The organism is Thiohalorhabdus denitrificans (assembly GCF_001399755.1).
In the GTDB taxonomy this organism is placed as follows: domain Bacteria; phylum Pseudomonadota; class Gammaproteobacteria; order Thiohalorhabdales; family Thiohalorhabdaceae; genus Thiohalorhabdus; species Thiohalorhabdus denitrificans.
Window position 1 is genome coordinate 56,751 of the sequence record NZ_LJCP01000006.1, and the last position, 57,499, is coordinate 114,249.

A 57,499-nucleotide genomic window follows, 5' to 3' on the forward strand; every position below is an offset into this window, starting at 1 on the left:
CCCTTCACCTCCATGCCGCGCTTGAGGCCGTCGGTGGAGCCCATGGCGATGCAGCGTACGGTCTTGTCACCGGTGTGCTGCTGGGCCTCGAGGACCAGGTCCCCGTCCACCAGCTCCAGGGCGTCGTAAACCTCGGGCATGTCCGTCTGCCCGAAGTCCACGTCCACCACCGGGCCGATGATCTGGACGATCTTGCCAGTTCCAGTGGATTCGCTCATTTTCGTGCCCGCTTCCTCTAGCTTGGGAATTCGGTAGCCGCGGCCGCGTCAGCCTTCCAGGGCCGCCGCACCGGATGTGATCTCGGCCAGCTCCGCCGTAATGGCCGCCTGGCGCGCCTTGTTGTAGGACAGCTTGAGGTCCTCGATGAGGTCCTCGGCGTTGTCCGAGGCGCTCTTCATGGCAACCATGCGCGCTGCCTGCTCCGAGGCGATGTTCTCCACCAGCCCATGGAAGATCAGGGATTCCACGTAGCGCTGCATGAGGCCGTCGATGACCTCCTGCGGCTCGGGCTCGTAGATGTAGTCCCAGTGGAGCTCATCGGGCTCGGACAGGCCGGTGATGGGCAGGATCTGCTCGGCCCGGACGTTCTGGGTCATGGTGTTCACGAATTCGTTGAACACCAGGTAGACCCGGTCCAGCTCGCCTTCCATGAAGGCGTCCATCACCACCTTGGCGGCACCGGCGATCTCGGTCACCTCCGGCGCATCGCCCAGCTCGGACGACTCGGCCATGATGTCCACCCCCAGCCGATTCAGCAGGGGCAGGCTCTTCTTGCCGATGGCGGCGACCCGATAGCCGATCCCCTTGCCGTCGAGATCGCCCATCAGGTTCACCGTCTCACGCAGGGCGTTGGTATTGAGGCCGCCGCACAGGCCGCGGTCGGAGGTGATCACGATGATCCCGGCCTTCTTCACCTCCCGTTCTTCCATGAACGGGTGGGTGTACTCGGGATGGGCCTTGCCGATGTGCCCGATCACCTGCCGCATCTTCTCGGCATAGGGCCGAGTGGCGTGCATGCGGGCCTCCGCCTTGCGCATCTTGGAGGCCGCGACCATCTCCATCGCCGAAGTAATCTTCTTCGTATTCTCGACGGAGCCGATCTGCTTCTTGATTTCCTTGGAGCTCGGCATCCCGCTCTCCGATCGTTGTCGCCCGCCTTAGTAGGCGTGCTTCTCCTTGAAGTCCTTCAGGGCGCTATGCAGGCCGGACGTGATCTCGTCGGTCAGCTTGAGCTCGTTGGCCATCTTGTCCAGCAGGTCCTTCTGCTGGCTATGCATGTACTCATGCAGGGCCTTTTCGAAATCCACCACCTTCTCCACTTCCACGTCGTCGAGGTAGCCCTCGTTCGCGGCGAAGAGGGAGGAGGCCATCTCGGGCACGGACAGCGGCTTGTACTGCCCCTGCTTCATGAGCTCGGTGACTCGCTTGCCCCGCTCGATCTGGTTCCGGGTGGCCTCGTCCAGATCGGAGGCGAACTGGGCGAAGGCGGCCAGCTCGCGGTACTGCGCCAAGTCCGTACGGATGCCGCCGGCCAGCTTCTTGATGAGCCCGGTCTGGGCGGAGCCGCCCACGCGGGACACCGAGAGGCCGGCGTTGATGGCGGGCCGGATGCCGGAGTTGAACAGGTCCGACTCCAGGTAGATCTGCCCGTCGGTGATGGAGATCACGTTGGTGGGCACGAAGGCGGACACGTCGCCAGCCTGGGTCTCGATCACCGGCAGGGCCGTCAGGGAGCCGGTCTGGCCCTTCACCTCGCCCCCGGTGGCCTGCTCCACATAGTCGGCGTTCACCCGGGCGGCCCGCTCCAGCAAGCGGCTGTGGAGGTAGAAAATGTCACCGGGGTACGCCTCGCGGCCGGGAGGCCGGCGAAGCAGCAGGGAGACCTGGCGGTAGGCCCAGGCCTGCTTGGTCAGGTCATCGTAGACGATCAGGGCGTCCTGGCCGCGGTCGCGGAAGTACTCGCCCATGGAGCAACCGGCGTACGGGGCGATGTACTGCATGGTGGCGGATTCCGAGGCGTTCGCCGCGACCACGATGGTGTGGTCCATGGCGCCCTCTTCCTCCAGCTTGGCCACCACCTGCGCCACAGAGGAGGCCTTCTGGCCGACGGCGACGTAGATGCAGGTAACCCCGGTGCCCTTCTGGTTGATGATGGTGTCCACCGCCACGGCGGTCTTGCCGGTCTGGCGGTCGCCGATGATCAGCTCACGCTGACCCCGGCCGACGGGCACCATGGCATCGAGGGCCTTGATACCGGTTTGCAGGGGCTGATCCACGCCCTCACGAGCAATCACGCCGGGCGCGATCTTCTCGATGGGCTCGTGGCCGGAGGCCTCGATGGGGCCCTTGCCGTCAATGGGCTGGCCGAGGGGGTTTACCACGCGGCCCACCATGTTCTCGCCCACGGGGACTTCCATGATCCGGCCGGTGGCCTTGACCGTGTCCCCTTCGCGGATGTGGGTGTAGTCGCCGAGGACCACGCCGCCCACCGCGTCGTGCTCGAGGTTCAGCGCCATGCCGTAGGTGTTGTTGGGGAATTCGAGCATCTCCCCCTGCATGACGTCCTCGATGCCGTGGGCCTTGATGATGCCGTCCTGGACGGCCACCACCGTGCCTTCGCTCCGGGCCTCGAGGTCCTGCTCGAAGCCCTCGATCTGCTTGCGAATGAGTTCGCTAATTTCCGAGGTGTTCAGTTGCACCGTCAGATCCCCTATCCTCGCGGCCTGTTCAGGCTTTCAATTGGTTACGGAGCTGTTCCAGCCCGCCCCGGACGGAGCCGTCGATCACCATGTCTCCCGCACGGATCACTAGCCCCGCCATGAGCGACTCGTCCACCCGGCTTTCCACGCTAACCTTCTTACCAAAGCGCTTTTCCAGCTGGCTGGCAATGGCCTTTTCCGCCTCCTCGTCGAGGGGAGCGGCGGCCGTCACCTCCGCGTGGACCTCGCCTTCGGCGCTGCGCCGCAAGTCCCGGTAGATCTCCAGGATGTCGGGGAGAAAAGCCACTCGATCATTGGCGAACAGGGTGTCGAGGAGCCGGGTGCCCGCCTGATCCAGGCGGTCGCCCCCCACGGAGCGGAACACCTCCTCCTGGCGCTCCTTGCTCACCTTGGGGTTGCCCAGCATGCGCTGCATGCTCGGGTCCTCCGCGATCGCGGCCAGGAGGGTGAGGGTGTCCTCCCACTCCGCGAAGGTTCCCTTGCTTTGGGCCAGCTCGAAGATCGCCTCCGCGTAGGGCCGGGCGATGGTATTGGCGTCAGCCATGGGGCCCTCCTTACAGGCGCTGCACCACGCGGTCGAGGACCTCGGAGTGGGCGCTCGCGTCGATCTCCCGCTCGAGGATCTTCTCGGCGCCTTCCACCGCCAAGTCCGCAACGCGCTGGGTCAGCTCTTGCCGCGCCCGGTTCATTTCCTGCTCGGCCTCGTCCCGGGCATTGGCAAGGATCCGTTCGGCCTCCTGACGGGCCTCGCCCGCGGCCTCCTCCCGGATCTCGTTGGCCCGGCGCTCGGCCGCGCTCACCATCTCCTGGGCCTTTTCCTTGGCCTCGGCGATGGTCTCCTTGGCGCGCTTCTCGGCGAGCTCCTGCTCCTTCTCGCCCCGTTCGGCGGCCTCGAGGCCTTCCTGGATCTTCTTCTGCCGGTTGGCCAGGGCCGCGTTGATGGGGGCGTAGACATACCGCTGGAACAGCCAGATGAAGACCACGAAGGTGATCGCCTGGCCGATCAGGGTCAGATTCAGATTCAAGGTCTTTCCCCTATGGTTGGTCCCGAAATTCGGGGCCGGGCGGCCACTACGCCGCCCGGTAGCCTGGCCCGTCGCTTAGCCGAGGAACGGGTTGGCGAAGACGAACCACAGGGCCAGCGCCAGCACGATGAACGGGAAGGACTCCATCAGGCCGGCGAAGATGAAGGTGTTGGTCAGCAGCTGGGGCCGCATCTCGGGCTGGCGGGCGATCCCCTCCAGGGCCTTGGAGGTGATCATGCCCCAGCCGAGGGCGGAGCCCAGGCCGGCGGCACCCAGAATGATTCCAACGGCGATGGCGGTAGCGGCGGTGATGATGGTGGCAGGTTCCATCGAATCCTCCTGCAGTTAGCGAGCTGTAAGAGTGGGAAACAAAAACCGGTTAATGGTCAGACGAGACTGCCATGGCCAGGTATACGATGCTCAGGACCATGAAGATGAAGGCCTGCAGCACGATGACCAGGACGTGGAAGATGGTCCAGGGCAGGCCACCCAGCCAGTGGAGCCACCACGGGATCAGGGCGGCGATCAAGAGGTAGATGAGCTCCCCGGCGAACAGGTTGCCGAACAGTCGCAGGCCCAGGGAGAGCGGCTTCGCCAGCTCCTCCACCGCCTTCATGATGATGTTGATGGGGGCGAGCCACTTGCCGAAGGGGTGCGTGACGAACTCCATGGCGAATTCGCCGCCCTTGGTCTTGAAGCTGTAGTACATGGTGAGGATGAAGATCACCAGGGCCATGCCCATGGGCACGTTGAGGTCCGCGGTGGCCACCGCCCGGTAGTTGTCCGCTCCCATGGCTTCCATCGCCCCCGGGATCAGGTCCACGGGGATGATGTCGAAGAAGTTCATCAGGAAGATCCACAGGAACACCGTGATGGCGATGGGGGCGACGATCGGGTTATGCCCGGGGTAGTTATCGTCCACGTTCTTGTTCACGAACTCCACCACCATCTCCATGAAGTTCTGGCTCCCCTGGGGCACCCCTTCGGTGACGCGGTTCTTGATGTAGCGCCCGAAGAGGAGGATGACCACGCCGCAGAAGATCGACATGATCATGGTGTCCAGGTTGATCGCCCAGAACCCTTCACCGAAGGTCCAATTGGTGATGTGGTGCTGGATGTACTCCCCCGGAGTCAGGCTCGCCCCATGGGAAGCGGCTTCCGCCCCATGGGATGCGGCTTCGGAATGCGTTTCTTCTACGTTCCCGCTGCTCACCGTTGCTCCCCTATCCCGGAAATCATTCGGTTTTTCGCCGCGGCCCGTACAGGCTGGCCGCTTCGATGAAGCTGACGACGTGGGCGATGATTAGGCCCCCGATCACCCCGCCGATGTGCAGTTCCCAGACCGCCGCCGCGAGGATCACCGCCACACCCACCACCACGAAGCGCTCGACGGCCCCCCGATAGAGGATCCGGGCGCCGCCCTCTCCGGCGTGATCCGCCGCCCGCTGGAGGCTGGCGGAGAGCATGGCGGCCAGCAAGGCCGCCAGACCCCCGCCGTAGCCCAGGCCCTTGGCCATGTCCGGGCGGCCGAGGTACCAGGCCAGGGCAGCCACCGCCGCCACCGTAACGATCTGGCGGGCGACTACCCGGCCGGTCTGGTTGATCAGATCTCGTTGCTGGTCCAAGGGACCCTTAATCCGTCGGGTGCGCGCTCGGGGTGGACGATGGCCGCAAACAATTTCGGCCTCGTCCTGCCCGGTTTGCGTCCGGGAAGGGCGGGGCCGACCCCGATCGGATTGGAATCGTTCCGCTTTCAGGTGGCGGCGATACTAAGGGAGAGCACACCGTTAGTCAATCGCCGGGCTCCGGGCGGATCCGGGCGACAATGTCCTCCAGCTCGTCCACGGAGGTGTATTCAATCTCCAGCTTGCCGCGGTTCTTTCGCTGGGTAATCCGCACCCGGGTGGCCAGGCGCTCGCCGAGGTCCTGCTCCAGGCGCTCGATGTCCGGATCCTTGCGCACCGCCCCGCCGGGCTTCGCCTCCTGGCCTTCCCCGGATTCCGCCTCCTGGAGGGTCTTGCGTACACGGTCCTCGGTCGCTCGTACGGACATGCCCTTCTGCACCACCTCCTGGGCCACCTCCCCCAGGCGCTCGTGCCCCTCCAGGGCGAGCAGGGCGCGGGCGTGGCCCATGCGCAGAGTGCCCTCCTCCAGGGCCCGGTGCACCGGGTCCGGAAGGCGCAACAGGCGCAGGGTGTTCGATATGGTGGCGCGGTTCCGGCCCACCCGCTCGGCGATGGCCTCGTGGGTCATGTCGAACTCGCTGACCAGCCTGTCGAAGGCCCGCGCCTCCTCCATCGGGTTCAGCTCCTCCCGCTGGATGTTCTCGATGAGGGCGATCTCCAGGGCCTGCTCGTCGGCCAGGGTCCGGATCATGGCCGGCACGCTCTCGAACCCGGCCAGCTGGGCCGCCCGCCAGCGGCGTTCGCCGGCGATCAGCTCGTACTCCCCGCCCTCTTCCCGGCGCCGGACCACCAGGGGCTGGACGATGCCCTGGCTGCGGATGGACTCCGCCAATTCCCGGAGGGCGTCGTCGTTCATCTGCTTGCGCGGCTGGTAGGTGCCCGGCCGGATCATGTCCACCGGCACCCACTGCACCTCGGTCTCCGCCGCCTCCGGCGCCTCCTCGTAATCATCCCCCAGGAGGGAGTCCAGGCCCCGTCCCAAACGGCGTTTGCTCATGCCGGCACCCCGGCGTCCATGAGCTCATTGGCAAGGTCCAGGTAGGACTCTGAGCCCCGGCACAGGGCGTCGTAGTAGATCACGGGCATGCCGAAGCTGGGCGCCTCTCCCAGGCGGACATTGCGCGGGATGGTGGTCTCGTAGACCTTGCGCCCGAAGTGCTCCCGCACCTCATCCGAGACCTGGTTGGCCAGGTTGTTGCGGCTATCGTACATGGTGAGCAGTAGCCCCTCGATGCGGAGCTCGGGGTTGGCCTTGCGCCGGATGCGCTGGATCACGTCCATCAGCTGGGAGAGGCCCTCCAGGGCGTAATACTCGCACTGGATAGGGATCAGGGCACTGTGGGCCGCCACCAGGGCGTTCACCGTCAGCAGGTTCAGGGAGGGTGGGCAATCGATGAGGATGTAATCGTACTGGTCCTGGACGTCCGCCAAGGCCCGGCGCAGCCGCCGCTCCCGGCTGTCCTGGTCCACCAGCTCGATCTCCGCGCCGGAAAGGTTGCTGTTGCTCGGGATGAGGTCCGGTCCGCCCTGCCCTTCCTGGGCGGCGCTCAGGACAGCTTCCTGGGCCGGAACCTCCCCCATCAGGACCTGGTAGACGGTGGTTTCCTGGGCCTTCTTATCGTAACCAAGGCCCATGGTGGCGTTGCCCTGCGGGTCGATATCCACCACCAGGACCCGCTGCTCCCCTACGGCCAGGGCGGCCGCCAGGTTGACCGAGGTGGTGGTCTTTCCCACCCCCCCCTTCTGATTGGTCACGGCAATTACCTTGCCCATTCCCGCTCCTTGGTTCCACGTGAAACAGGGCATCACGAACCGGGGTAGGATACCCTTCGGCCCTGAGACAGGCCAAGGCTTTTCGCTACCCGGCTCGGCGCTTGCTGTGAACCAGCAGGAGGGATAGGGCGGCGGGCGTCACCCCCTGAACGTTGGCGGCCTGTGCCAGGGTACGGGGCCGTGCGGCCTCCAGGCGTTGCACCACCTCGTTGGACAGGCCGCGCACCTCGGCGAAGTCCAGCCCCTCCGGGATGGCCCGGTCCATCTCCGCCTCCAGGCGTCGGTTCTGGGTCTGGTCCCGCTCGATGTAGCCCGCGTACTTCACCTCGATCTCCGCGCGCTTCCGCACCTCCTCCGGATACCTCCCCAGGTCCTCGCGACCCGCAAGGGTGGCGACCGCATCCAGGTTCACCTCCGGCCGCCGCAGGAGGTCCGCCAGGGTACCCCCCTTGGAAAAGGGTCCACCGAGCATCTCCTCGGCCCGCTCGCCGTCCACCTGCTGGGGGTCCAGCCAAGCCGCATCCAGCTCGTTCATCAGGGTCTGGAGGGAATCGCTGGTCTCGGCGAACCTCCCCCAGCGCTCCTCCCCCACCAGACCCAGCTCCCTTCCGGTCGGGGTCAGCCGGGTGTCGGCGTTGTCTTCCCGCAGCAGGAGCCGATGCTCGGCCCGGGAAGTCAGCATGCGGTAGGGTTCATCGACCCCCCGGGTTACCAGGTCGTCGATAAGCACGCCCAGATAGGCCTCGTCCCGGCCGGGATACCAGCCCGGACGCTCCTGGGCGGCCAGGGCGGCGTTGGTGGCCGCCAACAAGCCTTGCGCGGCGGCCTCCTCGTACCCGGTGGTGCCGTTTATCTGGCCGGCCAGAAAAAGGCCGTCCACCTCCCGTAGCTGCAGGGTCGGCTCCAACTGGCGCGGGTCAAGGTAATCGTACTCGATCGCGTAGCCGTAGCGTGTGATGCGCGCCTGCTCCAGGCCAGGGATGGTTGCCACCACCTCCTGCTGCGCCTTCCGCGGTAGGGAGGTGGAGATGCCGTTGGGATAGACCTCCGGGGTGTGCAGGCCCTCGGGCTCCAGGAAGACGGTGTGGGCGTCGCGGTCGGCGAAGCGCACCACCTTGTCCTCGATGGAGGGGCAGTAGCGTGGCCCCGCGCTTTCGATGACCCCCGAGTAGATGGGCGATTCCGCCAGGGCCCCCTGGACCACCCGGTGGGTCTCGGCGTTCGTGTGGGTTAGGTGGCACGGTACCTGTGGAAGGGGTTCCCCCGTGGGCATGAAGGATATCCGCGGGAGGGGTTCTTCTCCGGGCTGCGGGGTAACCCGAGTCCAGTCGATGGACCGTCCGTCCAGCCGAGGAGGGGTTCCCGTCTTAAGCCGTTCCACGTGGAACCCCTGCGCGCGTAGCCAATCCGCGAGGCCCATGGAAGGCGCCTCCCCGGCCCGCCCCGCCGAATGCTGCTCCCGACCCATATGGACGCGGCCTGCCAGGAAGGTCCCCGTGGTCAAGACCACGTTGCGCGCCTCAAGGCGCTGGTCCCCGGCCAGGATGATGCCGCGAACCCGTTCCCCTTCCAGCCACAGCTGCTCCACATCCCCCTGCAGCACTTCCAGCCCCGGCTGGGCGAACAGCGCCTCCTGCACGGCACGGCGGTAGGCCAGCCGGTCGGCCTGGGCCCGGGTGGCTCGGACAGCAGGCCCCTTGCGCCGATTAAGGACCCGAACCTGGATGGCGGCGCGATCCGCGGCCCGGCCCATGATGCCGTCCAGGGCGTCCACCTCGCGAACGAGGTGGGACTTCCCGAGGCCGCCGATGGCCGGGTTGCACGACATCTGCCCGATGGTGTCGAGGTTCTGGGTAACCAGGAGGGTGCGAACACCCATCCGCGCAGCGGCGGCCGCGGCTTCGGTTCCGGCGTGGCCGCCGCCGACGACCAGGACGTCATAGGGTTCCATGGCTATTTACCGATACAGAAGGTAGCGAAGATCCGCCCCAGGAGGTCGTCGGAATGGACCCGTCCGGTGATCTCTCCCAGGGCCTCGTGGGCGCGTCGTAGGTCCTGGGCGACTAGGTCGCCGCTGCCATAGTTTTGCAGGGTCCCGGCGGCGCTGGCCAGTTCCGTTGCCACCCGGTCCAGCACCTCGAGGTGGCGTTGCCGTGCCCCCAGGGCATCGCCCCCGCCCTGCAGGGGAAGCCGCCTGCGCAGCTCCTCTTCCAGGGGCCCGACGCCGGGCTCCCCGGTACAGGAGATGGCCGGGGCACCCTCGGCGGCGTCGAGGTCGGCCTTCGTCCACAGGGCCACCCGCCGGTCCTCGGGGAGGCGGCCCCATTCCCGTGCGTCCTCCGAGGTCCAGCCCTGCTGGCTATCCACGAGAAAAAAGACCAGGTCGGCACGCTCCACCAGATCCCGGGCACGCCGTACCCCCTCGCGTTCCACGGGGTCATCGGTCTCCCGGAGCCCTGCGGTGTCGGCCAGTTCCACGTGGAACCCATCCAGGGCCACCTTTTCCCGGAGAATATCGCGGGTGGTGCCGGCGCGCTCGGTGACGATGGCGGACTCCCGCCCGGCTAGGCAGTTCAGCAGGCTGGACTTGCCGGCGTTGGGGCGGCCGGCCAGGACCACCAGGAACCCCTCCGACAGCCGGACCCCCGTGGAGGCACGCTCCCGAAGCCGGGTAAGCCGCTCCCGTACCGCTGAGAGCCGACCGTCCACATCCCCCGTGGCCAGAAAGTCCACGTCCTCGTCGGGAAAATCCAGGGAACCTTCGACAAAGACACGAAGATCAGCCAGCTCCTCGGCAAGCTGTTCCACCTGACGCCCGAACTCCCCTTCCAGGGACCGGAGCGCGGCCCGCGCTCCGGCCAGGGAATCCGCCTCGATGAGCTCCGCTACCGCCTCGGCCTGGGACAGATCCATGCGGTCGTTCAGGAAGGCACGTCGGGTAAACTCCCCGGCCTCGGCGGCCTCGGCCCCGGCGTCAAAGGCGGCCTGCAGGATCCCGTTGAGCACGGCCGGACCACCATGGCCGTGCAGCTCCACCACATCCTCGCCCGTAAACGAACGGGGACCCGGAAAGAAAACGACGAGCCCCTGATCCAGAGGCTCGCCGCGGGAATCCCGGAAGGTGGCGAAGTGGCAATAGCGCGGCTGCAGATCCCCGCGCCCGGATACCGTCAGCCCGATGGCCTGGGCCAGGGGACCGGAGACGCGGACCACCCCCACCCCGCCCCGCCCCGGGGGCGAGGCGATGGCGGCGATGGTCCGTCCCGCTACGTGATTTTCCGCATCACCCACCATTGCTGCGCGATCGATAGGAGGTTGTTGGACAGCCAGTAGAGTACGAGGCCGGCCGGAAATTGCATGAAGAAGACGGTGAAGACCACCGGCAGGGCCAGCATCACCTTCTTCTGGATCGGATCCAGGGGCGCCGGATTCAGGAGCTGCTGGACCACCATGGAGGCACCCATGAGGATGGGCAGCACGTAGAAGGGATCCTGGCTGGTTAGGTCCGTGATCCAGAGCATGAAGGGCTCATGGCGGATTTCCACGCTCTCCAGGAGCACCCAGTACAGGCTGATGAAGACCGGTATCTGCACCAGGATCGGAAGGCACCCGCCGAGCGGATTGACCTTCTCCTCCCGGTACAGGCGCATCATTTCCTCGTTGAGCTTTTGGCGATCATCCCCGTACTGCTCCCGCAACCGCTGCAGTTCGGGCTGAACCTTCCGCATCTTCGCCATAGCCCGGTAGCTCATGGTGAACAACGGATAGAAGACGATCTTGATCACCAGGACCACGAGGATGATGGCAAAGCCGTAGTTCCCCACCAGCCCATGGAAGAAGCGCAGGGTCTCGAACAGGGGCACCGCCAGGAAGGACAGGATGCCGTAATCCACGGACCGCCGGAGGTTCCGGTTCTCCCCCACCTGCTCCAGGATGCTCTGTTCCTTGGGCCCGAGGAAGAGGAACTGCCGGACCGAGGACTCCTCACCGCCGCCCACCCGGGGGAAGGGCGCGGTGTAGCCCGCGAACAGATCCCCATTGGACGACCGGGCGTAGAAGGTGTTCCCTTCCTGCTCGGCGGGTATCCACGCGGCCATGAAGTACCGGGACATGATCCCACTCCACCCAGCGGGATCCTGGTCACGGAAGGTGTTCTGGGCCCGTTCCTCCAGTTCGGTGAGGGGGAACGTCTGCATGGCGTTGGCGGTGAAAAGCACCGGCCCGTGGTAGAAGAAATTCCCGAGCAGCCAGTTGCCCTGACCCTTAGTGCCCTGTTGGCGCAGTTGGCCGTAGACGTGGCCGGTCCAGGCGTCCTCGCCCTGGTTGACCACGGTGTATTCGACCGGGACAACGTAGGATCCGCGTTCGAAGCGGTAGCTCTTGCGGAACTCCAGCTCCCCCTCCCGGCGGGTATAGGTCACCGTTAGGGTGTCCTCGCCCTCCCCAAGAGACAGGGAGCCCTCGTCGGGACCCTCGAATTCCGCCTGATGGTTCGGGGCCTCGCCTACGCCGGAAAGCCACCCGGTCTGGCCGATCACCCGCCAACTCCCCTGCTCCTTCAGCACCTCAACCGGGGCGGAGTCGGGGTCGTCCTCCTGGCGATAGCCCTGAAGCGAGGCGGCCACGGGGTCCCCGCTTCCGGATGAGAAGGAGACCCGGAGTACATCCGTGTTAACCGTCACCCCCCGGGTGGGACCCCTAGTGCGGGCGGGCTGCGGAGCGGAGGGCTGTCCGTTCTGGGCCGAACCCATGGAGGGAGTCTCGTTTCGCTCCCCGGCTTCCGGTGTGGCCGGGGAGCGTTCCTGCGCCCCGCTCTCAGCGCCTCCCTCGGTAGGGTCCTGCCCCTCCTCCTGCTCCACCTGGGCGTAGTAGTCGGGGTACTGGTACTCCAGCCACGACTGGTAGAGCCAAAGGATGATCAGGGTTAAACCGATGGCGAGGAGGAAGCGCTTTGTATCCATGGATCTTTCACGATGGTGGAAGAATGGGGGCCCGCCTCCAGCGGGGCCTAGGGCACCGGATCGTCTCCCCCGGGATGGAAAGGGTGACAGCGAAGGAGGCGCCGCAGAGCGAGCCAACTACCCTTGAAAGGGCCGTGGCGTTCCAGGGCGGTAATGGCGTAGCTGCTGCAGGTGGGGTGGAAACGGCAGTGGGGCCCGAGGAAGGGGCTGATCAGCCACCGGTAGCCACGGATGATCAATACCAGGAACCTACCGATCATGGGCGACCCTCCTCCAGCATGCGGCGAGGTCTTCGGTAAGCTGCCGCGGGCTTCCTCGAGCCGCCGAGCCCCTGGCTACGACCACCAAATCCAGTCCACCGAGGCTTTCCTGGTGGTGCCGGAAGCTCTCCCGGACGATGCGTTTGGTCCGGTTGCGAAATACAGCGTTTCCGACCTTGCGGCCCACCGCCAGGCCCAGTCGAGGCCGGGCCTCAGCGTGCTCCAGGGCGAAGACCACGAAAAACCGCCCCACCGTTTTGGTTCCCCCCTTGAACACCCGCTGGAATTCGCGGGGCTTCTTGATCCGGGCCGCCTGGGGGAAGCCAAAGCTCAAGGACCGGCCGCTCCAGAGGGTAGTGCCGCTGGGGTCTTTCCCACCGGGAACAGGGCCTCGCTCGCGGTTCAGGGGGTCAGCCGCTTCCGGCCCTTGGCGCGACGGCGCTTGAGGACGCGCTTGCCGCCCTTGGTGGCCATCCGGGCACGGAATCCGTGCCGACGCTTGCGGCGGATATTGCTGGGCTGAAAGGTGTGCTTCATTGGTGCGCTCCGCGGATTCGTTTGGAGAGGAGCTCCCAGGGAGCCCCCAGGAAAAACCGTCCAAAAAAGCGATAAAGATACTGCCCCGGCGTGGAGCCTGTCAATTGCGGGCCAGCGGCCTGGCGGTTGGACCCGGTGCGAGGCCTATAACCAAGAGTAGTAATTGTAGTTTTTTTTTACGGCTTGTTATTACTTATTAGAGTCCGCCTCGGTGTGTGGAGAAAACGGAAAGACCGTTCAAATCGGGACGTTTTCCTCGGTTCCGGCTTGTGGGTAGCCTTTGGGAATACCCCGGGGAGCGCACCGGGACAAAACGGGGAGCGATCCGTGCGATCGGACCTGCCTGGGGATAGATGGTCTATTTTTCCACCGTCGTTCACGGGATTTCCCCAGGGAGTCCACCGACAGGCATTCGACCCGGCCCTGCCCATTTGGGTTAGAATCTTCCTCCTCGATGGAACAGACGCTGGGAACGCGCGAGTGGGGGCCTTAGTTGGCGCAATCGGCCGTATGGAAGCTGTGTCTGGAACGCCTGAGCGAGGAGCTCTCCTCGCAGCAGTTCAATACCTGGATCAGGCCCATTCAGGCCGAGGAGGGCGAGGAGCGCCTTCACCTGCGAGTGAGCAACCGCTTTTTCTACGATTGGATCCGGGAGCGGTTCCTGGGACGCATCGCCGAGCTGGTGGAGCACTTCGGGGAGGGACGTTTGGCCGTGGAGCTGGAAGTGGCTGAGGTCGCGGTCCCCGAGGCGGAGGCCTCCTCCCCCGAGCCCCGGGCGCAGGCGCCCCGTGAGAAGGCCCCGGCTTCGCGGGGCACCGGGCGGTCGCGGGACATGCTCGACCCGCAGTTCACCTTCGAGACCTTCGTGGAGGGGAAGTCCAACCAGTTGGCCCTGGCCGCATCCCGACAGGTGGCCGAGAACCCCGGCGGTGCCTACAACCCCCTGTACATCTATGGGGGCACCGGCCTCGGCAAGACCCACCTGATGCAGGCGATCGGCAACCAGGTTCGGCAGCACGATTCCGAGGCCAAGGTGCGCTACATCACCGCCCATCGGTTCGTGAACGAGATGGTGCGTTCCATCCAGCACAACGCCATCGAAGACTTCAACCAGCGCTACCGCAGCCTGGACGTGCTCCTGATCGACGATATCCAGTTCTTCGCCGGCAAGGATCGCACCCAGGAGGAGCTCTTCCACACCTTCAACACCCTCATGGACCTAAACAGCCAGATCGGCATCTCCTGCGACCGCTATCCCAAGGAGGTGGAAGGCCTGGAGGAGCGCCTGCGTTCCCGCTTCGGCTGGGGGCTCACCGTGGCCATCGAACCCCCGGAGCTGGAGACGCGCATGGCCATCCTCATGCGCAAGGCCGCCTCCAGTGGGGTGGATCTGCCGGAGGAGGTGGCCTTCTTCATTTCCGAGCGCATCCAGTCCAACGTCCGCGACCTGGAGGGGGCCTTCAACCGCGTGGTGGCCCATGCCCGCTTCCTGGGCCGGCACGTCGACATGGACCTTACCAAGGAGGCCCTGGCGGACCTGTTGGAGATGCAGACCCGGCTGATTACCATCGAGAACATCCAGAAGGTGGTGGCCAATTACTACAACATCCGGGTGGCGGACATGCGGTCCAAGAAGCGCTCGCGGGCCATCGCCGCGCCCCGGCAGGTGGCCATGTCGCTGGCCAAGCAACTGACCGACCACAGCCTCCCCGAGATCGGGGACGCCTTCGGCGGGCGGGACCACACCACGGTCCTGTACGGTTGCCGGAAGGTGGAGGAGCGGGAACGGGAGGACCCTCGCCTGCGCGAGGACCTCAACAACCTGAAACGGGTCCTGACGGGCTGACCGTCGGGGCCCATCGCCACGTCTGAGGGGGAGCCAGTGCGGTTTCGGTGTGCCAAGGAGGATCTACTCGCGGGCCTGAATCCCGCGGCGTCCGTCGTGGAGAGCCGCCAGACCCTGCCCATCCTGGGCCACCTGCATGTGCGGGCCGGAGACGGGGAGGTGGCGCTGACGGGTACCGATCTGGAGGTGGAGCTCCAGGCCGGGTTTCCCGGCGAGGTGGAGGAGGCCGGCACGGCTACCGTGCCGGCCCGGAAGTTCCTAGATATCGCCCGCTCCTTGCCGGACGGAACGCAAGTGCAGGTCTTCCAGGACGAAACCGGGGTCACTGTGCAGGCCGGCCGCGGCCGCTACCGCCTGGCAGGCCTGCAGCCCGAGGACTTCCCGCGCCTGGAGCTGGACGCCTACCAGCGCGAGGTGAGCATCCCCCAGGGGGCCCTGAAGGCCCTGCTCGAGGGGACTTCCTTCGCCATGGCCCGCGACGACGTGCGTTACTACCTGAACGGGGTCCTTCTCGAGTGGAACGAGGCCAACCTGCGCGCGGTGGCCACCGACGGCCATCGCCTCGCCCTCATGGATCGCGAGGTGGATGCCACCAGCGAGGAGACCCGGGTGATCCTGCCCCGCAAGGGGGTCCAGGAGCTGGAGCGCCTCCTGGACGACACCGAGGACCCCATCACGGTGGGCTTCACCGCCAACCACGTGCGGTTCCGGCTTCCCGGGGTGACCTTCACCTCCAAGCTCATTGAAGGGAAGTTCCCCGACTACCGGCGCGTCATCCCGGAGGCCAACGGCAACCGGGTCATCGGCGACCGCAAGACCATCCAGCAGGCCCTGCGGCGGATCGCCATCCTGTCCAACCGCAAGACCCACGGCATTCGCCTTTCCTGTCGGGAGGGGGTCCTGGAGCTTTCCGCGGAGAACCCCGACCAGGACCAGGGCGCGGAGGAGGTTCCCGTCACCTACGACGGCGAGTCCCTGGAGATCGGCTTCAACGTGGAGTACTTGCAGCAGGCCATGGGCGCACTGCCCACCGAGGAGGTGGTCATCCACGTTTGGGACGCCCAGTCCAGCTGCCTGATCATGGCCCCGGACGATACCTCGGTTAAGTACGTCGTCATGCCCATGCGCCTCTAGCAGGGCGGTGAAAAACGTCGCGAGGAAGGCCAGATGCAAGGCGCCCACCGCCGCCCCGTCTCGCCAATTAAAGACTTGGCGGGCGTGCAGTAGAGCACGCACCGCGCAGCGACCGAGGCATATCAAGAAGATAGGTGAGGGAACGAGCAGTGCGCAACGCCGCAGATGGCCTCCGCAGCAGTTTTTCATCGTCCTGCTAGCGGGAACGGGGAAGCGCCTCTAAAGAAGGCGGACGGAGGTAGGCCGGGCATCGACCGGCCCCCGCCGTTCTCCCTTAGTCCCCTAAAACCTGGTAAGAAGAACTCTTCGTCCTCCCGCGGTACCCTTCCTTCCGCCCGCAAAGGGCCCCGCCTCTTCCGGCTACCAATGCCCCCCGTAGCCCTCGGTTATGCGTTAGAATAGACGGGCGTACCGAACGGCTTGCGCACCCTGCCCGCCCACGGGGCCACGAGGGTGAAGCCCCGGTCTCCGGCGCGGACCGGGTCGGCCTTCCCGCCGAGAACCGCCGGTTCCTGCAGCCCGGCCAATGGAGTGGTGGTGGTCATTCAACGGCTCCAGATCGGCGCCTTCCGGAACATCTCTTCGGCCCGCCTGGATCCTGCGGAAGGGGTGAACCGCCTGGTGGGGGTGAACGGGGCCGGGAAGACGAGCGTTCTGGAGGCCGTTCACTTCCTTGCCTCCGGGCGCTCCTTCCGGCGCGGCGGGCCGGATACCCTCCGCCAGAACGGTAGCGGCGAGGCGGTGCTGTCCGCCCGGATCGCGGACCGCGGGGAGCATGCCCTGGGCGTCCGCCTTGGCGAGGGATCCCGGGAGATCCGCCTGGACGGGGCCAACGTTCCCGGCTTTTCGGCCCTGGCCGGGGTCCTGAAGACCATCCACTACACCCCGGAGGGCCACCGCCTGGCTTCCGGAGGTCCCCGGGAGCGCCGCCGGTTCCTCGACTGGGGGCTGTTCCACGTGGAACCCGCCTACCTGGACTTGGCGCGGCGCTACCACCGGACCCTCCAACAGCGAAACCGCTGGCTGAAGACGGGTCCTTCGGGGCCCGATCCCTGGGCCAGCCAGCTGGCCGCCTCCGGGGAGGAGATCAACCAGCAGCGCGAGGCCTATGTGGCCCGTCTGGAAGGTAAGGTACAGGAGATCTTCGGGGAGCTGGGCGGCGCCGGGGAGCTGACCATGGGTCTGGAGCAGGGCTGGCCGGAGGCCCTGGGGTTGGGGGAGGCCCTCGAGCGGGACCGCCGCCGAGAGCTCGACAGCACCCGGATGGGACCGCACCGGGCGGATCTCCGCCTGATCCTGGACGGCAGCCCGGCTCGGGAGCGTGCCTCCCGGGGCCAGCAGAAGATTATCATCCTGGCCCTGCGCCTCGCCCAGTTGGCCTTGGCCCTGGAGGTGAGCGGGGAGGTCCCGGTCTTCCTGTTCGACGACGTGGGCTCCGAGCTGGATCCGGAGCGTCGTCGGGCGGCCATGGGCCTCCTGGAGCGCTACGGCAGGCAGGTTTTCGTCACCAGCACGGAGGAGGCCTTGTGCCCCCTCCCCTCCTCTGGTATCCCGGCAGCAACATTCCGGGTGCACGAGGGGACCATCGAGCGGAGCGAGTGAATGCCCGATACCACGCAGGCCTATGATTCTTCGAGCATCAAGGTCCTAAAGGGCCTGGAGGCGGTCCGCAAACGGCCCGGGATGTATATCGGGGACACCGATGACGGCACCGGCCTCCACCACATGGTCTTCGAGGTGGTGGACAACGCCATCGACGAAGCCCTGGCGGGCCACTGCGACCGCATCGAGGTAACCATTCATACCGATGACTCGGTGACGGTGGCGGATAACGGCCGGGGTGTCCCCGTGGATTGGCACCGCGAGGAGGACCGCCCGGCCGCCGAGGTCATCATGACCAGCCTGCACGCCGGCGGGAAGTTCGACGACAACAGCTACAAGGTTTCCGGCGGCCTTCACGGCGTGGGCGTGTCGGTGGTGAACGCGCTTTCCGAGTGGCTCCGGCTGACGGTGCGCCGGGAGGGCCGGATCTGGCACCAGGAGTTCCGTCTCGGCGAGCCGGCCACCGGTTTCGAGCCCAGTGGCGAGGCCGAGGGTACCGGCACCACCATCCAGTTCCGCCCCAGCCCCGAGATCTTCTCCGACACCCGCTTCCACTACGACGTCCTGGCCCGGCGCCTGCGGGAGCTCTCCTTCCTGAACGCCGGGGTGGCCATCGTCCTGCGCGACGAACGCAGCGACAAGGAGGAGGAGTTCGCCTACGCCGGCGGCATCCGCTCCTTCGTGGACCACCTCAACCAGCACAAGCACCCCCTTCACCCGGATCCGGTCTACATCAACGAGGCCTACGAGGGCATGGAGGTGGAGATCGCCCTGCAGTGGAACGAGTCCTACCAGGAAAACGTCTTCTGCTACACCAACAACATCCCCCAGGGCGACGGCGGCACCCACCTCTCCGGCTTCAAGGCCGGCTTGACCCGGAGCATCAACGGCTACGTCGAGACGGCCGGCCTGGCCAAGAAGGAAAAGGTGCAGACCTCCGGGGAGGACGCCCGCGAGGGGCTGACGGCGGTGATCTCCGTGAAGGTCCCCGACCCCAAGTTCAGTTCCCAGACCAAGGACAAGCTGGTCTCTTCAGAGGTGAAGAACGTGGTGGAGACGGTGCTCAACGAGGCCCTCACCCGCTACCTCGAGGAGCACCCCAAGGAGGCCAAGGCCATCGCCTCCAAGGTGGTGGAGGCGGCCCGGGCGCGTCAGGCGGCCCGCAAGGCCCGCGACCTCACCCGGCGGAAGGGGGCCCTGGAGACCGCCAACCTGCCGGGCAAGCTGGCCGACTGCCAGACGAAGGATCCCTCCGAGTCGGAGCTGTACCTGGTGGAGGGCGACTCCGCCGGCGGTTCGGCCAAGCAGGGCCGGGACCGGCGCTTCCAGGCCATCCTGCCCCTGCGCGGCAAGATCCTGAACGTGGAGAAGGCGCGCTTCGACAAGATCCTCTCGCATCAGGAGATCGGCACGCTGATCACCGCGCTCGGCACCGGTGCGGGCAAGGAGGATTTCGACCCGGAGAAGCTGCGCTACAACCGCATCATCATCATGACCGACGCAGACGTGGACGGCGCCCACATCCGCACCCTGCTGCTCACCTTCTTCTATCGGCAGATGTACGAGCTGGTGGAGCGCGGCCACATCTTCATCGCCCAGCCGCCGCTGTACAAGGTGACGCGCGGGAAGAAGGAGACCTACCTCAAGGACGAGGAGTCCCTGGAAGAGTACCTCTTCGAGAACGCTCTGGAGGGCGCCCAGCTTTACCCCAGCGAGTCCGCCGCGGAGCCTATCGAGGGCAACCGACTGCTGGACTTGGCGCGGCGGTTCCGGGACGTGCAGCGGCTCGTGGAGCGGCTGAGCCGCCGGTACGATCCGGTTCTGCTGCGCACCCTCCTGGGTCACCCCGAGCTGGGCCCGGAGGCCTGCGCGGAGGAGGATCAGCTGCGTACGGCCCTGGATCCGGTGGTGGAGAAGCTCACCGAGGGTGGTGGCGAGGACGTCCACGCCCGGATGCAGATCCTCCCCGATCCGGAGCAGGGCGGCTACAAGGCCACCATCGAGCGCTACGAGCACGGCTCGGTGACACGCTCCACAGTGGACCGGGAATTCCTCGAGTCGCCGGAGTACGGGCGCATCCGGGACATGGCGCGCAACCTCGAGGGCCTGCTGGAGCCCCCGGCCCGGGTCCGCCGTGGGGAGCGGGAGAAAGAGGTGGAATCCTTCGAGCACGTGGTGGATTGGCTGCTCGAGGAGGGCAAGCGCGGCCTCTCCGTCCAGCGCTACAAGGGCCTCGGCGAGATGAACGCCGAGCAGCTCTGGGATACCACCATGAACCCGGAGACCCGCCGCATGCTCAGGGTGCAGATCGAGGACGCGGTGGCCGCGGACCAGATCTTCACCACCCTCATGGGCGACGACGTGGAGCCGCGGCGCGCCTTCCTGGAGGCTAACGCCCTGGAGGTGGAGAACCTGGACGTCTGAACGGCTGGGTGAACCGCCAAGGACGCCAAGAGCGCCAAGAGCAACGATCTTTCCACAAGTGGAACCTAAAAGGCCGGGGTCAGCCCCCGGCCTTTTAGGTTCTGCCGGTGCTTATCCTCGATCGGTGCTTGATACTTCTGTGCGGAACCCTTAAGCCAGCCGTGACCGGTTAAATGGATTTTTCCTTGGCGATTCTTGGCGTCCTTGGCGGTTCATCAGCCTTTTAGCTCTTTAAGCACCGGCATCTCGGTGAGGGCGCTTTCGGGCAAGGCCTGCCAGTCGATGCCGTCGGGCGGGGGCGGGGGTTCGGCCACCTCGATGGCCTCTTCCGGGGTGGCGATCAGGGAGACGGGCAGGTCGAAGGGATCGGCGGGGAATTCGCTCACCACCTGCAGGGGATGAGCGGTGGTTACCACCGGGATGGGCGGGTGGCCCAGTCCGCGGAGGATGGCGTACTCCAGGTCGCCGTATCCGTGGCCCTTGCCGCAGCGCTTCCCGCCTCGGGTGACCGCCACGGAGCCGGTGACGATCAGGTCGATGGGCTCCGCGAGGGCCCGCAGGGGAACCGCCTCGGCCCACCGGGTCCCCCTGGACAGGGAGGCGGCCTCCTTCCGGTGCTCCGCGGGGATCCGGGCCGGATCGAGGCGGTAGAAGCCGCCGCGCAGGCGGGGCGTGGGCATGTACACGGTGATCCCCCGCTCCAGGGCGCCGAGGCGCAAGGGCCGCTGCGGGGCGTCGGGGTTGGCCTTGATGGCCCGGGCTTCGGCGAAAGGCGGATGGTCGAGCAGGCGAGAGGCGGCGGAATCGGCGCCGGCGAAATTGGGGATGCGGCCGTGGGGCGGATAGGGAAAGCGGGCCGCCCGCTGTTCCTGGAGGGCGTCCCAGACGGCCTGGCGGGCGGCGTCCTTGGTCGGGTACGAGGTGGGAGTGGGCATGGGCGTGAACCGGGTAATTTCAGGCCCTTCTCTGCGTTCTTTGCGCCTCTGCGGTGAATCCTTCTTCTAGGAATCGGACTTGGCGTTCACCGGTTGGCGGTCCTCGTCGGTCCCCTCCCCGTTGCCGGCGGATTCCTCCTCGCCTTCCGGATGCGGCGCCCGGTACTTGCACTCCTTGTTGGGGCACACCTTCTCCCGCCCGTACTTCTTGGTGGTCTTGTCCATCAGGATGGCGGAGCCGCATTCGGGGCACGGCTCGGCCACCGGCGGGTTGGGAATGGCGTATTTGCACTCCGGGTACTCGGAGCAGCTGTAGAAGGTCTTTCCCCTGCGGGACTTCTTCTCCTGGATCTCGCCCTTGCCGCACTCGGGGCAGGTCACCCCCGTGCCCTTGGGCTTCTCCAGCGGCTCGAGGTACTTGCACTCCGGATAGCCGGTGCAGCCCAGGAACTTGCCGTAGCGGCCGTGCTTGATGGCCAGGGGCCGCTCGCATTTGGGGCAGGTGCGGTCGGTGACTTCGGGCTCGGGCGCCTCCCCTTCCACCGGCCGGGTGTAGTCGCATTCCGGATAGCCGGAGCAGCCGATGAACTGGCCGTGGCGGCCCAGCTTCTTCTCCAGCTGGGCGCCGCACTTCGGGCAGGTCTCCTCCATGGCCTCCGAGGTGACCTCGGCCCGGCTGACGCTCTCCTCTTTCTCCTCCACCTGCTTGTGGAAGGGCTCCCAGAACTCCCGGAGAACCGGCTTCCAATCCTCCTCGCCGCGGGAGACGGCGTCGAGCTCGTCCTCGAGCTTGGCGGTGAAGTCGTAGTCCACGTAGTCGGTGAAGTGGTTGGTGAGGAAACGGTTCACCACCTTGCCCACGTCGGTGAGGAAGAACCGTTTGTTCTCCAGCTCCACGTACCCGCGGTCCTGCAGCGTGGACAGGATGGAGGCGTAGGTGGAGGGCCGGCCGATGCCGAAGGACTCCAGCTTCCGCACCAGGGTGGCCTCGGTGTAGCGCGGCGGCGGTTCGGTGAAGTGCTGCTCACCGCGCACCTGCTGCAGCTCCGGACGGTCGCCCTCGGCCAGTGGCGGCAGCTTGCTTTCCTTCTCCTCGCCGGCGTCGTCCCGGCCTTCCTCGTACACCTTGAGGAAGCCGGGGAAGGCGATGGTGGAGCCGCTGGCCTTGAGGCGCCAGCCCGGCTCGATCTCGAAGTGGGCGGTGACCGTATCCACCAGGGCGGGGGTCATCTGCCCCGCCACCATGCGCTTCCACACCAGCTCGTAGAGGCGGTACTGGTCCTTGTCCAGCTTGTCCTTCACCTGCTCCGGGAGGCGCGCCGGGCTGGTGGGCCGCACCGCCTCGTGGGCCTCCTGGGCGTTCTTGGACTGAGACTTGAACTGGCGCGGCTGGTCGGGGAGGTAGTCCTTCCCGTAGCGCTCGTCGATGAGCCCGCGGGCCTCCGCGATGGCCTCCTCGGAGAGGTTCACCGAGTCGGTCCGCATGTAGGTGATGAGGCCGACGATGCCCTCGCCGAGGTCCATGCCCTCGTAGAGCTGCTGCGCCACGCGCATGGTCTTGGAGACGGAGAAGCCGAGCTTGCGCGAGGCCTCCTGCTGGAGGGTGGAGGTGGTGAACGGCGGCGTGGGGTTGCGCTTGCGCTGCTTCTTTTCCACGGAGGTGACGGGCAGGGTGCCGTCGCCGGCGGCGGCCTCCACGTGGGCCCGCAGCTCTTCGGCGCGTTCGCCGTTGCCGATGGAGAGCTTCTCCAGCTTCTGCCCCTCGGCCTCCACCAGGGTGGCGGTGAAGGGCTGCTGCTCCGCCTTCTCGTTCTCCGCCGTCAGGTCCGCCTCGATGGACCAGTACTCGGTGGGCTCGAAGTTCTCGATCTCCTCCTCGCGCTCGGCGACGAGGCGCAGGGCCGGGCTCTGCACCCGGCCGGCGGAGAGCCCTCGGCGCACCTTCTTCCACAGCAGCGGGGAGAGGTTGAAGCCCACCAGGTAGTCCAGGGCCCGGCGCGCCTGCTGGGCGTTCACCAGGTCCTCGGAGATGTCGCGGGGATGCTCCATGGCCTCGCGCACGGCGCCCTTGGTGATCTCGTGGAAGACCACCCGGTAGACGCCCTTGTCCTCCAAGTGGCCCTGCTCGCGCAGGAGCTGCACCAGGTGCCAGGCGATGGCCTCCCCTTCGCGGTCGGGGTCGGTGGCGAGGTAGAGGTCCTCGGCCTTGTCCAGCTCCGTGGCGATGGCGTCCACGTGCTTCTTGTTGCGGTCGATGACCTCGTAGGTCATGGCGAAGTCGTGCTCCGGGTCCACGGCCCCTTCCTTAGCGCGCAGGTCGCGCACGTGGCCGTAGGACGCCATGACCTTGTAGTCCTTGCCGAGGTAGTTGTTGATGCTCTTGGCCTTCGCCGGGGACTCGACGATCACCAGATGCTTTGCCATGAGACCGCTACCTGTCAGGTGCCGGGACGGCGGCGCCGTCGCGGGGGTCCGGTCGGAAGGAGCCCCTCAGGAAACCGAAGGCCGCCCGGGAGAGCCCGGACGGCCTGGAAAAGCGCTTGGAGCCTGGGCGGAACAACCTAGTGGAAGACCCCGTCCATGCGGTCGAAGATCATATCCTCCACCCACACATAGGCCCCCTCGTGACCGGGGCTGTTATGCAGGACCATGAGCAAGACCCAGCTCAGGGCCTCGGCGTCGATCTCGTCGCTGTCGAGGGCCATGAGCCGGTCGATGAGCACCTCGCGGGTGCTCGCATCCACTACCCCGGAATCTTCCAGGAAGGTCAGGAAGCCCCGGGCGTCCCGGGTCATCTTGTGTTCTTCTTCCTCGGTGAAGATCCGCACGGAGCGGTGGGAGGGCCGGCCGCCGTGCTCCTTGCCGGTGCCGGACTGCTGGTTGGCGAGCCCCTCCAGCCAGGAGAAGGCCTTTTTCACCTTGGGCTCCGCGAACCCCGCCTCCACCAGCTCCGTCTGCAGCACGTTCTGATCGGGCGCTTCGTCCATGGGCTCCGAGAAGTAGTTCTCGAACAGATACATCAGAATATCCAGGACGTTCTCGTTCATGTTCCTCTTGCCCCGTCTGCGGGTGTGCGGATGAAGAAACCGCCGGGCTCGGCGGCCACCACCCCCAGGATTTCGAGCTCAAGAAGAATGGCCGAAACCCTATCGGGGGTCAAGCCGGAGCGGTTGACCACCTGATCGAGGGCCGTGGGATGAAAATCGACGCATTGAGCCACGGTCCGTTGCTCCCCCGCCAGGGCCGTCGCGGCTTCCGGCTCCTGGGCCGTTGCCGCTTCCGATGGGACCGACCGGGGTGGAGGGAGTTCCTCCGCCACGTCGGCCAGCGTCTCCACCAGCTTGGCCCCTTCGCGGATCAGGGCGTGGGGACCCCGGCTCAGGGGCGAATGGATGGAGCCCGGAATTGCGAGCACCTCCCTTCCCTGCCTACCCGCCCAGCGGGCTGTGGTCAAGGCGCCCGATCGCTCCCCGGCCTCCACCACCAGAACACCAAGGCTTAGCCCGCTGACGATGCGGTTCCGCTGGGGGAAGTGGCTCCGGCGCGGCGGGGTGCCCACGGGGAACTCGCTGACGAGGGCGCCCCGGGCGGCTACCTCCGCAGCCAGGGCGGTGTGCTCGGCGGGGTAGACCCGGTCGGGCCCGCACCCCTGTACGGCCACGGTGCAGCCGCCGCCGTCCAGGGCGCCACGGTGGGCGGCGGCGTCGATGCCCCGCGCCAGCCCACTGACGATGCAGAAGCCACTGGCGGCGAGGTCGCGGGCGAAGTCCCGGGCGTCCTGCTGCCCGGCGCGGGAGGCGTTGCGGCTGCCCACAACGGCCAGGGCGGGGCGCTCCTCCAGGGCCTCCGGGCGGCCCTCCACGTAGAGCAGTGGCGGGGGATCGGGGGTTTCGGCGAGCAGGGCGGGATAGCGGGGGTCGGTGCGAATCAGGAGGGTGCGGTCGGCTGGTTCCAGCCAAACGGCATCGCCCCGCAAGGCCGGGTCCGCCTCCCTCCGGTGGAGGGCGGCGGCGGTGGCCGGGGGAATACCGGCCCGCTGCTTGAGCTCCGCCGCGGGGGCGGCCAGGGCCTCGTCGGGATCGGGGTAGGCATCCATGAGCCGGCCGAGGAGCCGTTCCCCCATGCCCGGAGCGTGGCGGATGGCCAGCCAGGCGCGCGCACGGGGGTCCAGGGTCACGCTCAGCGCTCCGGGCTGACCACCCGGTCTCGGGGCGCGATGGCCCGGGAGTTGCTCATGATCATGGCGAAGCTGAGCCGCTTCCCCGTCTGGAAGACCAGGAGGGTGCCCTTGTTCCTGCCGGGCAGCTCGGCGGATCCCCAGCGTTGGGGGTCGTCCACGCTCCGGGAGCTTCCCTGCACGCGCAGCACATGGCCCTTCTCCAGCCCGTCGCGGGTGCCGAGGTTGAGGACCACGATCTGACCCTGCCCCACCAGGCTCTCCTTATCCACGTGGCGCAGAACCCGGCCCTCCACGTCGGGGGCGGCCTTGGGCGTGAAGCGGGCCTCGTAGTCCCCGTCGGCGGGATAGAGGTGGTTGCCGGCCTCCACGGGCGCGAAGGTGCGCTCCACGCGCGAGGCGAACAGCCCGTCCCCGGTAGGCCCCTCCATGGTCAGGGTCCCCGTGTGGCGCAGGAGGTAGCCTAGGTGGGCCCCGCTGTCCGGGTCGCGGATGGCCTCCGGCTCCTTGTAGCTGTGCCAGTCCTGCGCGGTGGGGTCCTCCAGCCCTTCCGGCTCCTTCAGGCGGGTGAAGACCCGGTCGCCGGTGGCGTACATGGCCCGCTCGTTCTGACCCGCCACCAAATAGCCCCCCCGGTCGGTGGGCTCGTTCCCCGGATCGACGATGCCGTAGCGGCCGAGGAAGGGCACCACCACGCTGGTGTCCACCGTGGAGATGGCCTCCAGTCGCTGCACGGGCTTCTCCTCGGCCTCCGGGGACAGCCGTTCCACCCGCTGTCGGGTGAGGCGGGGCTCGCCGTCCACGATCCGCAGCAACAGGCGGTCACCGGGATAGATCAGGTCCGGGTTGCTGATGTAGGCGTTGCGGTCCCAGAGCTCTTCCCACCGCCATGGGTCGTCCAGGAACGTGGCGGCGATGTCCCAGAGGGTGTCCCCCTTCTTGACGGTATAGACCGAGGGGGCGTCCGTGCGCAGCTCATCGGGGCTGAGGGCCCAGACGGGAAGGGGCAGGACGGTCAGGGCGAGCAGGAGGGTCCGAAGGCGCATGGGATCCTTAACATTCACTGGAGGCTGGAGCGTAGCGCGGATCCGGCCACCGCCGGTACCCGCCCGAGGAACACTATCTGGCTACCACATCCTACGGGAAAGGGCAAACGAAGGAAGGGTGTCCCCAACCGGAAAAGCGGGTTCCTGGGGGATCCCCCGAAGCTAAATAGGTGGGGCGAACAGGCTGGGTAAGTGGGACCCCGAGGGCCCGGGGGCGAAGGTTCGCTCCGCCCCCGCCCCTTGGAAGACTGCCCGGGGCCCTAGAGGTCCGTAACGTAGCGGGCCAAGTCTTGGCGCTGGTCCTCTTCCAGCTCGGGGAAGGCGGGCATGATGCCGGTGCCGTTGGCGATCATGTCCGCAATGCCCTCCTCGGGCAGCTGGGTGTCCTCGAGGGAGAGCAGGAAGCCGAACTTGCCCGTCCCCTCTTGCCCGTGGCAGTGGGCGCACCCTTCCTCGAACATGGTAGCGGCGCTGGTGCCCGATTCGGGGTCGTAGGCCTCCTGGTCCCCGCAGCCGGCGAGCGCCACCGTCGCCAATCCCAACAGCATCCCCTTGCGAAGCCGCATGTGCCCGTCTCCTTTGGTTGGGTTCCCCGCCCGGTTGCCCTTCCCCGGAACCCCGGGGCGCGCTTCGCGGTCTCTAAATAGGTGCGTCCGGGCGCGAAGCGCGCGATACGGTGGCAAAACCCCGGTCCGGTGTCAACGACGCCTCCCGGACGGATTGTGCTACGATATTGCTCGGATCACTCCCTCGTTAGCGCCATACAGGAAGCAGGCAATGGCTGTTCTGGATATCCTTCACTACCCCGATGACCGGCTCCGGGCCCAGGCCGAGCCCGTGGCCGAGGTGGACGACGGCATCCGCTCCCTGGTGGATGACATGCTGGAGACCATGTACGCCTCTCAGGGGGTGGGCCTGGCGGCTCCCCAGGTGGACCGCCACCTCCGCCTGCTGGTGATGGACACCAGCGAGGAGCGGGACGCCCCCCTGGCCCTGATCAACCCGGAGATCGTCGCCGCCGAGGGGGAGCAGGACGGCGAGGAGGGCTGCCTCTCCCTGCCGGGCGTCTACGAGCCCGTGGTCCGCGCGGCCGAGGTGACGGCCCGCTTCCGGGACCGCGAGGGCCGGGAGCGCGAGGAGCGCTTCTCCGGCCTGGCGGCCCGCTGCGTCCAGCACGAGCTCGACCACCTCGACGGCAAGCTGTTCGTGGACTACCTCTCCAAGCTCAAGCGCAGCCGCGTGCGCAAGAAGATGGAGAAGGACAAGCGCCTTCAGGCGACCCCCGCCTGAGGGTTGGCGTCCTCCCCTTCCCAGTCGCTTGAGCGTTCCATGACCGGCACCGAGGGTTCCGAGCCCGCGCTGCGCGTCGCCTTTGCCGGCACCCCCGACTTCGCCGTCCCCAGCCTCCGGGCCCTCCTCGAGGGTCCGGAGGGGGTGGTGGGCGTGCTTACCCAGCCGGACCGTCCGGCGGGGCGCGGCCGCCGGCTGCGACCGTCCCCGGTGAAGGTGGCGGCCGAGGAGGCGGGCGTGCCCGTGGCCCAGCCCGCCCACCTGCGGGGGGAGGCGGAGCGGGCGGTCCTCCGCGAGTGGGCCCCGGACCTGCTGGTGGTGACCGCCTACGGCCTCCTCCTCCCCCCCGAGGTGCTCCACCTCCCCCGCCTGGGCTGCATCAACGTCCACGCCAGCCTGCTGCCCGCCTACCGGGGGGCGGCGCCCATCCAGCGCGCCATCCTCGACGGGGCCGCCGAAACCGGGGTCACCATCATGCAGATGGAGGAGGGCCTGGACAGCGGCCCCATGCTGCTCCGGCGCAGTCGGCCCATCGGTCCGCGCGAGACGGCGGGAGAGCTGCACGATGCCCTCGCCCGGCTGGGGTCCGAGGCTTTGGCCGAGGCCCTGGAGCGCTTGCGGGCGGGCACCCTGGAGGCGATGCCCCAGGACCCGGACCGGGCCACCTACGCCCCCAAGATCACCAAGGAGGAGGCGGAGCTGGACTGGAGCCGGTCCGCGGAGGAGCTGGACCGCCGGGTGCGGGCCTTCAATCCCTGGCCGGTGGCCCATACCGGGCATCGCGGCGAGCGTCTGCGCGTGTGGCGGAGCCGGCCGGTGGCCGCCGTCCCTGACGGTACCCCGGGGACGGTCGCCGCGGGCGCAAACAACCTGCCCCTGGTGGCCTGCGGCGAGGGGGGTCTGCTCCTGGAGGAGGTCCAGCCCCCTGGCCGCAAGCGCATGGCGGGGTCGGCGGCCCTGCACGGCGGCCACCTGTGCCCCGGCGAGCGTCTCGGGGACCCGGGGCCGGAGTGAACCCCGGGGCCGGAGGGCTGTCCCATAGGCCGGCCGATATCCCCAGACATATCCCCGGACAACGAATACCCAAAGGAGGGAACGAGGATGCATAGCGGTTTGAAGACCGCTGTCCTGATGGCGGGTCTGACCGCCCTGTTCGTGGTGGTGGGCGGCGTGATCGGCGGCACCACCGGCATGGTGATCGCCCTGGTGTTCGCCCTGGCCATGAACGCGGGCGCCTACTGGTTCTCGGACAAGATGGTGCTGCGCATGTACAAGGCGCAGCCCGTGGACCGGGACAGCGCGCCCCGTCTCTGGGGGACGGTGGAGGAGCTGGCCGGCCGCGCCGGGCTGCCCATGCCCGCCGTCTACATTATCGAGGAGGGCTCCCCCAACGCCTTCGCCACCGGCCGCAACCCGGAGCACGCGGCGGTGGCGGTGACCACCGGCCTCATGGACCTGCTCGACGAGCGCGAGGTGCGCGGCGTGCTGGCCCACGAGCTGGCCCACGTGAAGAACCGCGACATCCTCATCTCCACCATCGCCGCCACCGTGGCCGGCGCCATCTCCGCCCTGGCCAGCATGGCCCAGTTCATGCTGCTGTTCGGCGGCCGTCCCGGCGAGGACGACGAAGGCAACCCCCTCGGCATCGTGGGGGTCATCCTGGTGATGATCCTCGCCCCCATCGCCGCCAGCCTCATCCAGATGGCCATCTCCCGGGCGCGGGAGTACGGAGCGGACCGGGGCGGCGCCGAGATCAGCGGCGATCCCGAGGCCCTGGCGCGCGCCTTGGAGAAGCTCGCCTACGGCGCCAGCCGCCAGCCCATGGCCAGCGCCGAGAGCCACCCGGAGACGGCGCAGATGATGATCGTCAATCCCCTGTCCGGACAGGACCTGATGCAGCTGTTCTCCACCCACCCGCCCCTGGACGACCGCATCGAGCGCCTGCGGGCCCTGGGCTGAAGGGAGGCGCGGGGGGAACCGCCATGGCCGCCCGGACGCGGAAGGCAACCCAGACCGGCCAGGAGGCCGGCAGCGAGGTCCGGGGCCGGGCGTCCGCGGCCGTCTCGGCGGTGCTCCACGAGGGCCGGCGGCTGGAGGCGGCCCTGGACTACGAGGGGCTGGGGCAGGCGGACCGGGCCCTGCTCCGCGAGCTGGCCACCGGCACCGTGCGTTGGGCCGTGCGCCTGCGCGCCGTCCTGGACGATCTGCTCGACCGCCCCTTGCCCCGCAAGGAGAAGCGCCTGGAGGCCCTGCTGCTGGTGGGCCTCCACCAGCTCGCCCACACGGGGATTCCCCCCTACGCCGCCGTGTCCGCCACGGTGGGGGCGCTTACCGGCAAGCAGGCCTGGGCCCGCCGCCTGGTGAACGGCGTCCTGCGCCGCTTCGGCCGGGAGCGCGACGACCGGCTGGCGGCGGTGGACGGCCGTTCCCCGGCCCTGCGCCACGCCTACCCGGACTGGCTGGTGGAGGCACTGCGCGGTGGCTACCCCGACGACTGGGAGGCGGTCCTGGCTGCAGGCAACCGCCCGCCGGCCCTGACCCTGCGGGTGCGGGGCGACCGCTCCGCCTATCTGGAGGAGCTGGCCGCCGCGGGCATCCCGGCCACGTCCCTGGACGGCGTCCCGGAGGCGGTGGCCCTGGAGGAGTTCCTGCCGGTGGGCGCCCTGCCCGGCTTCGCCGAGGGGCGGGTCAGCGTGCAGGACGGGGCCGCCCAGCTGGCCGCGGAGCTGGTGGCACCGCGATCCGGCGAGCGCGTCCTGGACGCCTGCAGCGCCCCGGGCGGCAAGCTGGCCCACCTGCTGGACCGAGCCCCGGGTGCGGAGGTGGTGGGCGTGGAGGCCGAGGGCGACCGGCTGGCGAAGATCCGCCAGACTCTGGACCGCCTCGGCCTGGGGGCCGCGGAGCTGGTCCACGGCGACGCCACCACCCCCGGGGCGTGGTGGGACGGCCGGCCCTTCGACCGCATCCTGGTGGACGCCCCCTGCTCCGGCACCGGGGTCATCCGGCGGCACCCGGACATCAAGCACCTGCGCCGGCCGGAGGACATCCCCGTCCTGGCCGGGCGCCAGGCCGCCCTGCTGGAGGCCCTGTGGCCCCTGCTGCGGCCCGGCGGCCGCCTGGTCTACGCCACCTGCTCCGTGCTGCCCGCCGAGAACCGGGAGGTGGTGGCGGCCTTTCTGGACGGCCACCCCGAGGCCCGCCCCGCCACCCCGGAGGCGGACTGGGGGCGGCCGGACGGGCCCGGGCGCCAGATCCTGCCCGGCGAGCAGGGCATGGACGGTTTCTTCTACGCCTGCCTGGACGCCCCGGAGGAGGCGGCATGAACGGGGCGCGGCCCTACGTTCCCCGGCTGGTGGCGCTGCTGCCGCCCGGCGCGGCGGGGGCGCCGGTGGAGTGGGCCCGGTCCATGCGGGACGCCGGCGTCGATGGCCTTGCGCTGCAGGGGGATCCCGCCGACCCCGTCGCCCGGGACCTCCTGGCCGCCCTGCGCGGGGCGGTTCCCCTGCCCCTGGAGCTGCATTTCCCCCCGACCCCCCTTCCCGAGCAGGACTGGGCGGCGCCCCTCGCCGCCACCGGCATCGACTGGGTGGTCCCGGGCCGGGCGCTTCCGAAGGCGATGGCCGACCATCTGGAGGCCCTCGGGGTGGGTGTCGCCTGGCCCCCCGCCGCCGCCCCCCTGGACGCCGCCCGGGTGCACGCCGCCCCCGATGCGGACGCGGCGGCCCCCTTCGCGGAGGCCCCGGAGGCTGCGGAGCGTTCCCTGACCCTTCCCCGCAGCGGGGACCCCGTCGTCCCCGGGGGCGGGATCCCCGCCGACACCCTGGTGGTGCCCGGGGAGGCCCTGGCGGAGACCGATCCGGGCGCCGCCGTGGCTCGGTGGCGGGGCCGTCCCGCATAGCCGGCCTGCGGCTATGGCCTCCGTTCCCGCTTGCGGTACAGTGGACGGGGCCACGGACAACAGGGGACGACCATGGAGCAAGGCGGACGCAGCGTACGGTACCTGGTGCGGGCGGTCCTGTTCGTCGCTGTGGTGGTCCTGGCGGCCGGGCTTTTCGCCTCCTCCCTGATCCCCCTGTTCGAGGCCAACCCGCCCCTGAACGGCATCATCCTGCTCCTGCTGGTGGTGGGCCTGGCGGACGTCTTCCGCCACTTCTACGAGCTGGTGCAGGAGGACCGCTACCTGGACCGGGTGGAGAATTACCTGAGCTACGCCGAACAGGGCATGGAACCGCCGGAGCGGGCTAACGAGGCCATCCTCTACGGCGATAACCGCAGCATCACCGAGTTCATGCGCACCCTGCACCAGGTGGTGACGCGCGGCTACCACCACGCAACCCTGCCCTACCTTCTGGACTCCCTGGGCGAGCGCGCCGAGAGCCGCCGCTCCCTGCCCCGCTACCTCGCCGGCACCCTCATCGTCCTCGGGCTGCTGGGTACTTTCTGGGGGCTGCTGCAGACCGTGCAGGGGGTGCAGGGGATCATCGGCACCCTCTCCGCCGAGGAATACGACAACGTCGCCGCCTTCGTGGGCGCACTGCGCGAGCGCATGGCGGACCCCATCGCCGGCATGGCGCTGGCTTTCTCCACCAGCCTCTTCGGCCTGGGTTCCTCGCTCGTCCTCGGGTTCACCGAGACCCAGCTGGCCCGGGCGGTGGCCCACGGTCAGACCCGGGTGGAGGAGATCATCGTCACCGACCTGCTGCCCTTCTGGCGCGAGCAGCAGCGGCCCCGGGACCTGGATATGGAGGCGGAGGACCGCCCCGCCTACCAGGCCGCCCTCCTGGAGGGCATCGGCCACCGCCTGGATGCCGTTACGGAGCAGATGGACCGGCTTATCGCCCGCCAGCCCGATCCCGAGGGCCTCAACCGTACCCTGGACCGGTCCGGGGAGACCCTGCGCCAGGAGCTGCACGCCCTGGGCAACCGCCTGGACCAGCTGGAGGACCAGCGCAACCGGAACCTGCGCGAGGCCATCGACCGGCTGGCCCGGGTGATGGGCCGCCAGCCGGGGGACGGCGGGAATGCGTCGGACTAGGCGCGGCGGCGATCCCACCCCCAACATCTGGCCCGGGTTCACCGACGCCCTGGCGGGCCTGGTGGTGGCCCTGGTCTTCCTCCTGGTGCTGTTCTTCCTGTTCGAGGTGGTCCTCTCCCGCCAGGTGACCGGCCAGGAGGAGATCATCGGCAATCTGCGCAGCCAGGTGGACCGCCTCGCGGGGATTCTGGGGGAGAGCCAGGAGGAGCGCGAGCGGCTGGAAGAGCGCCTGGCGGAGAGCCGGCAGCGCCGCCAGGAGCTGGACGCGGAGCTGGCCCGCACCCGGGAGGAGCTGGCGGCGGTCCGGGAGCGGCGCCAGGCCCTGGAGCAGGACCTCGCCGCCGCCCGCGCGGAGCGGGAGGCCAGCGAGGAGGAGCTGGCCGAGACCCGGGAGGAGCTTACTGGGGCCCGAACGAATCTGGACGTGCTGTCCGAGCGGGTGGCGGCCCTCAACGAGCGCCTGGAGCGCATGGAGCGGGCCCTGGCCCTGGAGGAGCGGGAGCGCCGGGCCGCCGAGGAGCAGGTGAGCGCGCTGGAGGAGCGCGTGGCCAGCCAGCGGCAGCGGGTGGGCGAGCAGCAGGAGCGCATCCAGGCCATGGCGGCGCAGATCCGCACCCAGCTCCTGGAGCGCGTGGAGGAGCTGGAGCGCTACCGCTCCGAGTTCTTCGGCCGGCTGCGGGAGGTCTTCGCCGACGCCCCCAACATCGAGATCCGCGGCGACCGCTTCGTCTTCCAGTCGGAGATCCTCTTCCCCTCGGGGGAGGCGGCCCTGTCCGACGCCGGCGCGGAGCAGCTCCAGCGCTTCGTTACCGTCTACGACCAGGTCCGGGAGGAGATCCCGGAGGGTCTGGACATGATCATCCAGGTGGAGGGCCATACCGACCGGGTTCCCGTGCGGGGCGGGCGGTACGGCTCCAACTGGGAGCTGTCCACCGCCCGCGCCCTTTCGGTGGTCCACTCCCTGGTGAATCAGGGCATTCGGCCGGGCCGCCTGGCGGCGGCGGGCTACGGGGAATACCATCCCCTCACCCCAGGGGAGACCCCGGACCAGCGGCGCCAGAACCGCCGCATCGAGCTCAAGATCACCCAGCGCTGAAGGAGTTTCGGGCGGGATGGCCAACCAGGGAAGGGAAGGGGTGAGCCGGCCGGCCGTGGCCGTCACCGGCTGCTCCTCGGGGATCGGTGCGTGCATCGCCCAGGGGCTGCATGAGCGGGGCTACCGGGTGTTGGCCACCGCCCGCCGGGAGGAGGACCGGCGCCGCCTGACGGAGCAGGGGCTGGAGGCTTTGCCCTTGGAGCTGGCCGATCGGGACTCGGTGGCCGCATGCGCCGCCGCCGTTGCCGAGCGGGCCGGGGGCAGCCTGGTGGGGCTGGTGAACAACGCCGCCTACGGCCAGCCCGGGGCGGTGGAGGACCTGTCGCGGGAGGTGCTGGAGGCCCAGTTCCAGGCCAACCTGCTGGGCACCCACGACCTGACCGTGCGCCTGCTGCCGGTGATGCGGGAGCAGGGCTTCGGCCGGATGGTCCAGATCAGCTCCCTGCTCGGCCTGGTGGCGCTGCGCTACCGGGGGGCCTACAACGCCAGCAAGTTCGCCCTGGAGGGCCTCACCGACACCCTGCGCCTGGAGCTGGCGGGCAGCGGCGTCCATCCGGTGCTGGTGGAGCCCGGCCCCGTCACCAGCCGCTTCCGGGAGAACGCCTTCCGGGCCTTCCAGGCCAACATCGACGTAGAGCGCAGCCCCCACCGGGAGACCTACGAGCAGGAAGTGAGCGCCCGCCTCGCCGGCGACGAGGATGCCCCCTTCACCCTCGGCCCGGAGGCGGTGCTGGCCAAGACGGTCAAGGCCCTGGAGGCCCGGCGGCCCCGGCCGCGCTACTACGTCACCTTCCCCACCTACCTGCTGGCCGGGCTCAAGTGGTCCCTGCCCGTGCGGACCCTGGATCCCCTTCTGCGGCGGATCAGCTAGGCCTTCGGCGGGTTGACCGCGGAGACGCGGAGGACGCGGAGAAAAAGCGGCGAAAACCACGGGGTCATGGAGAAAGGCAGCTGTCTAGCCGAAGCGGGCCAATAGGCCCAATGGCCGTCCGCACCAACGAATAACCGAGCCCCTTGCCGGCCGGAAGGCAACCAGTTCTTCCTCCGTGCCCTCCGTGGTAAGAAGGTCGTTAAGCTTGGTCTTTCTCTGCGTCTCTGCGGTTATACCTGCCCCTGGCGAGCCGGCGTGTTATCTCCGGTTCCGGTTTACGTTATCCTTTGGGCCTTTCGACGCCCGCCCCTTCCACCAACGGGAACGTCCACAGTGAAGATCGTCATCCTCGGCGCCGGCCAGGTGGGCGCCCCGGTGGCCGAGCAGCTCGCCCTGGAAGGCCACGACATCACGGTGGTGGACCGGGACGGCGACAAGGTCGCCGCGCTGGGGGAGCGCCTGGACATCCAGACGGTGACGGGCCAGGCGGCCTATCCCCCCATCCTGGAGGAGGCCGGGATGGGGGCGGCCGACATGGTCCTGGCGGTAACGGGCACCGACGAGGTGAACATGGTGGCCTGCCAGATGGCCGAGACCCTGTTCCACACCCCCACCAAGCTGGCCCGCCTGCGTGCCCCCGAATTCCTCGCCCATCCCGAGCTGTTCAACCGGGAAGCCTTTCCGGTCGACTACATCATCAGTCCCGAACAGGTGGTCACCGACGGCATCCACCGCCTCATCGAGCATCCCGGCTCGCTGCAGGTGGTGGACTTCGCCGGCGGGCGGGTGCGGCTGGTGGGCGTGCGCGCCGACGCCGACGGTCCGCTGGTGGGCCACCAGCTCCAGGAGCTGCGCCACCGCATACCCGGGGTGGAGACCCGGGTGGCCGCCATCTACCGCCGCGGCCAGGCCCTGATCCCCGAGGGCCAGACGGTCATCGAGGAGGGCGACGAGGTCTTCTTCATCGCCGCCCGCGAGCACATCCAGTCGGTGCTTCGGTCCCTGCGCGCGGTGGAGGACACGGTGCGCACGGTGGCCATCGTCGGTGGTGGCAAGATCGGCAGCTCCCTGGCCAAGGCCCTGGAGCGCACCCCCGTGCAGGTGAAGCTCATCGACCACAACGCCCGCAACGCGGCGGAGGTGGCGGCCGGCCTCAAGAACACCCTGGTCCTGCAGGGCGACGGCGCCGACGAGGAGCTGCTTCGGGAGGAGAACATCGGCGCCATGAACGTCTTCGTCGCCGTGACCAACGACGACGAGGCCAACATCCTCTCCTCCATGCTGGCCAAGCGCATGGGCGTGGGCCGGGCGGTGACCCTCATCAACCGCGGCGCGTACGTGGACCTGGTGCAGCAGACCGGAATCGACGTGGCCGTCTCTCCCCACCAGGCCACTATCGGGCGCATCCTCGCCCACGTGCGGCGCGGGGACGTGGCCATGGTGCACAGTCTGCGCCGGGGAGCCGCCGAGGCCCTGGAGGTGCTGGCCCACGGCGACGCCTCCACCTCCCGGGTAATCGGCAAGCGCCTCGACGAGGTCCGCCTGCCCAAGGGGGTGACTATCGGGGCCATCGTGCGCGATGACCAAGTGCTCATCGCCCACCGCCACGTGGTCATCCAGCCCGAGGACCACGTCATCCTGTTCCTGGTGGACAAGCGCAAGATCGCCCAGGTGGAGAAGCTCTTCCAGGTCGGCCTGGGGTTCTTCTAGTGCACTGGGGGGCGATCGGCTACCTGGCGGGCCTGCTGCTCATGGTGTTCTCCACCGCCATGCTGCCGCCCCTGGCCATCGCCTGGTACTACGGGGACGGGGCCCTGGTGGCCTTCGTGGATTCCTACCTGCTGACCCTGGGCACCGGCTTCGTGCTGTGGGTCACCCTGCGCGGCGCCCCACGGGACCTGAACCACCGCGACGGCTTCCTGCTGGTTACCCTGTTCTGGGTGGTCCTCGCCCTGTTCGGCGCCCTGCCCTTGCTGCTGTCCGGGGCCACGCCGGGCTTCACGAGCGCCTTCTTCGAATCCATGTCGGGACTCACCACCACCGGCTCCACGGTCCTCTCCGGGATCGAGGACCTGCCGCACGGCATCCGCTTCTGGCGCCAGGAGATGCAGTGGCTCGGGGGCATGGGCATCATCATTCTGGCCCTGGCCATCCTGCCCATCCTGCAGGTGGGCGGCATGCAGCTGTACAAGGCGGAGGTGCCGGGGCCGGTGAAGGACCAGAAGCTCACCCCCCGGGTGAACGAGACCGCCAAGGCCCTGTGGCTCATCTACATCGGCCTCACCGTGGTGGCGGTCCTGGCCCTGTGGGCGGCTGGGATGGGGCCCTTCGACGCCGTCGCCCACGCCTTCAGCTCGGTGGCCACCGGCGGCTTCTCCCCCTACGACGACAGCGTCGGGCATTTCTCCAGCCCGCTGATCCACTACCTCATCGTCCTCTTCATGTTCCTCGGCGGGGCCAACTTCGCCCTGCACTTCGCCTTCCTGCATGGCGGCGGCCTGCGCGGCTACCTGGGCGACCCGGAGTTCCGCGCCTACCTGGCGCTCCACGTGGTGGCGGCGCTGCTGGTCACGGGTTTTCTGATGGCCTACCAGGCCTACCCGAGCCTGGAGGAGAGCTTCCGCAGCGCCCTGTTCCAGACCGTGTCCATCGGCACCACCACCGGCTTCGCCACGGCCGACTACGCGGCCTGGCCCTCCCTGCTGCCCTTCTTCATCCTCATGATCGGCTTCTTCATGGGAAGCGCCGGCAGCACCACCGGCGGCATCAAGGTGATGCGCTTCCTGCTGCTGTGGAAGCAGGGGATCCGCCAGGCCTACCTGCTCATCCACCCCCACGCCATCGCCCCCATCAAGATGCGCGAGCGAGCGGTCCCCGAGGGGGTCATCCAGGCGGTCTGGGGGTTCTTCGCCGTCTACGTGACCACCTTCATCCTGCTGACCCTGGTGATGATGGCTCTGGAGGGCGGCAAGTTCGAGACCTCGGTGGGGGCGGTGGGCGCTACCCTGACCTGCGTCGGCCCCGGCCTGGGGGAGGTGGGCCCGGCGAACAACTTCGCCAGCATCTCCACCCCCGGACAATGGGTGCTGTCGCTGGCCATGCTCATGGGCCGGCTGGAGCTGTTCACCTTTTTCGTTCTTCTGATGCCCGCCTTCTGGCGGAAGTAACGCCGCCCTCCCCCCGCTCGTCCAGGCTCAGGCCCGGCATGCGGGCCTCCCCTTGCCGGAGCTCCTCCGCCGACGGCACCCCCGCCGTGGCGTAGTCCACCCGCAGCGCCCGTACCAGCCCGAAGCACGCCACCAGGAGGAACACCGCCATGGGCAGCCCCGTGGTGAGCGAGGCGGTGCGCAGGGCGGTCAGGCCCCCGGCGTAGAGCAGGGTTCCGGCCACCGCGCCCTCGGCCAGCGCCCAGAACAGGCGCTGGGCGCGGGGCGGATCGGGGTGGCCGCCGGAGGTGACCATGTCGTCCACCAGGGAGCCCGAGTCCGAGGAGGTGACGAAGAAGACGATCACCAGCAGGGTGGCCAGGGCCCAGGTGAGGGTGTGCAGGGGCAGGTTCTCCAGGACGGCGAACAGGGCCAGGGCCTCGTTGCGCACCGCCTGCTCGGCGATGCCGCCGGGGCCCTGCGTCTCGAGGTAGATGCCCGTGCCGCCCAGGATGGAAAACCAGAGGAATCCCCCCAGGCTGGGCACCAGCAGGGTGGTGGTGAGGAACTCGCGGATGGTGCGGCCCTTGGAGATGCGCGCCACGAAGACGCCCACGAACGGCGACCAGGAGATCCACCAGCTCCAGTAGAACAGGGTCCAGTGGGACTGCCAGCCGCCGTCGCTGCCGGGCTCAATGTGTAGGCTGGTGAAGGGGAACTTCTGCAGGTAGTAGCCCAGGCTGTCCAGGAACACCTCCAGCAGGAAGACCGTGGGCCCCACCACCAGGAGGAAGAGGAAAAGCAGGAAGGTCAGGCCGATGTTGAGCTGGCTGAGGAAGCGGATGCCGCGATGCAGGCCGGAGACCACCGAGATGGTGGCCACGGCGGTGATGCCGGCCACCAACAGGAGCTGGGCGCCGATGTCCTGCGGCATGCCGAACAGGCGGGCGAAGCCGGCGTTGACCTGGGCGGCGCCCAGGCCGAGGGAGGTGGCCACGCCGAACAGAGTGCCCACGGTGCACAGCACATCCACGGCGTGGCCCGGGGCGCCGCGGATGCGCTCGCCGAGCAGGGGGTACAGCAGCGAGCGAGGGGCAAGCGGCAGGCCGTGGCGGAAGTGGAAGTAGGCCAGCGGCAGGGCCAGGGCCGAATAGATGGCCCACGGATGCAGGCCCCAGTGGTAGAAGGTGTAGCGCATGGCCTCGCGCAGGGCGTCCGCCTCGCCCGCCGCCTGCGGGGGCGGGTCGGCGAAGTGCTGCAGGGGCTCGGCGGCGCCGAAGAACACCAGGCCGATGCCCATGCCGGCGCTCAGGAGCATGCTGAACCAGGCCAGGTAGCCGAACTCGGGGCGCGCCTCCGGACCGCCGAGGCGAATGCGGCCGAAGCGCGAGAACAGCAGCCAGACCACGAAGCCGAGCAGGGTGCTGGCGGTGAGGATGTAGAACCACCCGAAGGTTGCGACGATGCTGCTCTGCAGGGTCTGGAACAGGGACCGGGCGGTGGCCGTGTAGGTGCCGCCAAAGGCGACGAAGGCCACCACCAGGGCGGCGGCAGGTAGGAAGACCCAGGGCTCCATGGCCCGGGTCAGGCGGGCGAAGGGCCGGGGCTGGTTGGGCATGACAGCCTCCCTGGCCGGGATTTCCCTATTGAGATTGCGGGTTTTTCCCTGGTTCTTCAACCTCTCCGGTGAGCCAGTAGCGGATCCGGGCTGGGTGCTCGCGGATGTAGCCCTCCACCGCCTCCTCCGGGGAGGTGTCCTGGGCCTCCAGCAGCAGCGCGGCCAGCTCCTCCTGGGGCAGGTAGAGGCGGCTGAAGAAGCCCGTCACGCGGGGTGGGAAGTCGTTGTGGAAGCCCTGTCGGGCGAGGGCATGGACGCGCTCCTCGCCGCCCAGCACCCCCTCCGGGTCCTTCAGGAAGCGCAGGTCGTAGGCGGCGAAGACCCAGTGCGGCCGCCACGCGGTTACCACCACCCAGTCGCGATTGCGGATGGCGCGGTCAAGCACGGCGGTCATGGCCGCGCCGCTGGCCGGCACCAGATCCATTTCCTCCAGGTTGTAGGCCTCCATGGCCCGTTCCGAGGCCTGCATGAGCCCGGAGCCGGGGTCGATGCCCTGGACGCGGCCGCCCACCCGGCGGCCCACCGCCGGGTCCGCCAGGTCGGGGATGGCGGCCAGCTCCGCCTCCGGCACGTAGGCGGGCACCACCCAGCCCAGCCGCCCCGTGTAGAGCACCCCCAGGTTGACCACCCGGTCGCGCACCTTCTCCCAGTAGTCCCGATGGGTCACCGGCAGCCAGGCCATGAGCATGATGTCCAGGTCGCCGTTCGCCACCCCCTGGTACTGGATGCCGATGTCGGTCATGACCCGCTCCACCTCCAGCCCCATGCGCCGCTCCAGGAGGCGCTGGGCCAGCAGGGAGACCACCTCGGCGTCGGACCAGGCGGTCCAGCCGATGCGCAGGGTGCGGGCCGTTCCGCCGTTTGTCCCCGGCGCTACGGGAGGCGGCTCCCCGGCCCGCTCCGCCGGTGCGCCCCGGTGGGCGGTCTCCCCCGGTCCAGGCCGTCCGCTGAGGCCGGGGCCGCACAGGAACAGGTAGACGAACAGGGCGGCCGCCACCCCGCCCACCACGCCGATGGTCAGCCACCGCAGCCAGGGACGCATACGGGCCTCCTACCCTCCGCCCCCGCCGCGGGGCAGCACGCGCTGGGGCTGGAACAGTCCGCGCAGCCGCTCGCGCACGGTGACGCGGCGCCGGCGGCCGAAGCTCTGGGTGATGCGGTCGAGAATGATGGCCAGAATCACCACGCCGAGGCCGCCCTCGAAGCCGATGCCCACCTGCAGCTGTTGGATGCCGCGCAGGACCACGTCGCCCAGGCCTCCGGCGCCGATCATGGAGGCGATCACCACCATGGACAGCGCCAGCATGATGTTCTGGTTCACCCCCGCCATGATGGAGGGCATGGCCGAGGGCACCTGCACCTTGAACAGCAGCTGGCGCGGCGTGCAGCCGAAGGCCAGGCCCGCCTCCACCCGCTCCCGGGGCACCTCCCGGATCCCCAGGTTGGTGAGGCGCACCGCCGGCGGCATGGAGAAGATGATGGTGGCGATGACGCCGGGCACCTTGCCGGTGCTGAAGAACATCACCGCCGGGATCAGGTAGACGAAGGCCGGCATGGTCTGCATGAAGTCCAGGACCGGGCGGACCACTTTCTCCACCGTATCGCTGCGGGAGGCCCAGATGCCCAGGGGCAGGCCGATGGCCAGGCTCACCACCGTGGCGGCGAGCACCAGGGCCAGGGTGGAGACCGTGTCCGGCCACAGCCCCATGCCCACCACCAGGGCCAGGGCCACCAGGGCGAACAGGGCGAAGCGCCAGCCCACCCGCCAGGCCCCCAGCAGCACGACGGCCACGGTGAGCAGCCAGGCGGGCGGGGCCAGCAGCAGCCATTCCAGGCCCCCGGTCAGGCCCCCCACCACCGCCACGATGGCGTCGAACAGCCATTGCAGGTTGGCCAGCAGCCAGTCCACGGCCCGCTCGATGTACTCCGCCACCGGCACCCCGCAGGGCACGGCCGCCCAGGCCGGGGCCGGGACCAGCAGGCCGAGGGGGAGCAGCCGCCGCACGGTCACCGCGCCCGCGCCATGGTGGACAGCAGGGTGGGGCTGGCGATGGCCCCCAGGAAGCGGCGCTCGCCGTTTACCACCGGCAGGGGGGTCTCGGTGTAGGAGAGCAGGCGAAGCACCTCGTCCAGGGGGGTGTCGGCCTTGGCGGCGCCCAGGGTCAGGTAGGCCTCCTCCAGGGGCGCCTCCGCCCGCCCGGCGACCCGCTCCAGGGAGTACAGGGACACCGCGTCCACGTAGCGCCCGTCGGGGTCGAGGACAAAGGCGTAGGTGCGGTCGTACTCGCGGAGGTGGCGCACCAGGGTGGCCTTGTCCATGGTCCCCTCCCGCGGCTGGCGGAAGGTTACCTGGTCCGGGCGGGCCAGGTCGCCGGCGCGGAAGATGTGGCCCACGTCCACGCCCTTGAAGAAGCTGCGTACGTAGTCGTCGGCGGGGTCGTTGAGGATCTCCGCCGGGGTGCCCACCTGCAGGATGCGCCCCCCCTCCATGATGGCGATGCGGTCGCCGATGCGCAGGGCCTCGTCGAGGTCGTGGGAGATGAACACCACGGTGCGCTCGCTCTCCTCCTGGAGGCGCAGCAGCTCGTTCTGCATCTCGCGGCGGATGAGGGGGTCGAGGGCGGAGAAGGCCTCGTCCATGAGCATCAGGCTGGGGTCCACGGCCAGGGCCCGGGCCAGCCCCACGCGCTGCTGCATGCCCCCGGACAGCTCGTCGGGCAGGCTGTCGGCGTAAGGCTCCAGTCCCACCTGCTCCAGAGCCGCCAGGGCCCGTTCGCGGCGCTCGGCCTTGTCCACCCCGGCGATGTCCAGGCCGAAGGCGGCGTTCTCCAGGACGCTCAGATGGGGCAGCAGGGCGAAGGACTGGAAGACCATGCTCATCTCGCTGCGCCGCAGCTCGATGAGGGCCCCGGCGTCCATGGCCGTGACCTCGTTGCCGTGGATGCGCACGGTGCCGCTGGTGGGCTCGATGAGGCGGTTGAGCAGGCGCAAAAGGGTGGATTTGCCGGAGCCCGACAGGCCCATGATCACGAACACCTCCCCCCGCCGGATGGCGAAGGAGGCGTCGCGCACCCCGACGGTCAGCCCGGTGCGGTCAAAGATGGCCTCCTTGTCGTAGCCCTGGTCGAGGAGCTCCAGGGCCACCTCGGGGTGGGCCCCGAAGACCTTGTGGAGATGCTCCACCTCTACGACGGGCTCGGCGTGGGCCATGGGCGGAACGGTGCCTGGTGAGGGGTTCGGGCTCCCGGCCGCGCGAGCCAAGGGCCGCCGGGGGTAAGACCTACACTAGGGCCAGGCTCCACAGGGCGTCAATCGCCGGGCCGGCGGTCCCCCAAGTGGTCCTCAAGCGCATCGGTGACGCGGCCCACCGCGCCGCGATGGGGGTCGAGGGCCTCGCGGGCGGCGCGCCCGGCGGCCTGGCCCTCCCCGGGGTGCTGGAGGTGACGCCGGAGGGCCGCCAGCAGGTTGTTCACGTTGGGCGCCTGCCGGGCGGCCCCGGCCTGGTCCAGGATCCGCAGGGCCTCGCGGTGCCGGTGGGCGTAGGGCCCGTAGACGATGGGCCGGCCCGCCGCCGCGGCGGGCAGGGGGTCGGCCCCGGCGAAGCCCTGGATCCAGGTGCCGCCGAGCACCACCGCGTCCGCCGCCGCCAGGAACAGAGGCCGCTGGTCCGGGTCGTCGAGCAGGTAGACGCGGGTGTCCCTGCGGATGGTATCCCCCCGAGAGGCCATGGCTGTCTCCAGTTCGAAGCGGTGGAAGCGTTCCGCCAGCTCCGGGGCACGCCCGGGATCGGCGGGGGCCAGGACCATGAGCCAGTGGGTGAAGGGGGCCGGGAGCTGCTGGCAGACCCCCGCCAGCAGCTCCTCCTCGCCGGGTTCGGTGCCGTCGAAGGCGAGCAGGGGCCGGCCTCGCAGGGCGGAGCGCAGCTGCCGGGCGTCGCGGGCGGCGGCGGGCTCGGGGGCGTCCAGCAGGGGGTTGCCCACCACGCGGATGCGCTCCCCCGGGACCCCGCGCCCTTCCAGGGTCTCCCGGTCCTCGCCCTGCCCCAGCAGCACCGCGTCGGCGCGGAGGATGCTGCCGCGGTACAGGCAGGGCAGCCGCCGGGCCCAGCGCCACGGGGCCGGATACACGCCCCCGAGCAGCCAGAGCCACGGCACGCCGCGCCGGGCCAGGCCCCGGGACAGGTTGGGCCACAGCCCCGGACCCAGGCAGACGGCCAGGTCGGGCTCCGCCTGCTCCAGGAAGCGCCGCACGGATGGGGGGGCGTCCGGGGGCAGCCAGGCAACCCGGGTACCGGGGTCGGCGCGGGCCTCCGCCTCGGCCCGGGCGGCCTCGGAGACCACGGTGAGCACCACCCCCGCCCCGGGGTGGCGGGCGCGCCAGGAGGCCAGCACCGGGCCGGCGGCGTCCAGGCCCGCCCGGGTGCCGGCATGCAGCCAGAGCCGCGGCCGCCCCGCCGGGGCCGCCGGGTTGTCCAGCGCCCTACGGCGGTCCCGGGCGCCGGGCCACCGCGGCACCAGCCGGCGCAGCAGGGCGTAGGCACCCTCGCACAGCCGGGCGGCAAAAGGCAGATTCGGTATGGAGTTCATGGGGCTCCTTTGAGCGCCGTGCAGGTAGGGTACAATGCGCGCCTCTGCCAAGCCTCGAGAAGCCAATGGAAGCCCAAAAACCACCTACTCTTCGCCATCGCCTGGAAGCCGCCGCCCTGGGCGGTCTGCTGCGCCTGATTCGCTCTTTGCCGGTTCGGTTCCGCTACGCCCTGGCGGGGCGCGTGGGCGAATGGGCCCGGTTCGTGGATCGCCGCCACGCGCGCATCGCTTACCAATCCCTGGCTCTGCGCTACGGCGAGGAGGGTGCCGAGGAGAAGGTGCAGGAGGTGTTCCGGGAGCTGGGCCACCTGGTCGGGGAGATTCCGCTTCTGGAGACCCTGTCCCTGGAGGGGCTGCAGGAGACGGTCCGGACCGTGGAGGGCCGGGAGCATCTGGAGGCGGTCGCCGCCGATCCCCGGGGCGTGCTGTTGCTGAGCGCCCATGCCGGCAACTGGGAGCTCATGGGCCAGATCCTGCCCCAATACGGCCTGAGCCCGCTGAACGGGGTCTACCGCCCCCTGGACAACCCGATCCTGGAGGAGCGCCTGCGCGCCGCCCGCGGTCGCCACGGGGTCCAGCCCATCGACCGGCGGCGGGCCAGCCGGCAGGTCATGACCGCCCTGCGGCGGGGCGAGACGGTGGCCATGCTCATGGACCAGCACCTGCGCGGCACCGACCGCATCCCCCTGCCCTTCCTCGGCGAGGTGGCCCGCGTGCCCACCACCCTTGCCCGCTTCGCCAAGAAGGCGGGGACCCCCATCCTACCCGCCTTCCTGGTGCGGGAGGCCCCCGAGCGGTTCCGCTTGGTGGTCCTTCCGCCCATCGAGCCCGACACCTTCGGCGACGACGAGGCCGGCATCCGCGACCTCACCGCCGAGACGGTGGCGGCGATGGAGGCCGGCATCGCCCTGGCCCCCGCCCAGTGGTTCTGGGTGCACCGCCGCTGGCGCAGCGAGCCCCGCGAGCTCGTCGCCGGCATGCGCCCGCCCCCGTGGTCGGGGGCCATTCGCCCCTGAGGACGGGTGCCGGACTCAGCTCGCCCTCGGCTGCCGCTGCTTGAGCCGGTAGAGGATCCCGCAGTACGGGCAGCTGAACTCGCCGTCCTCGCTCTCCTCGATGGGCAAAAAGACCCGGGGATGGGAGTCCCAGGTGGTCATCTCGGGGGTGGGGCAATGCAGCGGCAGATCGTCCTCGGTGACGTCGACGGCGCGGTATTGATTGGCGGTCACGGTGAATCCCTTCAGTCCTGGTAGACGAAATCGAGCCAGTCGGTGTGGCGGGCGTCGCGGCCGGCGACCACGTCGAAATAGCGGGCCTGGAGCCGCTGGGTCACCGGCCCCGCTTCGCCCGCCCCGATGGTGCGGTTGTCCATCTCCCGGATGGGCACCACCTCGGCGGCGGTGCCGCAGAAGAAGGCCTCGTCGGCGATGTAGAAGGTATCCCGGGACAGCGGCTTCTCCTGGACCTCGATGCCCTCCTCCCGGGCCAGTTCCAGCACGGTCTTGCGGGTGATCCCGTCCAGGGCCGTGGACAGCGGCGGCGTGTATAGGACCCCGTCGCGCACCATGAAGATGTTCTCGCCGGGGCCTTCGGCCACGAAGCCATAGGGGTCGAGCAGCACGGCCTCGTCGAAGCCCGCCTCCTGCGCCTCGCGGTGGGCCAGCATGGAGTTGAAGTAGCCGCCGGTGAGCTTAGCCTCGGTCATGGTGATGTTGGGGTGGTGGCGGGTGTAGCTGCTGGTGACCGCCCGGATCCCCTTCTTGAGCCCCTCATCGCCCAGGTAGGCCCCCCACGGCCAGGCCGCCACCACCACGTGCACCTGCAGGCCCTGGGCGTTCAGCCCCATGGCCTCGGAGCCGTAGAAGGCCAGCGGCCGGATGTAGCAGGAGTCCAGCCCGTTGGCCCGCACCACCTCGCGCTGGGCCTCGACGATGGTCTCCTCGGAGAACGGCATGGGCATCTGCATGATGTGGGCGGAGTTGAACAGCCTCCGGGTATGCTCCCGCAGCCGGAAGATGGCCGCCCCGCGCTCGGTGTTGTAGGCCCGTACGCCCTCGAACACCCCCATGCCGTAGTGCAGGGTGTGGGTGAGGACGTGGGTGGTGGCGTCCCGCCATTCGACGAGCTCGCCGTCCATCCAGATCTTGCCGTCGCGGTCGGCCATGGACATGTTGTTCGCGCTCCCGGTTCGCAAGCTAAGCGGAGATGGGGTTCGGGGATGGGTCGGCGGCGGTTCAGCCGGTGCGCACGGGCGGACCCAGGATCGCCTCGAAGGCCGCGCTGACCCGGTCCCGGGTGGCTTCCAGGCGCGGTACGACGGGCCGCCATGCGGGGTCCACCATGCGGTCGAGCTGCTCCCGCCAGGTGGGATCGGCGGTTACCTCCACCTGGGCGCGATCCTCGAAGAGCTTGACCCGGTTCTCCAGGGTCCGGAACAGCACGTAGGCCTCGTCGAGGTCCCGGGCGGTGTCCGGCTCGATGAGCCCGTGCCCGGCCAGGGCGCTCAGGGCGGCGCGGTTGCTGGTGGCGAGGATGGCGGGGGTACGGTGGGCGTGGCGCAGGCACAGGTACTGGATCAGGAACTCGATGTCGATGAGCCCGCCCCGATCCCGCTTGATGTTGAATACCCCCGCGGGGGAGGCGTGCTCCGCCAGCATGCGCCCGCGCATGTCCCGGACCGCCTCCGCCAGCGCCTCCTCGCCCCGGGGTCGGGCCAGGATCTCCCTGCGCAGCTCCTGAAAGGTGGCCCCCAGGCCGGGGGACCCGGCCACCGTCCGCCCGCGCAGCAGCGCCTGGTGCTCCCAGACCCAGGCCTGCTCGAGCTGATATTCCCGGAAATGATCGATGGAGGCCGCCAGCGCCCCGGACTTGCCGCCGGGGCGCAGCCGCATGTCGATGCTATACAGGGCCCCCTCGGCTGTCAACGTGGTGACGAAGTGGATCAGCCGCTGCCCCAGGCGGGCGAAGAAGCGGCCGTTGTCCATGCCCCCACGGCGGCCGCCCTCGGTGGTTTGGTCCTCCCCCCGGCTGTCGTGCAGGAACAGCAGGTCCAGGTCGGAGCCGTAGCCCAGCTCGGCGCCGCCGAGCTTGCCCAGCCCGGCCACCAGGAAGCCGGCCTCGCGGCGCTCGCCGCCGTCGGTGCACATGGGGCGGCCGTAGCGCTCGGTGAGCTCGTTCCAGGCCATGGTCAGGGCCCGCTCCAGGGTGAGCTCGGCCACCTCGGTCAGCCCCAGGCTCACCTCGTCCAGCTCGGCGAGGCCCTGGAGGTCGCGGGCGGCGAGGTGGAGCACCTCGATGCTCTTGAAGCGCCGCAGGCCGTTAAGGCGGTCCTCCAGGTCGTCGGCGTCCTCCAGCTCCCGCTCCAGGGCGGTGGCCCGGGAGGCGCGGAGGCGGCAGGCGTAGAGGTCCTCGGGGTCCAGCACCTCGTCCAGGAGCATGGGATGGCGGCCCAGGAAGCGCGCAAGGAAGGGGCTGCCGCCGCACAGGCGCACCACCTGCGCCAGGGCCACGGGGTTCTCCGCGAGCAGGGCGAAGTAGGTGGAGCGCCCGCCGATGGCCTCCAGCACCTCGGCCATGCGGGACAGGGCCACGGCCGGGGCGGGGGTCTTGCCGGCGGCACCGATCAGCAGGGGCATGAGGCGGTCCAGGCGCTCCCGCCCGGTGCGGGTGAGGCGTTGCAGGAAGGTGGCGCCGCGCAGCTGCTCCAGGGTGGCCAGGGCGTCCCCGGGATGGAGGTAGCCGTGGTCCGCCAGGATGTCCCGGGCCTCCTCGCCTTCGGCCTGGCCCTGCCAGACCCGCTCCAGGGGCGGCTCCTCCTCCTCGTGCACCGTCTGCGGCGCGGCGAAGGTCTGCTCGAAGGCCTCCTGGACCCGGTCGCGGTGGCTGTCCAGGGCGTCGAAGAAGGCCCCGGTGTCCGGGAAGTCCAGGCTGCGGGCGAGGGTCTCCAGGGCTTCGGGCTCCTCGGGGAGGCGATGGGTCTGCTCGTCCCCCGCCATCTGGAGGTGGTTCTCCAGGCGCCGCAGGAAGAGGTAGGCCGCCACCAAATCGTCCAGGTCCCAGGCGGGCAGCAGCTCCAGCTCGCGCAGGGCGGCCATGGTGGCCAGGGTGCCGCGGCCCCGAAGCTCGCGGTGGCGGCCGCCGTGGAGGAGCTGGAAGGCCTGGACGATGAATTCGATCTCGCGAATGCCGCCCCGGCCCAGCTTGAGGTCGTCGCGGTAGCGTCGGCTCTCCACCTGGCGCTGGATCTGGGTCTTGAGGCTCCGCACGGCCTCCACGGCGCCGAAGTCCAGGTAGCGGCGGAAGATGAAGGGCTGTAGCTCGGCCAGCAGGCGCTCGCCCTGCTCCAGGTCGCCGGCTATGGGCCGGGCCTTCACCAGTGCGTAGCGTTCCCACTCGCGGCCGTGAACTTGGTAGTATTCCTCCATCCCATCAAGCGGCTGGGCAAGGGGCCCGCCGTCGCCGTGCGGGCGCAGTCGCATGTCCACCCGGAAGGCGAAGCCATCGGCGGTATGCTCGGAAAGCAGCTGAATGACCGCACGCCCCAGACGCGTGAAGTAGGTGCCGTTGTCGAGGGCCCGCGGCCCGTCCGTCTCCCCATCCGCGGTATAGGCGAAGATCAGATCGATATCCGAGGAGAAGTTCAGCTCGCCGCCCCCCAGCTTGCCCATGCCCAGGACGGTGAGGGTGGCCGGGCCGCCGTCCGGGGTGCGGGGGGTGCCGAAGCGCGGCCGCAGCTCCCCACCGGCGAAGCCCAGGACCGCTTCCACCGCCGCCTCCGCCAGGGCGGTGCTCTCCCGGGCGGTGCGGGGGAAATCCACCCATCCCGCCAGATCGCGGAAGGCGATGCGCACCATGAGCCAGTTGCGGGCTCGCCGCAGGGAGGCCAGGAACTCCGCGCGCTCGGTGCAGCCGCTCACCGCCTCCTGGATGCAGGCCCGCACGTCCTCAGGCGTCCAATCCTCCCGCAGCCAGTGGGGATTGGTGGTCAGGTCGTGCACCAGGGCCGGATACCGGCGCAGCTCGCGGTGCACGAAGGCGCTGCTGGCCAGGACCCGCAGCCAGGCCTTGCGCAGTCCAAGGTCGTCCAGCAGGGCCTCCGCCAGCCGGGCTCCGGATGAGCCGCCGATGATCTCGCTGAGGCGCAGGCAGCCCGCTGCGGCCAGGGCGTTGCGGTCGGTGGGGGATGGGTCGGATGCAGTCATGGCGCCCATCTTGCCCCCGGGGGCTGGCACCGTAAAGCGGGACCGGGGCCCCCGCCGCCCATGACCGAACCCGGGTCCTCCCTCCCCTTCCCCTGGTGGCTGCGCCCGACCTTCTGGCGCTGGGTCCTGCGCGCCGTGGTGGCCCTGCTCCTGCTCCTGGTCGCGCTGGCCGCCTGGATCCTCCTCTATCCCCCCTCCCTGGCCCCGGTCCGCACGGAGCTCCAGGAGCTGGCGAGCAGCAGGATCGACCGCCCCGTGGCCTTCGAGGAGCTCAGCTGGACCTGGGTGGGAGGGCTGAAGGTCCGCGTCTCCGGCGTGGAGGTGGGCGGCCACAGCCTTCGGGTGGAAAGGGTGCGGGTGGGGGTGGAGCTGCTGCCCTTGCTCCGGGGGGAGGTGCGCCTCCAGGAGCTGGAGCTTGTGGGCCTGAATCTGGAGCTGGAGCACGGGGCGGCGGGCCGGCTCTCGGCGGGCGGTCTCCGGGTGGACCCCGAGGAGAACCGGGTCTTCGGCCTGCTGGACCGCTTCCAGCGGATCCGCATCGTGGACAGCCGCCTGCGCTGGCGGGACCGGGGTCCCGCCGAGCCGGTGCACGTCACCCTGCGGGACTGGCAGGTGGACCTGGAGCGGATGCCGGAGGGCCATCGCGTGGATGCCCGCGGTTCCCTGGAGCAGGGAGTGGTGGGGGCGCGGGGGCGCATCGGCCGTTTCGGGGCGGGCCCTCCGGGGTGGGAACTGGATGCCCAGGTCTTCGGGTCCGCCCTGTCCCCCGAGCCTCTGCGGCCCTATCTGGGCGTGGAGGGGCCGGAGCGCATCCGGGGCAACCTCGCCTTCCTGGCGGCGGTGACCGGTAGCGTGGAGGAGGGCCTGCGGGCGGAGGGCAGCGCGCATCTGACGGAGGCCGGCCTGCGCTGGCCCGCCGCCCTGCGCGGCCCGATCAACGCCCTGGATGCCGGAGGGCGCTTCCGCTACCGCTGGGGCCGGGAGGGGCAGGACCTGACCGTGCGCGACCTGGAGCTGAGCCTGGGTGGCGTGCGCCTGACCGGTGGCGGCGAGCTCCGCATGGAGGCGGCGGGCGGGGCCCCGCGGGTGGACCTGGAGCTGGAAGGGGAGCCGGCCGCCCTGGAGGACCTGGCGCCGCTTCTCCGGATCCGGGCCCTGCCCCGTTCGGGTCGCGACTGGCTGCAACGGGCCCTGGCCGGCCGCCTGCGTGCCACCCGGCTGGAGGTGCGCGGGCCCCTGGAACGGTTCCCCTTCCCCGAGGGCGAGGGCCGGTTCCGGCTGGAGGCGGAGGTGGCCGATGCGACCCTGGACTACAGGCCCGGGTGGCCGGAGCTGCAGGACGTGGCGGGCACCCTGACCGTGGACGGGACCCGTCTGGGGTTCGCCGCCCACGCCGGGCGGGTCCTGGAGGCGGAGCTCGGTCGGTTGGAGGTCTCCGTGCCCGACCTCACCGCGGACCCGCCACGGCTGCGCCTGAACGGGAACCTGGACCTGCGCCTGGCCGACGGCATCCGCTTCCTGGAGCGTGCCGGGCTGGCCGAGGCGGGGCTCCTGGGTCCGGGGGTGCTGGCGGGACGGGGCCGCCTGGACCTGGGCATGGACGTCCGCCTCGCCGGCGGCTCGAAGCCGGAGGTGTTCGGTCAGCTGCGGCTGGACGGGGCCGCCTACCGCCCCGCTCCCGGCTGGCCGGCGCTGGTGGGGGTGCAAGGGAAGGTGGATTTCCAGGGGCCTCACATCCGGGCCGACGGCTTGCAGGGGCGCCTGCTCGGGGAGCCGGTGCGCCTGGGCCTGGAGCGGGCTCCGGAGGAGGCCTTCCGGGCCCGGGTGGAGGGGACATTGCCCGCCCGGGCCCTGCGGGGGACGGCGGAGCGCCTTGGCCGGGGTCACCCTCTGCTGCGGCGGGTGACCGGTGACCTGGGGACCCGCCTGACGGTGGTCGCTGGGGAGGGCCAGCGTCGTATCCGGGCCCGACTGGACCTGGAAGAGGCCGCCCTCGCCTTCCCCGAGCCCCTGTTCAACGGCATCGGTCAGGGGGGATCCCTGGAGCTGTCCGGGGACCTGGGGGGTGCCCCGGAGCTCCGTCTCCGGCTGCGCAATGCGGGCCGGGATTGGCGCGCCCGCTGGGCGCAGGACGGTGGCGACGCGGGGATCGCCGTGGGCTTCGACCGACCCGCGCCGGAGCCCGAGGCGGGGACCCTGCGACTACGGGGGAACCTGGGGACCGTGGCCCTGCAGCGTTGGGTCCGGCTGGCGGGCGAGCTGGCCCCGGGCACGGGGGGTGACTGGGAACCGCCCCGTCTGGAGGCGGACCTGCGGGTGGGGAAGGTCCGCTGGGGCGCCCGAGACCTGTACGCAGGCTGGGTGGAGGCGCGGGGGGATCCCGCTCCCGACGGGTACCGCCTGCACGGGGCCCTGGAGGGGGACCGCGGGGCGGGCCGGTACCTGTGGCAGCACCGCAGGGAGGATGTGGACCGCGCCGTGCTGCGCATCCGGCGCCTGAAGCTGCCCGGGCTGGGCTCCTGGAGCGGCGGCGGGGACGCTGGGGGTCTGGGGCCGGCGGATATCGCGCCGGTGAACCTGCGGGTCACCGCGGACCGGATCGATATGGACGGTCCGGTCCTGAGGGACCTCCGGATGGAGGCGGACCTCTCGGCGGAGCGGTGGATGCTGCCCGCGCTGGAGGCGCGCATCGGCAAGACCGAGCTGGGGCTGCAGGGGGCGTGGACGGCGGAGCGGGACCGGACCCTGCTGCAGATGGACCTGGCGACGCAGGACCTCGGCCGCTGGTTGCGGGACGTGGGGATCTATCCGAGCATGAAGGGGGGAGCGGGCACCGTCGAGGCCGCCCTGAGCTGGCCGAGCCATCCCCTGGCCTTCGACCGCGGACGCCTGGACGGGGTGGTCGACCTGGCCGTGCGGGAAGGGGAGATCGAGGAGCTCCACTTCCTCAGCAAGGCCCTGTCCACCCTCAACGTCCTGGACTGGCCCCAGCAAGCGGTGCGCGGCTTCCGGGACCTCGGCCGCAGCGGGCTGGTGTACCGGGATTTGAGCGGCGGCGCCGTCATCGCCGACGGCGTCCTGACCATCCAGGAGATGGCCCTGGACAGCGCGGCCCTGCGGCTGGCGGTCCGGGGCGGCGTGGACCTCGGCGCCCGCACCTACGACCTGGGCCTCCACCTCCAGCCCCTGCAGACCCTGGACCGGGTGGTTTCCGCGGTGCCCCTGGTGGGCTACCTCCTGACGGGCCGGGAGAAGGCCTTTGCCACCCTGGACTACCGGGTGGAGGGCCCCTGGGACGATCCGCAGGTTGGCGCGGTGAACCCCTCGGAGCAGCCGGACTTCATGGAGGTCCTCCTGGACCGTATCAAGAGGATGCAGTGGGAGGATTTGGCGCCATGGCGCTGATGCGGATGTGGATCCTGGCGGCGCTGGCCCTGCTGGCCGCCCTGCCCGTGCACGCGGAGGTCACCCTGGAGGAGGACGGCTGGAACGCCCCCGAGGGGCCCGTCGCCGCCGCCCGCCACCCGGCCCTGAACGCCGTGCTGAGCGAATACGTCGGTGCCTCCGGGGCCCGGGTGGAGTTGGCCCATGACGGGGAATCCGCCGGCACGGCCTGGGCCCGGGAGGTCCGGGACTGGCTGGTGGTGCTGGGGATCCCCGGCAGCCGGATCTGGACGGAGGCGGGTGGCGCCGAGCCGGGCACCCTGCGCCTGGCGGTGCGGCCGGGAGGGGCGGAACGGTGAGCGCCCCCCGCGCGGCCGCGGTGCAGATGGTGTCCACGGACGACGTGGAGGCCAACCTCCGGCGCGCCCGCGCCCTGCTGGAGGACGCCCGCGAAGCGGGGGCGGCTCTGGCGGTGCTGCCGGAGAACTTCCCCTTCATGGCCGGGGACGAGCGGGCCAAGCTGGACCACGCCGAGCCGGAGGCCGGCGGCCCCGTCACCGCCTTCCTGCGCGAGGAGGCGGCGCGGTTGGGCCTCTGGCTGGTGGGCGGGACGGTCCCCTACGCCGCCGGACCCGACCGGGTGCGGGCGGCCTGCCTGCTGGTGGACGACCGGGGGGAGATCCGGGCCCGCTACGACAAAATCCACCTGTTCGATGTCCAACTGGAGGGCGGCGAGGGCTACCGGGAATCGGCCACCATCGCGCCGGGAGACCGTCCGGTGGTGGCCGATACCCCCTGCGGGCCGGTGGGTCTGGCCGTGTGCTACGATCTCCGCTTCCCCGAGCTGTTCCGGGCCCTGGTGGACGCCGGGGCCGAGTGGCTCGCCGTCCCCGCGGCCTTCACCCGCACCACCGGGGCCGCCCACTGGGAGGTCCTGGTGCGGGCGCGGGCCATCGAGGAGCAGGTGACGGTGGTGGCCGCCGACCAGGGCGGCGTGCACCCCGGCGGACGCGAGACCTACGGCCACAGCATGGTGGTGGACCCCTGGGGCGCTGTGCTGGACCGGGTGGAGACCGGCGAAGGGCTTGCCCTGGGCCCGGTCGACCGGGACCACATCGCCCGCGTCCGCCGCCAGCTCCCCGCCCTCGCCCACCGCCGGTGGAGCTGAACGCCCCGGCCGTTCCACGGAGCACGCGGAGCGGCGGCTCCCGCTCCTTCCCCGTGGGGACGCGACCGGACGCCGGGCGAAAAACGCGCTGAACCCTTCCAGCCTCCCCGTGCGAGGTATCCGCATATGACCGATCAGTGGCAGGTGGCCGAGGAGCTGCTCCTGCGGCCCGCCGACATGGATATGAACCAGATCCAGTCCGCCCTGGGCCAGATGATGGCCCGGCAAGTGGACTACGCGGACCTGTACTTCGAATACACCCGCCGCGAGGGCTTCAGCCTGGAGGAAGGCCGCATCCAGGGCGGCTCCTACGGCATCGACTCCGGGGTGGGAGTGCGCGCGGTGAGCGGTGAGAAGACCGGCTTCGCCTACTCCGACGAGATCGTGCCCGGCGCCCTGCTGGAGTCGGCCAAGGCGGCGCGCGCCATCGCCACCTCCGGCGGCGACGGCAGCGCCCCCGCCCTGACCCGCGGCCAGGGGCCGGCCCCGCTGTACACCGCCGCCGACCCGCTGGCCTCCCTGTCCGACGCGGCCAAGATCGAGATGCTGGAGACCGTGGACGCCGAGGCCCGGGCCGCCGACCCCCGGGTGCGCGAGGTGATGGCCGGCCTGTCCGGGGCGTTCAAGACGGTGCTCATCGCCCGCGCAGACGGTCGGCTGGCCACCGACGTCCGGCCGCTGGTGCGGCTCAACGTGCAGGTGATCGTGGAGCAGGACGGCCGCCGCGAGCAGGGCATGACCGGCGGCGGCGCCCGCACTGGCTATACCTGGTTCGACGACGCCACGGTGCGCGGCTACGCCCGCGAGGCGGTGCGCCAGGCGCTGGTGAACCTGGAGGCGGTGGACGCCCCGGCCGGCGCCATGGACGTGGTGCTCGGCCCCGGCTGGCCGGGCATCCTGCTCCACGAGGCCATCGGCCACGGCCTGGAGGGCGACTTCAACCGCAAGGGCACCTCCGCCTTCAGCGGCCGCATCGGCGAGCAGGTGGCCTCCGAGCAGTGCACGGTGGTGGACGACGGTACCCTGCCCGACCGGCGGGGCTCGCTGACCGTGGACGACGAGGGCGAGACCACCCAGCGCACGGTGCTGATCGAGAACGGCGTCCTCAAGGGCTACATGCAGGACGCCACCAACGCCCGCCTGATGGGCGTGGCGCCCACCGGCAACGGCCGCCGCGAGTCCTACGCCCACCGCCCCATGCCGCGCATGACCAACACCTACATGGAGAACGGCAGCTACGACCCGGCCGAGATCATCGCCTCCGTGGACAAGGGCATCTACGCCACCCAGTTCTCCGGCGGTCAGGTGGACATCACCTCCGGCAAGTTCGTGTTCTCCGCCTCCGAGGCCTACCTCATCGAGAACGGCGAGATCACCAAACCGGTGAAGGGGGCCACGCTCATCGGCAACGGCCCGGACGTGCTCACCCGGGTGGCCATGGTGGGCAACGACAAGCAGCTGGACACCGGCATCGGCACCTGCGGCAAGGAGGGCCAGTCGGTGCCGGTGGGGGTGGGCCAGCCTACCCTGAAGATCCACGACCTGACCGTGGGAGGCACCCAATGAGCGCGGGCATCGATCACGAGGCCATCGCCGAGCGGATCCTGGAGCGGGCCCGGAGCCATGGGGCCGACCAAGCGGAGGTGGGCATCCAGACCGCCTCCGGGCTCTCCGCGGAGGTGCGTCTGGGCGAGGTGGACGCGCTGGAGTACCACCGCGACAAGGGCTGCTCGGTGACCGTGTACCTGGACGGCGCCAAGGGCAGCGTCTCCACCTCGGATTTCTCCGAGGAGGCCGTGGATAACGCCGTGGCCAAGGCCTGCGACCTGGCCCGGCGCACCTCCCCCGATCCCGCCAACGGGCTGGCGGATCCGGACCACCTCGCCACCGAGGTCCCCGATCTGGACCTCGACCACCCGGTGGAGATGGAGCCGGAGGAAGCCATCGAGCGGGCCCGCGCCTGCGAGACGGCCGCCCGGGCCGTGGACGGCCGCATCAGCAACAGCGAAGGCGGCGAGTTTTCCTGGAGCCGGGGCACGGTGGTCTATGCCAACAGCCACGGCTTCCTGGGGGGCTACTCCGGCACCCGCTACGGGGTATCCGCGGCGGTGGTGGCCGAGGAAGGCGGCTCCATGCAGCGCGACTTCTGGTATTCCACGGCTCGCGACCTGAGCCAGCTGGAGGACGGCGAGGCGGTGGGCCGCCGCGCCGGGGAGCGCACCGCCCGCCGCCTGGGGGCCCGGCGCATCAGCACCGCCCGGGTGCCGGTGCTGTTCGAGGCGCCGGTGGCCGGCAGCCTGCTCGGTCACCTGGTGGGGGCGGTGCGCGGCTCCAATCTCTATCGGCGCAGCTCCTTCCTGGTGGATGCCGCCGGGGAGCAGGTCTTCACCCCGGGCATCACCATCCGCGAGGAGCCCCACCGGCCCAAGGGGCTGGGCAGCGCCCCCTTCGACGGGGAGGGGGTGGCCACCCGGCAGCGGGACCTGGTGGCCGACGGCGTCCTCACCGGCTACTGCCTGGATTCCTACTCCGCCCGCAAGCTGGGCCTGGAGACAACCGGCCACGCCGGCGGTGTGCACAACCTCTACCTGCTTCCCGGCGAGCGCGACCCGCAGGCGCTCCTGCGGGAGATGGGCACCGGGGTGCTGGTGACCGAGCTCATCGGCATGGGGGTCAACACCGTGACCGGGGACTACTCCCGGGGCGCGGCGGGCTTCTGGGTGGAGAACGGCGAGATTGCCTACCCCGTGGAGGAGATCACCATCGCCGGGAACCTCAAGGACATGTACAAGGACATCCAGGCCGTGGGCAGCGACCTGGAGCTGCGCGGCAACGTCAGCGCGCCCTCGGTGCTCATCGGCGGGATGACCGTGGCCGGGCAGTAGCCAACACTGAATTCACCGCAGAGACGCGGGGAACGGCAAGGCGAGGCTCCCGCAGGATTTCCTTATTTCCTCGGCGCTTCCCTGCGTCTCCGCGGTCATTGGTAACGCTCAAGGAGGCTTTACTTGGACGAACAGCAGCTGCCCCAGCTCCTGGAGGACGTGAAGGAGGCGGTGCGCGCCGCCGGCCGCGAGGTGATGCAGTACCAGGGCGGGGCCAACGAGCAGTGGGAGAAGGGGGTGGACGACCCCGTCACCAAGGCGGACCTGGCCTCCGACAAGCTGCTGCGCGAGCGGCTGCTGGGGCTGTGCCCGGAGTGCGGCTGGCAGTCCGAGGAAACCGTGGACGACCAGTCCCGCCTGGAGAAGGAATGGGTGTGGGTGGTGGACCCCCTGGACGGCACCAAGGAGTTCCTCGAGCAGGTGCCCGAGTTCTCCATCGCCGCCGCCCTGGTGCATAACGGCAAGCCCAAGCTCGGCGTGGTGTTCAACCCGGCCACCATGGAGATGATCGCCGGCGCCGAAGGGGCCGGGGTGACCTACATGGGCGGCCCCGCCCGGGTCAGCGAGGAGCGCTTCCGCGCCGCGGCCTCCGTGGCCGTGAGCCGCAGCGAGTACAAGCGCGGCGAGTTCGACGAGGTGGCGGCCACCATGCACCTGCGCCCCATCGGCTCGGTGGCCTACAAGCTCGCCCTGGTGGCGGCGGGCCAGGTGGACGTCTTCTACACCCTGACGCCGCGCTGCGAGTGGGACATCTGCGCCGGGGTGTACCTGGTGCAGGCCGCCGGCGGGCTGGCCACGGAGAAGGACGGCGCCGAGGTGGTGTTCAACAAGCCCGAGGGCAAGACCCGGTCCCTGGTGGCGGCCAACCCCGCCCTGCACGCCGATCTCCTGGAGGCCCTCAAGGACACGCCCCTGGCGCCGGACCTGCGCGCCTGAGCGGAGGGGAGCCGCCGCAAGGCGAATTGAACCGCCAAGAACGCCAAGGGCGCCAAGGAAGGCAAAGACAAACCACCAAGAAGCCAAGAAGACCTGAGAATACCGATCGAGATTTAAAGAGAGGTTGATTCTTCTCTTTTTCCCGTCTTTCTCTTGGG

Annotated in this window: 51 protein-coding genes (1 of these 51 running past the window's edge); 21 read left to right on the forward strand and 30 right to left on the reverse strand. The window is 69.7% G+C overall.

What is annotated here, in order from left to right:
- The 16 genes from atpD to rpmH all read right to left on the reverse strand — a co-directional run.
- Positions 1-218, reverse strand: the beginning of a protein-coding gene (atpD, locus tag AN478_RS01730) for a F0F1 ATP synthase subunit beta (protein WP_054964903.1). The gene continues 1,183 nt to the left of window position 1, outside the view; only the first 218 of its 1,401 coding nucleotides appear in the window; the start codon lies at positions 216-218; its stop codon lies beyond the left edge, outside the window.
- A 48-nt stretch (positions 219-266) separates the two neighbouring features.
- The gene (atpG, locus tag AN478_RS01735; protein ID WP_054964904.1) at positions 267-1,130 is read right to left on the reverse strand and encodes a F0F1 ATP synthase subunit gamma; all 864 of its coding nucleotides are present in this window, start codon (positions 1,128-1,130) and stop codon (positions 267-269) included.
- Between the two features lie 27 nt (positions 1,131-1,157).
- A complete protein-coding gene (gene atpA / locus AN478_RS01740; RefSeq protein ID WP_054964905.1) occupies positions 1,158-2,699 on the reverse strand; it encodes a F0F1 ATP synthase subunit alpha in 1,542 nt (513 codons plus the stop codon).
- A gap of 28 nt (positions 2,700-2,727) precedes the next feature.
- Positions 2,728-3,264: a F0F1 ATP synthase subunit delta gene (locus AN478_RS01745; protein ID WP_054964906.1), complete on the reverse strand. Its 537-nt coding sequence runs from the start codon at positions 3,262-3,264 to the stop codon at positions 2,728-2,730.
- A gap of 10 nt (positions 3,265-3,274) precedes the next feature.
- Complete coding sequence (locus tag AN478_RS01750; protein WP_054964907.1) at positions 3,275-3,745, reverse strand: F0F1 ATP synthase subunit B; 471 nt, start codon at positions 3,743-3,745, stop codon at positions 3,275-3,277.
- A 75-nt stretch (positions 3,746-3,820) separates the two neighbouring features.
- On the reverse strand, positions 3,821-4,075 hold the full coding sequence (atpE, locus tag AN478_RS01755; RefSeq protein ID WP_054964908.1) for a F0F1 ATP synthase subunit C: 255 nt from the start codon (positions 4,073-4,075) through the stop codon (positions 3,821-3,823).
- Between the two features lie 49 nt (positions 4,076-4,124).
- Entirely contained in the window at positions 4,125-4,880 is a 756-nt protein-coding gene (gene atpB, locus AN478_RS01760; protein ID WP_054965153.1) for a F0F1 ATP synthase subunit A, read from the reverse strand.
- A gap of 100 nt (positions 4,881-4,980) precedes the next feature.
- A complete protein-coding gene (locus tag AN478_RS01765) occupies positions 4,981-5,370 on the reverse strand; it encodes an ATP synthase subunit I (protein ID WP_054964909.1) in 390 nt (129 codons plus the stop codon).
- 166 nt (positions 5,371-5,536) lie between these two features.
- Complete coding sequence (locus AN478_RS01770) at positions 5,537-6,427, reverse strand: ParB/RepB/Spo0J family partition protein (protein WP_054964910.1); 891 nt, start codon at positions 6,425-6,427, stop codon at positions 5,537-5,539.
- The gene (locus tag AN478_RS01775) at positions 6,424-7,203 is read right to left on the reverse strand and encodes a ParA family protein (protein WP_054964911.1); all 780 of its coding nucleotides are present in this window, start codon (positions 7,201-7,203) and stop codon (positions 6,424-6,426) included. The genes AN478_RS01770 and AN478_RS01775 overlap by 4 nt, the downstream gene beginning before the upstream one ends.
- Positions 7,204-7,288: 85 nt before the next feature.
- Positions 7,289-9,154 carry a tRNA uridine-5-carboxymethylaminomethyl(34) synthesis enzyme MnmG gene (gene mnmG / locus AN478_RS01780; RefSeq protein WP_054964912.1) on the reverse strand — a complete coding sequence of 622 codons (1,866 nt, stop codon included), beginning with the start codon at positions 9,152-9,154 and terminating at the stop codon, positions 7,289-7,291.
- Between the two features lie 2 nt (positions 9,155-9,156).
- Positions 9,157-10,494, reverse strand: a complete 1,338-nt coding sequence (gene mnmE / locus AN478_RS01785) for a tRNA uridine-5-carboxymethylaminomethyl(34) synthesis GTPase MnmE (protein WP_231627309.1) — start codon at positions 10,492-10,494, stop codon at positions 9,157-9,159.
- Positions 10,470-12,164: a membrane protein insertase YidC gene (gene yidC, locus AN478_RS01790; RefSeq protein WP_054964914.1), complete on the reverse strand. Its 1,695-nt coding sequence runs from the start codon at positions 12,162-12,164 to the stop codon at positions 10,470-10,472. The genes mnmE and yidC overlap by 25 nt, the downstream gene beginning before the upstream one ends.
- Before the next feature lie 47 nt (positions 12,165-12,211).
- Positions 12,212-12,424: a membrane protein insertion efficiency factor YidD gene (gene yidD / locus AN478_RS01795; protein WP_054964915.1), complete on the reverse strand. Its 213-nt coding sequence runs from the start codon at positions 12,422-12,424 to the stop codon at positions 12,212-12,214.
- On the reverse strand, positions 12,414-12,701 hold the full coding sequence (rnpA, locus tag AN478_RS01800; protein WP_231627325.1) for a ribonuclease P protein component: 288 nt from the start codon (positions 12,699-12,701) through the stop codon (positions 12,414-12,416). The genes yidD and rnpA overlap by 11 nt, the downstream gene beginning before the upstream one ends.
- A 125-nt stretch (positions 12,702-12,826) precedes the next feature.
- The gene (gene rpmH, locus AN478_RS01805; protein ID WP_054964917.1) at positions 12,827-12,961 is read right to left on the reverse strand and encodes a 50S ribosomal protein L34; all 135 of its coding nucleotides are present in this window, start codon (positions 12,959-12,961) and stop codon (positions 12,827-12,829) included.
- 493 nt (positions 12,962-13,454) lie between these two features.
- Between rpmH and dnaA the strand changes: the two genes are divergently transcribed.
- The 4 genes from dnaA to gyrB all read left to right on the forward strand — a co-directional run bounded on the left by dnaA (position 13,455) and on the right by gyrB (position 19,967).
- Positions 13,455-14,807, forward strand: a complete 1,353-nt coding sequence (gene dnaA, locus AN478_RS01810; protein WP_054964918.1) for a chromosomal replication initiator protein DnaA — start codon at positions 13,455-13,457, stop codon at positions 14,805-14,807.
- A gap of 36 nt (positions 14,808-14,843) precedes the next feature.
- On the forward strand, positions 14,844-15,941 hold the full coding sequence (gene dnaN, locus AN478_RS01815; RefSeq protein WP_074471341.1) for a DNA polymerase III subunit beta: 1,098 nt from the start codon (positions 14,844-14,846) through the stop codon (positions 15,939-15,941).
- Positions 15,942-16,478: 537 nt separating this feature from the next.
- Positions 16,479-17,543, forward strand: coding sequence for a DNA replication/repair protein RecF (gene recF / locus AN478_RS01820; RefSeq protein ID WP_074471342.1), 1,065 nt, complete (start codon positions 16,479-16,481; stop codon positions 17,541-17,543).
- Entirely contained in the window at positions 17,544-19,967 is a 2,424-nt protein-coding gene (gene gyrB / locus AN478_RS01825; RefSeq protein WP_054964921.1) for a DNA topoisomerase (ATP-hydrolyzing) subunit B, read from the forward strand.
- 215 nt (positions 19,968-20,182) lie between these two features.
- Here the strand turns inward: gyrB and AN478_RS01830 are convergent, their stop codons facing one another.
- The 6 genes from AN478_RS01830 to AN478_RS01855 all read right to left on the reverse strand — a co-directional run bounded on the left by AN478_RS01830 (position 20,183) and on the right by AN478_RS01855 (position 26,691).
- Entirely contained in the window at positions 20,183-20,902 is a 720-nt protein-coding gene (locus AN478_RS01830) for a 5-formyltetrahydrofolate cyclo-ligase (protein ID WP_054964922.1), read from the reverse strand.
- A gap of 66 nt (positions 20,903-20,968) precedes the next feature.
- Complete coding sequence (topA, locus tag AN478_RS01835) at positions 20,969-23,326, reverse strand: type I DNA topoisomerase (protein ID WP_054964923.1); 2,358 nt, start codon at positions 23,324-23,326, stop codon at positions 20,969-20,971.
- Positions 23,327-23,463: 137 nt separating this feature from the next.
- Entirely contained in the window at positions 23,464-23,949 is a 486-nt protein-coding gene (locus tag AN478_RS01840; protein ID WP_054964924.1) for a DUF494 domain-containing protein, read from the reverse strand.
- The gene (dprA, locus tag AN478_RS01845) at positions 23,946-25,079 is read right to left on the reverse strand and encodes a DNA-processing protein DprA (protein WP_231627310.1); all 1,134 of its coding nucleotides are present in this window, start codon (positions 25,077-25,079) and stop codon (positions 23,946-23,948) included. Before dprA ends, AN478_RS01840 begins: the two co-directional genes overlap by 4 nt.
- Before the next feature lie 2 nt (positions 25,080-25,081).
- Positions 25,082-26,125, reverse strand: coding sequence for a LysM peptidoglycan-binding domain-containing protein (locus tag AN478_RS01850; protein WP_054964925.1), 1,044 nt, complete (start codon positions 26,123-26,125; stop codon positions 25,082-25,084).
- Positions 26,126-26,385: 260 nt separating this feature from the next.
- Positions 26,386-26,691, reverse strand: coding sequence for a c-type cytochrome (locus AN478_RS01855; protein WP_054964926.1), 306 nt, complete (start codon positions 26,689-26,691; stop codon positions 26,386-26,388).
- A gap of 211 nt (positions 26,692-26,902) precedes the next feature.
- On the opposite strand from AN478_RS01855, the gene def reads away from it, so the two are divergent.
- From def to AN478_RS01905, 10 genes are all read left to right on the forward strand, one after another.
- Entirely contained in the window at positions 26,903-27,415 is a 513-nt protein-coding gene (def, locus tag AN478_RS01860) for a peptide deformylase (RefSeq protein WP_054964927.1), read from the forward strand.
- 69 nt (positions 27,416-27,484) lie between these two features.
- The gene (gene fmt / locus AN478_RS01865; RefSeq protein WP_176758760.1) at positions 27,485-28,429 is read left to right on the forward strand and encodes a methionyl-tRNA formyltransferase; all 945 of its coding nucleotides are present in this window, start codon (positions 27,485-27,487) and stop codon (positions 28,427-28,429) included.
- Positions 28,430-28,516: 87 nt separating this feature from the next.
- On the forward strand, positions 28,517-29,374 hold the full coding sequence (htpX, locus tag AN478_RS01870) for a zinc metalloprotease HtpX (RefSeq protein WP_054964929.1): 858 nt from the start codon (positions 28,517-28,519) through the stop codon (positions 29,372-29,374).
- Between the two features lie 23 nt (positions 29,375-29,397).
- Positions 29,398-30,738: a 16S rRNA (cytosine(967)-C(5))-methyltransferase RsmB gene (rsmB, locus tag AN478_RS01875; RefSeq protein ID WP_074471343.1), complete on the forward strand. Its 1,341-nt coding sequence runs from the start codon at positions 29,398-29,400 to the stop codon at positions 30,736-30,738.
- On the forward strand, positions 30,735-31,313 hold the full coding sequence (locus AN478_RS01880) for a hypothetical protein (protein WP_054964930.1): 579 nt from the start codon (positions 30,735-30,737) through the stop codon (positions 31,311-31,313). Before rsmB ends, AN478_RS01880 begins: the two co-directional genes overlap by 4 nt.
- A 72-nt stretch (positions 31,314-31,385) precedes the next feature.
- A complete protein-coding gene (locus AN478_RS14630) occupies positions 31,386-32,450 on the forward strand; it encodes a hypothetical protein (RefSeq protein WP_054964931.1) in 1,065 nt (354 codons plus the stop codon).
- Positions 32,437-33,546, forward strand: coding sequence for an OmpA family protein (locus AN478_RS01890; RefSeq protein ID WP_054964932.1), 1,110 nt, complete (start codon positions 32,437-32,439; stop codon positions 33,544-33,546). Before AN478_RS14630 ends, AN478_RS01890 begins: the two co-directional genes overlap by 14 nt.
- 16 nt (positions 33,547-33,562) lie before the next feature.
- Positions 33,563-34,417, forward strand: a complete 855-nt coding sequence (locus AN478_RS01895) for an SDR family NAD(P)-dependent oxidoreductase (RefSeq protein ID WP_054964933.1) — start codon at positions 33,563-33,565, stop codon at positions 34,415-34,417.
- A 333-nt stretch (positions 34,418-34,750) separates the two neighbouring features.
- Entirely contained in the window at positions 34,751-36,127 is a 1,377-nt protein-coding gene (gene trkA, locus AN478_RS01900) for a Trk system potassium transporter TrkA (RefSeq protein ID WP_054964934.1), read from the forward strand.
- Positions 36,127-37,584 carry a TrkH family potassium uptake protein gene (locus AN478_RS01905; RefSeq protein ID WP_231627311.1) on the forward strand — a complete coding sequence of 486 codons (1,458 nt, stop codon included), beginning with the start codon at positions 36,127-36,129 and terminating at the stop codon, positions 37,582-37,584. The genes trkA and AN478_RS01905 overlap by 1 nt, the downstream gene beginning before the upstream one ends.
- Here AN478_RS01905 and AN478_RS01910 read toward each other — a convergent pair.
- From AN478_RS01910 to AN478_RS01930, 5 genes are all read right to left on the reverse strand, one after another.
- Positions 37,541-39,181 carry a BCCT family transporter gene (locus AN478_RS01910; protein ID WP_074471344.1) on the reverse strand — a complete coding sequence of 547 codons (1,641 nt, stop codon included), beginning with the start codon at positions 39,179-39,181 and terminating at the stop codon, positions 37,541-37,543. The genes AN478_RS01905 and AN478_RS01910 overlap by 44 nt on opposite strands.
- Positions 39,182-39,206: 25 nt before the next feature.
- On the reverse strand, positions 39,207-40,223 hold the full coding sequence (locus AN478_RS01915; RefSeq protein WP_054964935.1) for a glycine betaine ABC transporter substrate-binding protein: 1,017 nt from the start codon (positions 40,221-40,223) through the stop codon (positions 39,207-39,209).
- A gap of 9 nt (positions 40,224-40,232) precedes the next feature.
- Positions 40,233-41,132: an ABC transporter permease gene (locus AN478_RS01920; RefSeq protein WP_074471363.1), complete on the reverse strand. Its 900-nt coding sequence runs from the start codon at positions 41,130-41,132 to the stop codon at positions 40,233-40,235.
- A 56-nt stretch (positions 41,133-41,188) separates the two neighbouring features.
- The gene (gene proV, locus AN478_RS01925) at positions 41,189-42,391 is read right to left on the reverse strand and encodes a glycine betaine/L-proline ABC transporter ATP-binding protein ProV (protein ID WP_054964936.1); all 1,203 of its coding nucleotides are present in this window, start codon (positions 42,389-42,391) and stop codon (positions 41,189-41,191) included.
- 98 nt (positions 42,392-42,489) lie between these two features.
- On the reverse strand, positions 42,490-43,767 hold the full coding sequence (locus AN478_RS01930; RefSeq protein ID WP_054964937.1) for a 3-deoxy-D-manno-octulosonic acid transferase: 1,278 nt from the start codon (positions 43,765-43,767) through the stop codon (positions 42,490-42,492).
- 65 nt (positions 43,768-43,832) lie between these two features.
- Between AN478_RS01930 and AN478_RS01935 the strand changes: the two genes are divergently transcribed.
- Positions 43,833-44,783: a lysophospholipid acyltransferase family protein gene (locus AN478_RS01935; protein WP_074471345.1), complete on the forward strand. Its 951-nt coding sequence runs from the start codon at positions 43,833-43,835 to the stop codon at positions 44,781-44,783.
- Positions 44,784-44,798: 15 nt separating this feature from the next.
- Here the strand turns inward: AN478_RS01935 and AN478_RS14245 are convergent, their stop codons facing one another.
- The 3 genes from AN478_RS14245 to glnE form a co-directional block, all read right to left on the reverse strand.
- Positions 44,799-44,996, reverse strand: a complete 198-nt coding sequence (locus AN478_RS14245) for a zinc-finger domain-containing protein (RefSeq protein WP_231627312.1) — start codon at positions 44,994-44,996, stop codon at positions 44,799-44,801.
- 11 nt (positions 44,997-45,007) lie between these two features.
- Positions 45,008-45,937, reverse strand: a complete 930-nt coding sequence (locus AN478_RS01945) for a branched-chain amino acid transaminase (protein ID WP_054964940.1) — start codon at positions 45,935-45,937, stop codon at positions 45,008-45,010.
- 64 nt (positions 45,938-46,001) lie between these two features.
- Positions 46,002-48,968, reverse strand: a complete 2,967-nt coding sequence (gene glnE / locus AN478_RS01950; protein ID WP_176758752.1) for a bifunctional [glutamate--ammonia ligase]-adenylyl-L-tyrosine phosphorylase/[glutamate--ammonia-ligase] adenylyltransferase — start codon at positions 48,966-48,968, stop codon at positions 46,002-46,004.
- Positions 48,969-49,028: 60 nt separating this feature from the next.
- Between glnE and AN478_RS01955 the strand changes: the two genes are divergently transcribed.
- The 6 genes from AN478_RS01955 (at position 49,029) to AN478_RS01980 (ending at position 57,341) form a co-directional block, all read left to right on the forward strand.
- Positions 49,029-52,373 carry a YhdP family phospholipid transporter gene (locus tag AN478_RS01955; RefSeq protein WP_054964942.1) on the forward strand — a complete coding sequence of 1,115 codons (3,345 nt, stop codon included), beginning with the start codon at positions 49,029-49,031 and terminating at the stop codon, positions 52,371-52,373.
- Complete coding sequence (locus tag AN478_RS01960) at positions 52,364-52,711, forward strand: hypothetical protein (protein ID WP_054964943.1); 348 nt, start codon at positions 52,364-52,366, stop codon at positions 52,709-52,711. Before AN478_RS01955 ends, AN478_RS01960 begins: the two co-directional genes overlap by 10 nt.
- On the forward strand, positions 52,708-53,520 hold the full coding sequence (locus tag AN478_RS01965; protein ID WP_269434433.1) for a carbon-nitrogen hydrolase family protein: 813 nt from the start codon (positions 52,708-52,710) through the stop codon (positions 53,518-53,520). The genes AN478_RS01960 and AN478_RS01965 overlap by 4 nt, the downstream gene beginning before the upstream one ends.
- Before the next feature lie 126 nt (positions 53,521-53,646).
- A complete protein-coding gene (tldD, locus tag AN478_RS01970; protein ID WP_054964944.1) occupies positions 53,647-55,086 on the forward strand; it encodes a metalloprotease TldD in 1,440 nt (479 codons plus the stop codon).
- Positions 55,083-56,405, forward strand: coding sequence for a metalloprotease PmbA (gene pmbA, locus AN478_RS01975; protein WP_054964945.1), 1,323 nt, complete (start codon positions 55,083-55,085; stop codon positions 56,403-56,405). Before tldD ends, pmbA begins: the two co-directional genes overlap by 4 nt.
- 123 nt (positions 56,406-56,528) lie before the next feature.
- Positions 56,529-57,341, forward strand: a complete 813-nt coding sequence (locus AN478_RS01980) for a 3'(2'),5'-bisphosphate nucleotidase CysQ (protein ID WP_054964946.1) — start codon at positions 56,529-56,531, stop codon at positions 57,339-57,341.
- Positions 57,342-57,499 lie beyond the last annotated feature (158 nt).

Coding starts and splice junctions, on each gene's coding strand:
- AN478_RS14630 (WP_054964931.1), top strand. CDS start 31,386: ATGGAGCAAGGCGGACGCAGCGTACGGTACCTGGTGCGGGCGGTCCTG.
- AN478_RS01855 (WP_054964926.1), bottom strand. CDS start 26,691: ATGCGGCTTCGCAAGGGGATGCTGTTGGGATTGGCGACGGTGGCGCTC.
- tldD (WP_054964944.1), top strand. CDS start 53,647: ATGACCGATCAGTGGCAGGTGGCCGAGGAGCTGCTCCTGCGGCCCGCC.
- AN478_RS01915 (WP_054964935.1), bottom strand. CDS start 40,223: ATGCGTCCCTGGCTGCGGTGGCTGACCATCGGCGTGGTGGGCGGGGTG.
- AN478_RS01960 (WP_054964943.1), top strand. CDS start 52,364: ATGGCGCTGATGCGGATGTGGATCCTGGCGGCGCTGGCCCTGCTGGCC.
- rsmB (WP_074471343.1), top strand. CDS start 29,398: ATGGCCGCCCGGACGCGGAAGGCAACCCAGACCGGCCAGGAGGCCGGC.
- AN478_RS01745 (WP_054964906.1), bottom strand. CDS start 3,264: ATGGCTGACGCCAATACCATCGCCCGGCCCTACGCGGAGGCGATCTTC.
- gyrB (WP_054964921.1), top strand. CDS start 17,544: ATGCCCGATACCACGCAGGCCTATGATTCTTCGAGCATCAAGGTCCTA.
- AN478_RS01840 (WP_054964924.1), bottom strand. CDS start 23,949: ATGAACGAGAACGTCCTGGATATTCTGATGTATCTGTTCGAGAACTAC.
- rpmH (WP_054964917.1), bottom strand. CDS start 12,961: ATGAAGCACACCTTTCAGCCCAGCAATATCCGCCGCAAGCGTCGGCAC.
- mnmG (WP_054964912.1), bottom strand. CDS start 9,154: ATGGAACCCTATGACGTCCTGGTCGTCGGCGGCGGCCACGCCGGAACC.
- AN478_RS01945 (WP_054964940.1), bottom strand. CDS start 45,937: ATGTCCATGGCCGACCGCGACGGCAAGATCTGGATGGACGGCGAGCTC.
- glnE (WP_176758752.1), bottom strand. CDS start 48,968: ATGACTGCATCCGACCCATCCCCCACCGACCGCAACGCCCTGGCCGCA.
- AN478_RS01880 (WP_054964930.1), top strand. CDS start 30,735: ATGAACGGGGCGCGGCCCTACGTTCCCCGGCTGGTGGCGCTGCTGCCG.
- AN478_RS01850 (WP_054964925.1), bottom strand. CDS start 26,125: ATGCGCCTTCGGACCCTCCTGCTCGCCCTGACCGTCCTGCCCCTTCCC.
- yidC (WP_054964914.1), bottom strand. CDS start 12,164: ATGGATACAAAGCGCTTCCTCCTCGCCATCGGTTTAACCCTGATCATC.
- AN478_RS01770 (WP_054964910.1), bottom strand. CDS start 6,427: ATGAGCAAACGCCGTTTGGGACGGGGCCTGGACTCCCTCCTGGGGGAT.
- def (WP_054964927.1), top strand. CDS start 26,903: ATGGCTGTTCTGGATATCCTTCACTACCCCGATGACCGGCTCCGGGCC.
- topA (WP_054964923.1), bottom strand. CDS start 23,326: ATGGCAAAGCATCTGGTGATCGTCGAGTCCCCGGCGAAGGCCAAGAGC.
- pmbA (WP_054964945.1), top strand. CDS start 55,083: ATGAGCGCGGGCATCGATCACGAGGCCATCGCCGAGCGGATCCTGGAG.
- AN478_RS01930 (WP_054964937.1), bottom strand. CDS start 43,767: ATGAACTCCATACCGAATCTGCCTTTTGCCGCCCGGCTGTGCGAGGGT.
- AN478_RS01775 (WP_054964911.1), bottom strand. CDS start 7,203: ATGGGCAAGGTAATTGCCGTGACCAATCAGAAGGGGGGGGTGGGAAAG.
- yidD (WP_054964915.1), bottom strand. CDS start 12,424: ATGATCGGTAGGTTCCTGGTATTGATCATCCGTGGCTACCGGTGGCTG.
- atpE (WP_054964908.1), bottom strand. CDS start 4,075: ATGGAACCTGCCACCATCATCACCGCCGCTACCGCCATCGCCGTTGGA.
- proV (WP_054964936.1), bottom strand. CDS start 42,391: ATGGCCCACGCCGAGCCCGTCGTAGAGGTGGAGCATCTCCACAAGGTC.
- AN478_RS01955 (WP_054964942.1), top strand. CDS start 49,029: ATGACCGAACCCGGGTCCTCCCTCCCCTTCCCCTGGTGGCTGCGCCCG.
- AN478_RS01910 (WP_074471344.1), bottom strand. CDS start 39,181: ATGCCCAACCAGCCCCGGCCCTTCGCCCGCCTGACCCGGGCCATGGAG.
- AN478_RS01935 (WP_074471345.1), top strand. CDS start 43,833: ATGGAAGCCCAAAAACCACCTACTCTTCGCCATCGCCTGGAAGCCGCC.
- AN478_RS01895 (WP_054964933.1), top strand. CDS start 33,563: ATGGCCAACCAGGGAAGGGAAGGGGTGAGCCGGCCGGCCGTGGCCGTC.
- AN478_RS01890 (WP_054964932.1), top strand. CDS start 32,437: ATGCGTCGGACTAGGCGCGGCGGCGATCCCACCCCCAACATCTGGCCC.
- htpX (WP_054964929.1), top strand. CDS start 28,517: ATGCATAGCGGTTTGAAGACCGCTGTCCTGATGGCGGGTCTGACCGCC.
- AN478_RS01830 (WP_054964922.1), bottom strand. CDS start 20,902: ATGCCCACTCCCACCTCGTACCCGACCAAGGACGCCGCCCGCCAGGCC.
- atpG (WP_054964904.1), bottom strand. CDS start 1,130: ATGCCGAGCTCCAAGGAAATCAAGAAGCAGATCGGCTCCGTCGAGAAT.